The organism is Ideonella sp. WA131b, assembly GCA_023657425.1.
GTDB lineage: Bacteria > Pseudomonadota > Gammaproteobacteria > Burkholderiales > Burkholderiaceae_C > Rubrivivax.
Map to the genome: position 1 here is coordinate 962,047 of JAGTJW010000001.1, position 55,192 is coordinate 1,017,238.

Genomic DNA, 55,192 nt, shown 5'->3' on the forward strand with positions numbered 1-55,192 from the left:
CAGCGTTCAAGCGGCCACCTGATGCGCAATTCCGCACACCGAGTGACGCGATTGGTCAGATGGAACTGCCGTACCGCGTCGCGCGGGTGGCGCAAGTGACGCAAGGCGTCAGGGCGCGGGGTCGGCCAGGGTCAGCACGTCGCCGGTGGCCAGCGCACGCACGCGGTGCGGACTGGCTTGGGCACGGATCTCGGCCATCACGGTCTCGACCTCGCCGGGCTTGATGTGGGTGATGCAGACCTCGGTGGCGTGCCGCAGCTGCTTCAGCTCCTGCGCCAGCATCGCCGGACACAGGTGCTGGCTGATGTTGGCGAGCCCGCGCTCCTCGTCGGAGAAGGCGGTCTCGATGACGAGCTGGGCCACGTGCATGGTGGCCAGGCGTTGCCACAGGCCTGGGTTCGGGCCGGTGTCGCCGGTGAACACCCAGGCCCCTGCGGCGCCGTGCACGGCATAGCCAACGGCGGGCACGGTGTGACGCGCCGGGAGCACCTCCAGCCGGTGGCGGCCCAGGCGCAACTCGTCGCCCACGGCCAGCGTGTGGAAACGCAGCACGGGGTTGACCGCATCGGGCAGGCGGCTGAAGTCGGGCCAGATCATGCCGTTGAAGACATGCATCTTCAGGGCCGCAATCGTCTCGGGGAGCGCATGCACGCCTATGGACGGGCGACCGGCGGCACGCCGCCGCCGCGTGACGCTGTCGGCCAGAAGACCGATGGCCAGCACATGATCGAGGTGGGAGTGCGTGAGGACGATGTGGTCGATGGCGAACATCTCGTCCAGCGTCAGGTCCCCCACGCCGGTGCCGGCGTCGACGAGGACATCCTCATCGAGCAGGAAAGCCGTCGTGCGGCTGCCGGCGGCGATGGATCCCGAACATCCGAGCACGCGAATCTGCATGAGGCATTGAAGATGGATGCGCCGCACGCCCGTGTCGGACACGCGTGCCGGGCGGCGCCTACCGTGAGATGAACTGCATCTGGGTGCCGGCAAGCTCGATGATGTCACCGTTGCGCAAAGGCACGGATACGCCCACGATGGGGGCACCGTTGATGTTGGGCCCTGTGGCGCCTTCCACGTGTGCCAAGGCGTAACCGCCGGGTCGTCTGGTGATCGAAGCCACTTGCACACCCGGCTTGCCCACGGTGGTGACGACCTTGGTCAGCACCACCTCGCGGCCGGCGGCCGCGCCGTTGAGCACCTTGATCGAGGCCGCCAGCGCCGCCGTGGGCAGGCCGCCGAAGCCCGACGTGGCGGCAGGGCCGTACGCCGCAGCGGCCGGGGCGGGCGACCCCAGGATCAGGGTCTTTTCGAGGTCGCTGCTCTCATCAACCACGAACCTGATCTTGTACTTGCCGATCTCGACGGTGTCGTTGCGCGCCAGCAGCTGCTTCTTGATGGCCTTGCCGTTGATGTAGGTGCCGTTGGTGCTGTTGAGGTCGTCGATGAAGACGTCGGTCCCTACCCTCTGCAACACCGCGTGCTCGCCGCTGACGGCGAGGTTGTCGATGACGATGTCGTTGTAGGGCCGACGGCCGAGCGTGGTCTTCTCCTTCGTGAGCTGGACTTCCTTGATCACCACCCCGTCCAACGCAACGACCAGTTTGCCCATGCCTGCCCTCAATCCTCGTGCGCGCGGGGGTCGCCAGGTGGCCCGGGTTCGCTCAGTGCTTGAACGGCCACCATGAACGGCCGGCAGACGACGCGGGGCTGGCGGTTGCGCGGCCCAGGATCACGGAGATGTTGTCTTTTCCCCCCGCATGGTTGGCGGCGTCGATGAGCGCAAGCGTGCATTGCGCCAGCGTCTCATGCTGCAGCAACACCTCGGCAATGCCGTCGTCATCGAGCATGTCGGACAGGCCGTCGGAGCACAGCAGGAACAGATCACCCGTCTGCACGTCGTGCTGGTGGATCTCCAGCAGCACGGTGTCTTCGACGCCCACGGCGCGCGTGACGAGGTTCTTGTTGACCGAGAAGGCCGCCTGCTCCGGGGTGATGAGGCCGGCGTCGATCTGCTCCTGCAGCAGCGAGTGGTCGCGCGTGATCTGCTGCAGCCTGCCCTCGCGCAGACGGTAGCATCGGCTGTCGCCGACGTGGCCCAGCAGCAAACGGTTGTCGCGGAACACGGCCATCACCAGCGTGGTGCCCATGCCGGCGAACTGCGGGTTGCTGTGGCCGGCGTTGTAGATCGCGCGGTTGGCGTTGTCGACGCAGATGTCCATCGCCCGCCGCACCTCGGCGTCAGGGGCCTGGGCCGAGGCCTCGCGCAGCCAGCGCCCGAGCTCGTCGTGGATGAAGCACGTGGCCATGTGGCTGGCCACCTCGCCGGCGTTGTAGCCGCCCATGCCGTCGGCCAGCACCGCCAGCGCCACGACGTCATCGGTGGCGACCGAGTCTTCGTTGTTGCTGCGCGCCCGGCCCGGGTCCACGGCGGCATGGAGCTCGATCTTCATCGGCACGGGCTGCGTCTTCTGCGGGTGGTGCAACGCGGAGGATTGTGCCTCGGAACCGGCGCAACCCGGCGACCCGAGAGCCGGCTCAGCGTGACGGAGAGCCGCCCCGCCGCAAGGCCGCGAAGGCCGCGGCCACGGCCTGCGCATCGTCGGGGCGGGCGGTGCGCTCACGGGTCAGCAGCCGGGCCACCAGCGCCGACAACGCGGGCGTGATCCCCGGGCACCACTGCGCCAGGTCCGGCACCGGGTCCTGGGCGACGCGGCGCAGCAGCTCGCCCATGGTGGCTGCTTCGTGCGGAAGTCGGCCGGCGAGCAGCTCGAAAGCCATGGCGCCGAGGGCGTAGAGGTCGCCGCGGGCGTCGGGCTCGGCGCCCGCCAGCTGCTCGGGGGCCATGTAGGCCGGGGTGCCGGGCACGATCCCGGTGCCGGTAGGGCTGCTGCCCACGGTCCACGCCAGGCCGAAGTCGACGATGCGAACCGCGTCGTCGGCCCAGTTCACCAGCACGTTGGCGGGCTTGAGGTCACGGTGCACGACTCCGTGTGCGTGGGCATGCGCGAGGCCGCGGGCGACGCGCTCCAGCACCCGCACGACCACCGGCTCGGGCAGCAGGCGCGCCGGGCGGGTGTAGCGCTGCAGGTCGGTCCCGGGCACCGGCTCCATCGCCAGCCAGGCCGTGGAGCCGGCGACGCCGGCGTCCCACACGGCCACGACACCCGGGTGATCGAGACCCTGGGCGAGCCGAACGGCCGCCAGGAAGGCCTCGGCCGCGGCCTCCAGGCCCGGCCTGGCCGGCAGGGTTTGCACCTTCAACGCGGCGATCTGGTCACCGCGACGGGCGAGCCAGACCTGGCTCTGCGCGCCGGCCCCAAGCCGGCGGATCAGCGTCCAACCGGCAACGACGCCGTCGCTGCCGGCCGGTTCAGGCATGGCCAGCGGCGATCACATGGCGTGGCGCTGCGCCGCGCGCTGCTTGAGGGCCCGGCCGATGCCCAGCACCAGCAGGGCCCCGGCCAGCCCCGCGCCATAGCGCAGCCAGCCCACGACCTGAGGCAGGTCGCCGGCATTGGCCGACCGCACCGTGGGGACGTAGGGCAGCAGCAGCGGGTCGCCCACGGCCATCGAGCCGGCGATCCAACCCAGCAGCATGCCGCCGGCCGTGATCACCACCGGGAAGCGGTCCATGAGCTTGATGACCAGCTGGCTGCCCCAGACGATGATCGGGATCGACACCAGCAGGCCGAAGATGACCAGCGGCAGCTGCTGCCCCGGCGCGGCCGTCTCAGCGGCACCGGCGATGGCGATGACGTTGTCCAGGCTCATCACGAAGTCGGCCACGATGACCGTCTTGACGGCGCCCCAGAGCTTGTCGCTGCCGGCGACCTCGCCGTGCGACTCGGACCCGCTGTCGCTCAGCAGCTTCACGCCGATCCACACCAGCATGATCGCGCCGGCCACCTTCAGGAACGGCAACTTCAGCAGCGACAGCGCGAAGAAGATGAGGATCACCCGCAGCACGATGGCGCCGGCCGTGCCCCACAGGATGCCCATGCGACGCTGGGCCGGCGGCAGGTTGCGACACGCCAGCGCGATGACCACCGCGTTGTCGCCGCCAAGCAGGATGTCGATGGCGATGATCTCGAGCACCGCCAACCAGCTGATCTGGGCCAGGAAGTCCATCATGTCGTGCCCTGGTTGCCGGAGGAGTCGCCAGCACCGCGGCGGCGGCGCGCGAGCCACTGGCCGACGAGCACCACGCCCACGGCACCGGCCAGCTCGACGATCGTCGTCGTCGGACCGCCCAGCCGCGTGAAGAGGCCCTCGGCCGCCTGGTCGTGCACCAGCATCTCGCCGGCCACGAAGCCCAGCAGCGCGGCGCCCAGCGTGATGATCACGGGGAAGCGCTCCATGACCTTCATCAGCACCTGGCTGCCGAAGATGATCAGCGGGATCGAAAGGCCCAGGCCCGCGACGAGCAGCAGCACACGCGCTTCGGGCGGGCCGCTCTCGGCAGCGGCGGCCACGGCAATGACGTTGTCGAGGCTCATCACGAGATCGGCGATGAGGATCGTTCGGATGGCCCCGGCCAGGTTGCCGGCCGTCTTGATGCCACCCTCGTGGTCGTCTTCCGGCACCATCAGCTGCACGCCGATCCAGAACAGCAACGCCGCCCCGACGAGCTTGAGATACGGGTAGTGCAGCAGCTCGACCGCGAACAGCGTCAGCACCACCCGCATGACGATGGCCACCGCACTGCCCAGGAACACGGCCTTCTTTCGCTGCGATGCGGGCAGGCCGCGGGCGGCCAGCGCGATGACGACTGCGTTGTCGCCCGACAACAGGATGTTGACCCAGACGATCTTGCCCAACGCGACCCAGAAGCTTGCGTCCGCCAATTGCTCCATGAAGCCTCCTCGTGCCGGGGACCACGGCGGTACCCTTGCGGCGAGTAGGGCATTTTAGGCGCAGGGCGCCGGGCGGCGCCCTGTGGCAACTACATAGGCATCGTGTCTACAGCAGCGACTTCAGCAGCCGGCCCATCTCGGACGGGTTGCGCGTCACCTTGAAGCCGCACTCCTCCATGATGGCCAGCTTGGCGTCGGCGGTGTCGGCGCCGCCGCTGATGAGCGCGCCGGCATGGCCCATGCGCTTGCCCGGGGGCGCGGTGACACCCGCGATGAAGCCGACGATGGGCTTCTTCATGTGGGCCTTGCACCAGCGCGCGGCCTCGGCCTCGTCGGGGCCGCCGATCTCGCCGATCATGATCACGGCGTCGGTGTCGGGGTCGTCGTTGAAGGCCTTCATCACGTCGATGTGCTTCAGGCCGTTGATCGGGTCGCCGCCGATGCCGACCGCGCTGCTCTGGCCCAGGCCGATCTCGGTGAGCTGCGCCACGGCCTCGTAGGTGAGCGTGCCCGAGCGGCTGACGACGCCGATGCGCCCCTTGCGGTGGATGTGGCCGGGCATGATGCCGATCTTGATCTCCTCGGGCGTGATCAGACCCGGGCAGTTGGGGCCGAGCAGCAGCGTCTGCTTGCCGCCGGCGGCCTCCTTCTGCTTCATCTTGTTGCGCACCATCAGCATGTCCTTCACGGGGATGCCTTCGGTGATGCAGATCACGAGGTCAAGGTCGGCCTCGACGGCCTCCCAGATGGCGTCGGCGGCGCCCGCGGGCGGCACATAGATCACGCTGACGGTGGCGCCGGTGGCGGCCTTGGCCTCGGCCACGCTGGCGTGGATGGGAATGCCCTCGAAGCGCTCGCCGGCCTTCTTGGGGTTCACGCCGGCCACGAAACAGGCCTGGCCATGGGCGTAGGCCTGGCAGCCCCTGGTGTGGAACTGGCCGGTCTTGCCGGTGATGCCCTGCGTGATGACACGCGTGTCCTTGTTGATGTAGATCGACATGGTGCTACCTGTTCAGACTCCGTTCGCCCTGAGCTTGTCGAAGGGCATGGTGGGTGTCGCCAGGGCTTCGACAAGCTCAGCCCGAACGGAAGGTGGGTCTACCGGACGGCCGCGACGATCTTGGTCGCCGCCTCGGCCATCGTGTCGGCGCTGATGATGGGCAGGCCGCTGTCGGCCAGCATCTTCTTGCCCAGCTCCTCGTTGGTGCCCTTCATGCGCACCACCAGCGGCACACTGAGGTTGACCGCCTTGCAGGCGGCGATCACGCCCTCGGCGATGGTGTCGCACTTCATGATGCCGCCGAAGATGTTGACGAGGATGCCCTTCACGTTCTTGTTCTTGAGCATGATCTTGAAGGCCTCGGTCACCTTCTCGGCCGTGGCGCCGCCGCCGACGTCGAGGAAGTTCGCCGGCTCGCCGCCGAAGAGCTTGATGGTGTCCATCGTCGCCATCGCCAGGCCGGCGCCGTTGACCAGGCAGCCGATGTTGCCGTCGAGGCTGATGTAGCTGAGGTCGAACTTGCTGGCCTCCACCTCCGCCGGGTCTTCTTCGTCGAGGTCGCGGTAGGCCACCACGTCGGGGTGGCGGAACAGCGCGTTGCTGTCGAAGTTGAACTTGGCGTCGAGCGCGATCAGCTTGCCCTGGCTGTCGCGGTTGAGCGGGTTGATCTCCACCAGCGAGGCGTCGGTGGCCATGTAGCAGGCGTAGAGCTTGCGGAACAGGTCCACGGCCTGCGCGGTGCTGTTCTGGGGCAGGCCGATGGCAGCGGCGATCTTCAGAGCCTGCGCCTCGGTGAGGCCGGCCAGCGGGTCGATGACCTCGGTGATGATCTTCTCGGGGGTGCTGTGCGCGACCTCCTCGATGTCCATGCCGCCTTCGCTGCTGGCGATGAAGGCCACCTTCTGCGTGGCGCGGTCGGTCACCAGCGACACGTAGTACTCCTTCTGGATGTCGGCGCCTTCCTCGATGTAGAGACGGCGGACCTTCTGGCCTTCGGGGCCGGTCTGGTGCGTCTTGAGCTGCATGCCGAGGATCTGGCCGGCGAGCGTCTCGACCTCGGCGAGCGAGCGGGCGAGCTTGACGCCGCCGCCCTTGCCGCGGCCACCCGCGTGGATCTGGGCCTTCACCACCCAGACGCTGCCGCCCAGCTTCTGGGCCGCCTCCTGGGCCTCGCGCACGGTGAAGGCGGGGTAGCCGCGCGGCACGGGCACGCCGTGCTGGCGCAGCAGTTCCTTGGCCTGGTATTCGTGGATCTTCATGTCGCCTCCTCGCGAGGGTTCTGCAGTGGTCGTCGGGGTCAGGATTCGGACGCCGGGGCGGCTGCCGGGCGGAACCAGCGCGGGTAGAACTCGCGCACGGCCGGGCCGTCGGTGCGCAGCGCATGGCACCGATCGAGTTGGTAGGGCTGCGCCGCGCCGTCGGCGGTGCCGCGGGTGTCGATCACCTCACCGGCAAAGCCCTGCACCACGGCTGTGGGCAGCACCTGGGCCAATTCGGTGAGATGGGTGCATGCCTGCACGCCGCCCAGGCGCGCGCGCACCTCGCGGTGGAAGTTCTTCAGCAGATTCAGGCCGACCAGACGCCGGTAGGCGTCGCCATGCTCGCTGCAAATGCCGGGATAAGGCATGGCGCGCGTCTCGGAGCCGGCCTCGACGATGTCGAGCTCGCGCGTCACCACCAGCCGCAGCAGCATGTCGTGGATCGGGGCGCCCGGCGGGCGTGGGCCATCCGCCATCTGAGCAACTCGGGTCTTGGCGTCAAAGACGGTGGCGTCGACCTCCCAAAGGCCGTCGTCGCGCGCGAACACCTGCACGTCGATCTGACGGCGGTGCTTCAGCTGGCGGGTCGGCGCCGCGGTTGGGAGGCTCATCGGCAAGGGCGGACTGCAAAGCCGATGCGGCGGCGCAGCAACGGGCGGGCGCGAATGTAGCACGCACATTCCGGCGCGAAGCTGACGCCGCGGCTCCGGCCGGGCCCCATGAGGGCCGGGCGACCGGGGCGATGTAGAGGGGTCAGTCCAGGGCTTCGTCGGCCGCGAGGGCGTCGTCGCCAGCGCCGCCGCGCACGACGCGGCGGATGACGTCGCCGCAGAATCCGCGGCCGGCCAGAAAGCGCATCTGACGCGCCCGCTCGGCCGGCGTGGCGCCCGGGCCGCCGAAGCGGCGCTGCCACAGCGCCTGGGCGCGCTCGAACTCGCTGTCGCGGGCCTGCTGCACGGCGGCGTCCACCAGCGCAGGCTCCAGGCCGCGCTGCTGCATCACCTGGCGCAGCCGGCTCTCGCCAAAGCGCGGCGCCTTGGCCGCCAGCAGCGCCTCGGCCATGCGCGGCTCGTTCATCAGCCCGGCGGCGGCCAGACCGCCGATGACGGCGGCGACACGTTCGCGCAGCAGGCGGTCGGGGAAGGTCGCGTTGGGAATGGCGGCGTCGGGGGCGGGCGCGTCGGGTGGTCCGGTGGGCCCTGCGCCGGCCTGGGCCGCCTCGGCCAGCCGCGCCAGCGCCCGCGCGTGCGCGATCAACTTGCGCTCCAGTTCGGCGCGGCTGTGGTCGCGCTGCGCCAGCCAGCGCAGCGCGCGCGACTTCAGCGCCCCCAGCGTGGGCCCGTCGGCGGCGCGCAGCGGCGGACCGCCTTCGGCCCGGCTCGCGGGCTTACTGCGCAGCGGCGGCACCACCGAGCAGCGCGATGCCCAGGCTGTCGCGGATCTTGTTTTCGATCTCGCGCGCCAGCTCGGGGTTCTCGCGCAGGAACTCGCGCGCGTTGTCCTTGCCCTGGCCGATCTTCTCGCCGTTGTAGGCGTACCAGGCGCCGGACTTGTCGAGGATGCGCGCCTCCACGCCCATGTCGACGATCTCGCCCTCGCGGCTGATGCCCTCGCCGTAGAGGATGTCGAATTCCGCAGTCTTGAAGGGCGGGCTGACCTTGTTCTTGACGACCTTGACCTTGGTTTCCGACCCGATGACCTCTTCGCCCTTCTTGATGCTGCCGGTGCGGCGGATGTCCAGGCGCACCGAGGCGTAGAACTTGAGCGCGTTGCCGCCGGTCGTCGTCTCGGGGCTGCCGAACATGACGCCGATCTTCATGCGGATCTGGTTGATGAAGATGACCATGGTGTTGGTCTTCTTGATCGTGGCGGTGAGCTTGCGCAGGGCCTGGCTCATGAGGCGCGCCTGCAGGCCCGGCAGCGCGTCGCCCATCTCGCCCTCGAGCTCGGCCTTGGGGGTGAGCGCGGCCACCGAGTCGACGACGATGAGGTCGACCGAGCCGCTGCGCACCAGGGCGTCGACGATCTCGAGCGCCTGCTCGCCGGTGTCGGGCTGGCTGATGAGCAGCTCCTGCAGGTTGACGCCGAGCTTCTGCGCGTACTGGATGTCAAGCGCGTGCTCGGCGTCGATGAAGGCGCAGGTGCCGCCTTCCTTCTGCATCTCGGCGATGACCTGCAGCGTGAGCGTGGTCTTGCCCGAGGACTCCGGGCCGTAGATCTCGACCACGCGGCCGCGCGGCAGGCCGCCCACGCCCAGGGCGACGTCCAGGCCCAGGCTGCCGGTGGAGACGACCTGGATGTCCTCGATGACCTCGCCCTCGCCCAGACGCATGATCGAGCCCTTGCCGAACTGCTTTTCGATCTGCGCCAGCGCGGCCTGCAAGGCCTTGGCTTTTTCGGTGTTCAGCGCTTTGACGGGTGCGTCCATGGGGCTCTCCTGAGGGTGGCGGTTTCGGCGGATGATAGCCAGAAGACTGGATGGGCGTACAGCCCTTTTGGTGGCGCCCGGCCGCGGGGCCACCGGCGGCAGTCGGGCCACGGGTCTTGGGCCTTGACGCTGCGCAAGGGTGGCGTCACCCTGCTGCCTAGAATGAGCCTACCGCGCCGGTTCAGAGCGTGGGCTCTGCAAGAGCCGCAGCCGCAGGAGACACGCCGTGAGAATCCTCATCGCCGAAGACGACCAGGTGCTCGCCGACGGGCTGTTGCGTAGCCTCCGGTCCTCGGGCTACGCCGTCGACCAGGTCGGCAACGGCTCAGAGGCCGACGGTGCCCTGGCTGCGCATGAGTTTGACCTCGTGATCCTCGACCTGGGCCTGCCCAAGATGCACGGATTCGAGGTGCTGCGCAAGTTGCGCGCGCGCGGCAGCGCCGTGCCGGTTCTCATCCTCACGGCGGCCGACAGCGTGGAGCAGCGTGTCAAGGGTCTCGACCTCGGCGCCGACGACTACATGGCCAAGCCCTTCTCGCTGCAGGAGCTCGAGGCCCGTGTTCGCGCGCTCACGCGGCGTGGCCTGGGCACCGCCAGCAGCCTGCTCAAGCACGGCCCGCTCACTTTCGACGCCACCGGCCGCGTCGCCTACCTGAACGACCAGATGGTGGAGCTCTCCGCGCGCGAGCTCAGCCTGCTCGAGGTGCTGCTGCAGCGTGCCGGCCGCCTGGTGAGCAAAGACCAGCTTGTCGAGCGCCTCTGCGAATGGGGCGAAGAGGTCAGCAACAACGCCATCGAGGTCTACATCCACCGCCTGCGCAAGAAGATCGAACAGGGGCCGGTGCGCATCGCCACGGTGCGAGGCCTGGGATACTGCCTCGAAAAGATTGCGGCCTGACGGCGTCCCGCCGCGCCGGGGCCGGGGCAGGCGACCATGATCGACGCGAGGCGCCGCGTCGAGCAGCGATCACTGTTCGGCGAGATCCTCGACTGGATGCTCGCTCCGCTGCTGCTGCTGTGGCCGATGAGCCTGGGGCTGACCTGGCTGGTGGCCCAGGGAATCGCCAACCGCCCCTACGACCGCGAGCTCGCCGAGGCCGTGCTGGCGCTGGCGCGGCAGGCTTCGGTGCAGGTGATCGAGGCTGACGGGCCCGCCACGCCGGACTTGCGCTCCGCGCTGGAACGCACGGCGCTGACCCTGCTGCGCACCGAGGACGACGGCGACAACGCCTTCTTCCAGGTGCTGGGCGCGCGCGGTCAGCTGATGGCCGGTGATGCGCGCCTGGCGCTGCCCGGCGATGCCGCCCCAGGCCCGGCGGCAACGGCTGGTGCCGACACCAACGGTGTGCGCTTTCGCGACGACTTCATCGGCGATCAACCGGTGCGGGTTGCGTGGCTGGTGCTGGCCGGCGCAGGCGGCGAGGGCGACGCACTGGTGCAGGTGGCCGAGACGCTGGGCAAGCGCTCGCGCCTGGCCACCGAGATCATCAAGGGCGTGCTGCTGCCGCAGTTCGTGATCCTGCCCGTGGCGGTGCTGCTGGTGTGGCTGGCGCTGTCGCGCGGCATCCGGCCGCTGGCCGACGTGCAGCAGCGCATCCGTCGCCGCGACAGCACCGACCTGAGCCCGATCGAGATGGCCGGTGTGCCTGACGAAGTGGCACCGCTGGTGGGCTCGATCAACGACCTGCTGCAGCGGCTGGACCAGACCATTGCCGCCCAGCGGCACTTCCTGGCCGACGCCGCCCACCAGCTGAAGACGCCCCTGGCGGGGCTGCGCATGCAGGCCGAACTGGCCGCCCGTGACATCGCGGCCGGCCGCGGCGATGCCGCGACGCTGACGCACTCCCTGGAGCAGATCGCGGTGTCGACTCAGCGGGCGGCGCACATGGTGAACCAGCTGCTGGCAATGGCGCGGGCCGACTCGGCTTCGGGCCAGGTGCCGCAGCACCAGCCGGTGATGCTGCCGTCGCTGGTGCGCGCGGTGGTGCGTGACTTCGTCACCAAGGCCATGGACCGCCACATCGACCTGGGTTACGAAGGACCCGAGGACGAGGTGGCGCTGCCTGGCCTGACGCTGCTGGGCGAGCCGGTCCTGCTGGGCGAGCTGGTGCGCAACCTGCTGGACAACGCCTTGCAGTACACACCGGCCGGGGGCACCGTGACGGTCCGCGTGGTGCCCGACCCCTTCGGCCAGGTCGTCGTGCTGCAGGTCGAGGACACCGGCCCCGGCATCCCGCCTTCCGAGCGCGACGCCGTGTTCCGCCCCTTCTACCGCGCGCTGGGCACGCAGGTCGACGGCTCCGGGCTGGGCCTGGCCATCGTGCGCGAGATCGCGCAGCGCCACGGCGCCACCATCACGCTGTCCGACGCACGCCCGCGCCACACCGGCCCGGGCGGGCCGTCGCCCGGGGCTTTGTTCACGGTGCGTTTCCCGCTGCCCCCCCTGCCAGCGGCCACGATCAGCTCTGCATGAGCCGCTTGCTGCGGGCCACCGACATGAGGATGCCCAGACCCAAGCCCATGGTCACCATGGCCGTGCCGCCGTAACTGACGAAAGGCAGGGGCACACCCACCACCGGCAGGATGCCGCTGACCATGCCCATGTTGACAAACGCGTAGGTGAAGATGCTCATCGTCACGGCACCGGCCAGCAGGCGCGAGAACACCGTGGGCGCCTCGGCGGCGATGACCAGGCCGCGGAAGATGAGGAAGACAAACGCGGCCAGCAGCATCAGCACGCCCGCGAGGCCGAACTCCTCGCTCAGGGCCGCGAAGATGAAGTCGGTGGTGCGCTCGGGGATGAACTCCAGGTGCGTCTGCGTGCCCTGCATGAAGCCTTTGCCCGCCAGCCCGCCGGAGCCGATGGCGATCATGCCCTGCAGAATGTGGAAGCCCTTGCCCAGCGGGTCGCTGGTGGGATCGAGCAGCGTGCAGACCCGGGTCTTCTGGTACTCGCGCAGGCCGATCCACTCCACGCCGGGCTGGCACCAGCTGTCGCCCATGGCGACGATGGTGACGATGCCCGTCACGATGAGCACCAGCACCGGCACCACGAGGCGCCAGCTCAGGCCGGCGAAGAAGATCACGAACACGCCCGCAGCCAACACCAGCAGCGCCGTGCCGAGGTCGGGCTGCTTGGCGATCAGCAGCACCGGCACCGCCAGCAGCACCGCGGCCACCAGGAAGTCGGCCACGCGCAACTGGCCCTCGCGCTTCTGAAACCACCAGGCCAGCATCAGCGGCAGCCCGATCTTCAGGATCTCGCTGGGCTGGATCACCGTGGCACCGATGTCGAGCCAGCGTGTGGCGCCCTTGCGGGTGACGCCGAAAAACTCCACAGCCAGCAGCAACACCACGCCCAGCAGGTACAGCGGCACCGCCAGCTGCTCCAGCTTCTGCGGCGGCACCTGGGCCAGGAAGAAGATCACGACAAGCGCGATCAACATGTTGCGGCCGTGGTCGGCGAAGCGCGTGCCGCTGTCGTAACCGGCCGAGTACATCACCACCAGGCCGATGGCGGCGAGCAGGCCAATGGCCAGGAACAGCGGGCCGTCGAAGCCCGAGAACACGCGCGCCGCCCGGCGCGGCCACGAGGGCTGCTCGAAGACGGCGTTCATCGGGCGTCCACGGCCGCGCCGGGCGGCCCGGCGCCTTGCAGCGGCACGTCCTGTGCCCGCCGTGGCATGCCCACCGGCGCGGCGGCGCGGCCCTCGCGCACGAGTGCGATGTCTTCCTCGCTCGGCCACTGGCCCAGCAGCAGGTAGTCGAAGACGCGCCGCGCAATCGGCGCGGCGGCCTCGGCGCCGAAGCCGGCGTTCTCGACGACCACCGCCAGCGCCACCGTGGGCGCGTCCACCGGCGCCATCGCCACGTACAGCGAGTGGTCGCGCTGGTGTTCGGCCAGCCGGGCGGCGTTGTACTTCTCGCCCTGGCGGACGCCCACGGCCTGCGCCGTGCCGGTCTTGCCGCCGCTGGCGTAGGGCGCGCCGGCGAACACGCGCGTCGACGTGCCCTCCTGCGTGACGGCGTTCAGTGCACGGCGGATGACGGCCACGTCCTCGGGCTTGAGCGGCAGCGGCGCCAGCGTCTCGCGCGGCAGCAGCTTGCGCTGGCCGCCGATGACGTCCTCGATCTCGCGCACCAGCCGCGGCTGGAAGCGCTGTCCTCCCGACACCAGCGTGGCCGTGGCCGTGGCCAGCTGCAGGACCGTGAAGCTGTTGTAGCCCTGGCCAATGCCCAGCGAGATGGTCTCGCCCGCATACCAGCGCTGCTGCTCGGGGCGCTTGAAGAAGCGCCGCTTCCACTCGGTGCTCGGCAGGATGCCGGCGACCTCGTGCTCGAGGTCGATGCCGGTCTTCACCCCAAAACCGAAGGGCTCGAGGTGCTCGTGCATCAGGTCCACGCCCATCTCGTTGGCCAGGGTGTAGTAGTAGACGTTGCTGCTCTTGACGATGCTGCGGTGCATGTCCACCGGGCCCAGGCCCTTGTCGCCGTGGCTGCGGAAGATGTGGTTGCCGAACTGGAAGGTGCCGCCGTCCTGGATCACGGTGGCGGCGCCGCGCTTGCCGCTGGTCAGGGCGGCCATCGCCATGAAGGGCTTGAAGGTGCTGCCAGGGGGATAGGTTCCCCGCAGGGCCCTGTTCAGCAACGGCTTGTCGATGCTCTCGTTGAGCTCCTTCCAGCTTTCGCTGTCGATGCCGTCGACGAAGAGGTTGGGGTCGAAGGTGGGCTTGCTGACGAAGGCCAGCAGTTCGCCGTTGCGCGGGTCGATGGCCACCAGCGCGCCGCGACGGTCGCCGAAGAGCTGCTCCACCAGCGCCTGCAGCCGGATGTCCACCGACAGCACCAGCTTGTCGCCCGGGGTCGGTGGGTGGCTGCTCAGACGGCGCACGGCCCGGCCGCCCGCGGTGGTCTCGACTTCCTCGAAGCCGGTGGTGCCGTGCAGCCAGTGCTCGTAGGCCAGCTCCAGCCCGAGCTTGCCGATGTACTCGGTGCCCTTGTAGTTGCTCTGTCGCTCCTCGGGCCACTCGTCCATGGCCGCTTTCTCGGCGGCGTTGACGCGCCCGATGTAGCCCAGCAGGTGGCTGCCGGTCTCGCCCAACGGGTAGTGGCGGAACAGGCGGGCCTTGATCTGCACGTCGGGGAAGCGGAAGCTCTGCGCGGTGAAGCGGGCCACCTCCTCGTCCGTGAGCTTGCTGCGGATGGGCAGCGACTCGGCGCCCTTCATCTCGGCCAGCAGCTGGCGGAAGCGGCGGCGGTCGCGGGCCGTGATCTCCACCACCTGCGCCAGTTCGTCGACCAGGGCCTCGAGCGCGGCGCCCCGCGTCTGGCGGGTGGCGATCTCCAGCGTGTAGGCCGAGTAGTTGGTGGCCAGGACGATGCCGTTGCGGTCGACGATGAGGCCGCGGTTGGGCACGATGGGCACCACCGCGATGCGGTTGGCCTCGGCTTGGGTGGCGAGCTCGTCGTGGCGGATCACCTGCAGGTACACCAGCCGCGCCGACACCAGCCCGAACAGCACCAGCACGAACGCGGCGGCGGCCAGCACGCGGCCGCGGAAGCGGTCGATCTCCAGTTCGACGTCGCGCAGAACGGCGGCCATGAGAGGGTGCTCTACAGGGGTCGATTCTGGTCGGGATCGGGCGCGCGGCGCTGCGGCGCCAGCAGCAGCCAGGTGGCCAGCGGCCACAACGCAGCCTCCAGCAGCGGCGCCGCCAGCAGCCACCAGCCCGGCAACATGTCGCCGGCGACCAGCCGCACCACCAGCGAGACGGCGTGCGCGGCGGCGAACAGCAGCACCAGGTGCAGCGCCTGCTCCACCACGCCGAACCACAACAGCCGACGGTGAATGACCACCGCCACGTACGACAGCAGCGTGTAGGCCAGGGCGTGCTGGCCGAGGATGGCGCCTTGGTGCACGTCCAGCGCCAACCCGGCCACGAAGGCCAGGCCCACGCTCACGCGGCGCGGCTGGTGCACGTTCCAGAACACCAGGGCGACCGCCAGCAGGTCGGGCATCGCCGCGTGGCGACCCAGCGGCAGCAGGTGCACGCCGAAGGCCAGCAGCAGCGAACCGTAGATGAACACTGGCTTGGCCGGCAGCAGCAGCTGGTCCGAGCCCCGCGGCATGATCATGGTGACGGCATCCCCGGGCGTGGTTTGGGCGTCTTCTCGGGCTTGCCCTTGGCCAGGGGCTCCACCGGCTCCGGCCGCTGCGGCAGCTGCACCCCGATGGGCTCGAGCACCAGCACCTGCCGCATCCCGTCGGCACGCGCCACCGGCTCCAGTGCGATGCGCGCGAAGCCCGACTCGACGCGCCGCTCGACGGACGCCACCTTGGCCACCGGCAGGCCGGGCGGGTAGACACCATCCAGGCCGCTGGTGTGCAGCACGTCGCCCACCTGCACATCGGCGTTGCCGCTCATGAAGCGCAGCTCCAGGCCACCGGTGCGCCCTGCCCCGAAAGCGGCGCTGCGCTGCTGCGTGCGCGTGTTCAGCACGGGAATGGCGGCGTCCTTGTCGGTGAGCAGCGTCACCTCCGATGTGACCGGGTACACCTGCGTCACCTGCCCCAGCACACCGGCCTCGCCGATGACCGGGGCGCCGAGCTTGACGCCCTGGATGAGGCCGCGGTCGATGAAGACCTTGCGCGAGTACGGGTCCGCGGCCTCGTACAGCACCTCGGCCGGCAGCGAGCGCACCGTGAGGGCGGGGCGCAGCGCCAGCAGCGCGCGCAGCCGGGCGTTCTCGGCCGCCAGGTGCTCGGCGCGCGTGGCGCGCTCGGCCAGCCCGGCGGCAAGCTGCTCGGCCTGCAGCTGCGCCCGGCGTGCCGCCGCCAGCCCGTGCAGGTAGTCGCCACCGACCGACGCCATCTCCACCGGCACCGCCACCGCCCGCTGCAGCGGCAGCAGCGCCACAGCCAGCGCCTGGCGTACCGGCTGCGCGATCTGCATGCGTGTGTCGGCCACCATCAGGAAGATGGCCAGCGCCGAGAAGAACACCAGCTTGCTCAAGGCCGAAGGGCCCTGGCGGAAAAACGGCGGCGGCGTGCGGTCGATCGTGCCCAGCGGCATGAAGGCCCCGACGCGGTGGCGGGCTTACTCCGAGGTGAAGATGGAGCCCAAGCGCTCCATGCGCTCCAGCGCCATGCCGCAGCCGCGCACCACGCAGGTCAGCGGGTCTTCGGCCACCAGCACCGGCAGGCCGGTCTCCTCGGCGAGCAGGCGGTCGAGGTCGCGCAGCAGCGCGCCGCCGCCCGTGAGCATCATGCCGCGCTCGGCGATGTCGGCGCCGAGCTCGGGCGGTGTCTGCTCCAACGCGTTTTTCACCGCGCTGACCATCTGGTTCAGCGGGTCGGTCAGCGCCTCGAGGATCTCGTTGGAGCTGATGGTGAAGCTGCGCGGCACGCCCTCGCTGAGGTTGCGGCCCTTGACCTCCATCTCCTTGACCTCGCTGCCCGGGAAGGCGCTGCCGATGGTCTTCTTGATGGCTTCGGCCGTGGGCTCGCCGATCAGCATGCCGTAGTTGCGGCGGATGTAGTTGATGATGGCTTCGTCGAACTTGTCGCCGCCCACCCGGATGCTGCCCTTGTAGACCATGCCACCGAGGCTGATGACACCCACCTCGGTGGTGCCGCCGCCGATGTCGACGACCATCGAGCCCGACGCCTCGGACACCGGCAGCCCGGCGCCGATGGCGGCGGCCATGGGCTCCTCGATCAGGTAGACGTCCGAGGCACCGGCGCCGAGCGCCGACTCACGGATGGCGCGCCGCTCGACCTGCGTGCTGCCGCAGGGCACGCAGATGATGATGCGCGGGCTCGGGCGCAGCACCGAGCGCGGGTGGACCATCTTGATGAACTGCTTGAGCATCTGCTCCGTGACGGTGAAGTCGGCGATCACGCCGTCCTTCATCGGCCGGATGGCCTCGATGTTGCCGGGCACCTTGCCCAGCATGGCCTTGGCGTCCTTGCCGACGGCCTGGATCGTTTTCTTGCCGTTGGGGCCGCCCTCGTGGCGGATGGCCACGACGGAAGGCTCGTCCAGCACGATGCCCTTGCCGCGCACGTAGATCAGCGTGTTGGCGGTGCCGAGGTCGATGGCGAGGTCGGTCGAGAAATAGCGGCGCAGGGAGGCGGCGAACATGGGCGGCAGGGGCGTTCGGGAGCGTCCAGTCCCTGCCGGCTTGGGCATGCAGGTTGGCCGGAGATAATAACCGACCCCATGCACGCGAGCGTCTCTGAAGCGCTGCCATTTGCAGCTGCGCGCAGCGACCGCCGGTCCTCCTCCGAATGTCCCTGACACCCTCTGACGTGAGCCGCATCGCGCACCTGGCGCGGCTCGACCTCTCCACAGCCGAGTCCTCGCAGATGCTGGCGCAGCTGGGCAGCTTCTTCCGCATCGTCGAACAGATGGATGCGGTCGATACACACGGCGTCGAGCCCCTGTTCACGCCGCTGTCGGCGGTGCAGGAGGTGGCGCTGCGCCTGCGCGACGACGCAGTGACCGAGCCCGTCTCTGAGTCTCAACGAGGCCTCAACCAGGCCAGCGCGCCGGCGGTCGAGGCGGGGCTCTACCTCGTGCCGCGGGTGATCGAATGAACGGCTCGCCGCACACGCTGACGGTGGCCGGGCAGCTGCGCGGGCTGGCCGAGGGGCGCTTCTCCGCACTGGAGCTCACCGAGACCCTGCTGTCGCGCATCAGGGCCCACGCCGGGCTTGGCGCCTTCCTGGCGGTGGACGAGGCACGCGCCCGCGACCAGGCCCGCGCCGCCGATGCCGCGCGTGCCGCCGGCACGGCCGGGGCGCTGGCCGGCGTGCCCATCGCCCACAAGGACATCTTCGTCACCGACCACGCCCGCACCGGGCTGCCGTCGACCGCGGGCTCCAGGATGCTGGCCGGTTATCGCAGCCCCTTTGACGCCACCGTGGTGGCCCGGCTGGGGCCCGGCGAGCCGGGCCGCGGCCCGGGGGCCGGCACGGTGCTGCTGGGCAAACTCAACTGCGACGAGTTCGCGATGGGCTCGGCCAACGAGAACTCGGCCTTCGGCCCGGTGCTCAACCCCTGGGACCGCACGCGCGTGCCGGGCGGCTCGTCGGGCGGGAGCGCGGCCGCGGTGGCGGCGCGCCTGGTGGCGGCGGCCACCGGCACCGACACCGGCGGCTCCATCCGACAGCCGGCGGCCTTCTGCGGCATCACCGGCATCAAACCCACGTATGGCGTTTGCAGCCGCTACGGGATGATCGCCTTCGCGTCGAGCCTGGACCAGGCCGGCCCGATGGCGCGCACCGCCGAAGATTGCGCGCTGTTGCTGGCGGCCATGGCGGGCTTCGACGAGCGCGACGCCACCAGCGCCGCGCGGGCGCCCGACGACTACGTGGGCGCGCTCACCCGGCGGCGCGACGGCGCGACGGCAGGCCGTCCGCTGCGGGGACTGCGCATCGGGCTGCCGAAGGAGTTCTTCCCGGCGGCGCTGGCGTCCGACGTCGGCGCCGCGGTGAGCGCCGCGCTGGCCGAGCTCGAGAAGCTCGGCGCCACGCTGGTGGACGTGAGCCTGCCGCGCACCGAGCTGTCGATCCCGGTCTACTACATCATCGCGCCGGCCGAGGCGAGCTCCAACCTCGGCCGCTACGACGGCGTCAAGTTCGGCCACCGCGCCGGGCAGCACGGCGATCTGCTCGACCTGTACAAGAAGAGCCGCGCCGAGGGCTTCGGGGCCGAGGTCAAGCGCCGCATCATGATCGGCACCTACGTGCTGAGCCACGGCTACTACGACGCCTACTACCTGCAGGCGCAGAAGCTGCGGCGCATGATCGCCGACGACTTCACCGCCTGCTTCCGCGAGTGCGATGTCATCGCCGGCCCGGTGGCGCCCACGGTGGCCTGGAAGCTCGGTGAGCAGGCGGGTGACCCGCTGCGGGCCTACCTCGCCGACATCTTCACGCTGCCGGCCAGCCTGGCCGGGCTGCCGGGCATGAGTGTGCCGGCGGGCTTCGGCGCCGGGGGCTTGCCGGTGGGCCTGCAGCTCATCGGCCGCCACTTCGACGAAGGCACACTGCTGCACACCGCGCATGCCCTGCAGCAGACCACCGATTTCCACACCCAGGAGCCCGCGCTGTGAGCGCCCCCGCCCTGATCCGCGGCCACGAGGTCGTCATCGGCCTCGAAACGCACGCCCAGCTCGCCACCGTCAGCAAGATCTTCAGCGGCGCGGCCACCGCCTTCGGTGCCGCCCCCAACACGCAGGCCTGCGCGGTCGATCTCGCGCTGCCGGGCACGCTGCCGGTGCTCAACCGCGGCGCCGTCGAACGCGCCATCCGGTTCGGCCTGGCCGTGGGCGCGCACGTGGCGCCCTTGAGCATCTTCGCGCGCAAGAACTACTTCTACCCCGATCTCCCCAAGGGCTACCAGATCAGCCAGTACGAGATCCCGGTGGTGCAGGGTGGCCGGGTCGAGTTCGTGCTGGACGGCCAGCCCCGCGCCGTGCGCCTGACGCGCGCGCATCTGGAGGAAGACGCGGGCAAGAGCCTGCACGAGGAGTTCCACCTGTCTGACGGCCGGCCGGCCACCGGGGTGGATCTCAACCGCGCCGGCACGCCGCTGCTGGAGATCGTCTCCGAGCCCGACATGCGCAGCAGCGCCGAGGCCGTGGAGTACGCCCGCGCGCTGCATGCGCTGGTGGTGTGGCTGGGCATCTGCGACGGCAACATGCAGGAGGGCAGCTTCCGCTGCGACGCCAACGTGAGCGTGCGCAAGCCCGGCCAGCCCTACGGCACGCGGCGCGAGATCAAGAACCTCAACAGCTTCCGTTTCCTGCAGCAGGCCATCGACTTCGAGGTGCAGTGGCAGATCGACCGCGTCGAGGACGGCCTGCCCATCGAGCAGGCCACCGTGCTGTTCAACCCCGACACGGGCGAGACGCGGGCCATGCGCACCAAGGAAGACGCTCACGATTACCGTTACTTCCCCGACCCCGACCTGCCGCCGCTGGTGATCGCGCCCGAGTGGGTGGCGCGCGTGCAGGCGGCGATGCCCGAGCTGCCGCGCGCCATGGCGGCGCGTTTCGAGCATGACGACGGCCTGCCGGCCCACGACGCGGCGATGATGACGCAGAGCCTGGCCTTCGCGCGCTACTACGAGGCCGTGCGCGACGCCGGCCGGGCGCTGGAGGGCGACCGCGGCGCCACCGCGTGGGCCAAGCTGGCAGCGAACTGGCTGATGGGCGAGGTGAGCAAGCGCCTGAACGCCGAAGGCCGCACGATCGACGCCATCGCGCTGGCGCCGGCCACGCTGGCCGCGCTGATCGGCCGCGTCGTCGACGGCACGGTGTCAAACAGCGGCGCACGCCAGGTCTTCGAGGCACTCTGGGCCGGCGAGGCCAGCGACGTCGACGCCGTCATCGCGGCCAAGGGCCTGAAGCAGCTGAACGACAGCGTCGCGGTCGAGGCCATTGTCGACGAGGTGCTGGCCAAGAACGAAAAGTCGGTGGCCGAGTACCGCGCCGGCAAGGACAAGGCCTTCAACGCGCTGGTGGGCCAGGTGATGAAGGCCAGCAAGGGCCTGGCCAACCCGGCGCAGGCCGGCGAGCTGTTGAAGAAGAAGCTAGGGGCGTGAGGCCGACGCCGCCGGCAGCGCGCCCGGCGGCGCACCGGCCCAAAGCCGGCGCAAGCGCTCCAGCTCGGCGTCGTACAGCCGGTTGATGCGGACGAGCTCGGCCTCCTGGGTGGCGCTGGCGGCCCGCTGGGCCTCGACGGCTGCATCGTTGGCGTCCAGCGCGTTGCGCAGCTTGGGTGGCAGCGTCCTGCCGGCGTAGAACTCGGCCTCGTCGAGCAGCGGTTTGCGCGCGGCCTTGAGCTCGCGCAGCCGCAGTTCGGTGGCGCGCATGGCCAGGCGCACGGTGTCCAGGGCGGCCTCGCGCGCACGCTGGTGCGAGGCCTCGGTCGGATAGCGCGACATCAGGTTGCGGTCGCGGCGCACGGCGTCGGCCGCCGCGGCCCGCGCCTGTTCGGCGGCGCGCTCGCCCGCTTCTTTCGAGGCGCGCTCCTCCGCCGTCAGCGTGGGCGGCAGGACCGCGCGCACCGAACCGTCGCGGTTGCGGACCTGCTGCTCCTTGTGCCGGCACTCGGCGATCGGCCGGTCGGCCGTGAGGCGGCGCCCGCGGTCGTCGATGCAGGTGTAGATGCCCGTGCCCGGGGCAGGAAGGGGCTGCGACGCGGCCGGCGCGGGCCCCAGGCCCGCCAAACTGAGCAGCCAGGCGACGGGAACCCCCGCCCGCATGGTGTTCAGCCCGCCGGCTGCACGCCGTACCGCGCGCGATAGACCTCGACCGCCGCGGCGCGCTCGGCCAGCGAGGGGTCGGCGCTGGCGCGCAGCCACTGCAGCAGATCGGCCAGCGTGGCCACGGCCACCACCGGCAGACCGAGCTCGCGTTCGACGAACTGCACCGCGCTCCAGGGCGCATCCGCACCGTCGTGCGTGGCGCGCTCCTGGCGGTCGAGCGCGATGGCCACGCCCGCGGGCTCGGCGCCGGCGGCGCGGATCATCGCGATCGACTCGCGCACCGAGGTGCCGGCGGAGATCACGTCGTCGATGATCAGCACGCGGCCCCGCACCGGCGCGCCCACGAGCGTGCCGCCCTCACCGTGGTCCTTGGCTTCCTTGCGGTTGTAGGCGTAGGGCAGGTTGTGGCCGGCCCGCGCCATCTCCACCGCCACCGCCGAGGCCAGCGTGATGCCCTTGTAGGCGGGGCCGAAGAGCATGTCGAAACGCAGCGTGCCGGCCTCGCGGGCCTGCAGCAGGCGCCGTGCATAGAATGAAGCGAGCTCGCCGAGCTTGGCGCCATCGTCAAAGTCACCGGCATTGAAGAAATACGGCGACAGCCGTCCGGCCTTGGTGCGGAACTCCCCGAAGCGCAGCACGCCCGCGCGCAACGCGAAGGGCACGAAGGTCTGTGCGATCGGGTCCGGTGTGGCGGTGCTCATCGCGGGGGGGCCGGCGGGCGGTGGAGGGTTTCCTTGGCTTTCAGACTGGTCACGCTCAATCTCAACGGCCTGCGCTCGGCGGCGAAAAAGGGCTTCATGGCCTGGGCCGACGCGGCGGCGCCGGATTGTATGGGGGTGCAGGAGCTCAAGGCGCAGGCCGACGACGTGGCCGGCACCCTCGACCGCATCGGCCCGATGCAGGGCCACTTCCACTTCGCGCAGAAGAAGGGCTATTCCGGCGTCGGGCTGTACCTGAAGAAACCGCCGAGCGCCGTCATCACCGGTTTCGGCGCTCCGGAGTTCGACGACGAGGGCCGCTGGGTCGAGGCGCGCTACGACAGCGCCCGGCGCAAGTTCAGCGTCATCAGCTGCTACTTCCCCAGCGGCAGCAGCAGCGAGGAGCGCCAGGCCGCCAAGTTCCGCTTCCTGAAGAAGATGTACCCCCATCTTCGGGCTCTGAAGGCCGAGCGCGAGTTCATCCTCATGGGCGACGTGAACATCGCCCACCAGGCAATCGACCTCAAGAACTGGAAAGGCAACCAGAAGAACAGCGGCTTCCTGCCCGAAGAGCGCGCCTGGCTCGACCAGCTCTTTGGCGAGTGCGGCCTGGTGGACGTGTTCCGCACGCTCGACCCGCGACCCGAGCAGTACACGTGGTGGAGCAACCGCGGCCAGGCCTGGGCCAAGAACGTGGGCTGGCGGATCGATTACCACCTGGCCACGCCCGCCGTGGCCGCGACCGCGAAGCGGGCCTCGATCTACCTCGACGAGCGCTTCTCCGACCACGCGCCGCTGACCATCGACTACGCGTGGACACTCTGACGCTGCCCACCGCCGACGGCCTGCGCCTGCACCTGCGGCACTGGCCGACAGCGGCCGTGGCACCCCGCGGCACGGTGCTGGTGGTGCATGGCCTGGGAGAACACGTGGGCCGCTACGCCCACGTGGCCGAGGCGCTGAACGGCGCCGGCTGGCACGTCAGCGGCTTCGACCAGCGCGGCCATGGCCGCAGCGGTGGCCGCCAGGGCGTGCTGGCCGCGCCCGACAGCCTGCTGGCCGACCTGGGCGCCGTCGTGGACGCGGTGCGCCCGCGCGCGCCGGGCCCCCTGGTGCTGCTGGGCCACAGCATGGGTGGCGCGGTGGCCGCCCGCTTCGTGGCCGAGGCGCTGGCGCCGCAGCCGGCGGCGTGGTCGCGGCCGCTGGACGGCCTGGTGCTGTCCTCTCCGGCGCTGCGGGCGCACCTGTCGGCCTGGCAGCGTCTGCAGCTGGCCCTGGGCGAACGCCTGATGCCCGACCTGCCGCAGCGCAACGGCATCGATGCGCAGGGCCTGTCGCACGACGAGGCCATGGTCGCCGCCTACACCGCCGACCCGCTGGTGCACGACCGCATCAGCGCGCGGCTGGCGCGCTTCATCCTCGACGCGGGCGGGCAGGTGCGCGCCGCCGCGCCGCGCTGGGCGCTGCCGACGCTGCTGATGTGGGGCGGCGCCGACCGCATCGTCGACCCGGGCGGCAGCCACGCCTTCGCCAGGGCCGTGCCCGCCGCGGTGCTGACGGCCTTCGAGTTCGGGGGCCTGCGCCACGAGATCTTCAACGAGCTGGAACGCGAGGGCGTGCTGATGCGCCTGACGCAGTGGCTCGGGCGGTTCTAGACTGCCATCCCGACTTCTCCCCGGAGACCGACGCCATGAACGCCCCCACCCGCAGCGCCGAGGCCGGCGCGCTGGCCGCCTTTGCCGAAGAAGCCTGGGACACGCGCATCGTGCCCGCCGTCACCGACTACATCGCGGTGCCGGCCAAGAGCCCGATGTTCGACGCGAAGTGGGCCGAACACGGCCTGCTCGACCGTGTCGTCACCGACGCGGCACGCTGGGTGGAAGGCCGTCGCGTCGCCGGGCTCACGCTGGAGGTGATCCGGCTGCCGGGCCGCACGCCTGTGCTGTTCTTCGACATTCCGGCCACGCGGCCGGCGGCCGAGGGCCAGGGCGGCACCGTGCTGCTGTACGGCCACCTCGACAAGCAGCCCGAGTTCAGCGGCTGGCGCAGCGGCCTCGGCCCCTGGACGCCCCGCTACGACAACGGCCTGCTCTACGGCCGCGGCGGCGCCGACGACGGCTACGCGGTCTACGCTGCGATCACCGCCATCGAGGCACTCGACCGCCAGGGCATCCCGCGGCCGCGCTGCGTGGGGCTCATCGAGAGTGGCGAGGAAAGCGGCAGCCCGGACCTGCCGCTGTACATCGAGGCCTTGAAACCCCGCCTGGGCGACATCGGCCTCGTGGTGTGCCTGGACAGCGGCGCCGGCAACTACGACCAGCTCTGGCTCACCACCAGCCTGCGCGGCATGGTCAGCGGCGTGCTCAAGGTCGAGGTCCTCACCGAGGGCATCCACAGCGGCGACAGCTCGGGCCTGGTGCCCAGCAGCTTCCGCATCCTTCGCCACGTGCTCGACCGGCTGGAAGACAGCGCCACCGGCCGGCTGCTGCCCGAGAGCTTCCACTGCGAGATCCCGGCCTCGCGCCGGGCGCAGGCACAGGCCACGGCGGCCATCCTGGGCGATGAGGTCTGGAAGCGTTTCCCCTGGGCCTGCGGCGCCGACGGCGGGGTGGCCTTGCCCACCACCACCGACCCGGTCGAAGGCCTGCTCAACCGCACCTGGCGGCCCACGCTGAGCGTCACCGGGGCCGAGGGCTTCCCGGAGCTGGCCAGCGCCGGCAATGTGCTGCGGCCACACACCGCCTTCAAGCTGAGCCTGCGGCTGCCGCCGCTGGTCGACGGCCACGAGGCCAGCCTGCGCCTGAAGACGCTGCTGGAAGACAACGCACCCTACAACGCCCGCGTCACCTTCCACCCCGACGGCCGCGCCGGCCAGCTGGGCGCCACGGGCTGGAACGCGCCGGAGCTCTCACCCTGGCTGGAACAGGCTCTGAACGGGGCCTCGATGTCGCATTGGGGCGCACCCCTGGGCTACATCGGCCAGGGCGGCACGATCCCGCTGATGAGCATGCTGCAGGCCGGCTTCCCGAAGGCCCAGATGATGGTCTGCGGCGTGCTCGGCCCGAAAAGCAACGCGCACGGACCCAACGAGTTCCTGCACGTGCCCTACGGCAAGAAGCTCACCGCCAGCGTGGCCCAGGTGATCGCCGCGCTGCCCTGAGCTGAGCGCCCACGGGGCCCCGGGGGACCGGGCGGGCGGATGGGGCGGGCGGACGGGGCGCGTGCCGGACGGGATGGTCGGGCGGGCACCGCCCGCGACGGAACTTGAAACCAGAAAGTTTCCATAAATACTTTATGGTCTCTTTAGTGACCAAATAGTTCATTCAAGAAACCAATCGGTATACTCCTGCTGCACCATGCTTTTTCGCATGGCCACACGACCGGCCGGGCCCGCCAGGCACGCCGGCCCCAAACGCAGGAGCCATTCGATGTTGAACTGGTGCATCGGTGTCGTGCACGTCATCGACCGCGTCATCCTGCCGCGGCCCTGATCCACCCGCATCCCTGACCCCCAACGTCCCCGAAAGGACCCTCTCCATGAAAAAACTCTTCATCGCCGCCACCCTGGCCGCGGCTTCGCTGGCCGCCCAGGCCAAGGACATCGTCGACACCGCGGTGGCCGCCGGCTCGTTCAAGACGCTGGCCACGGCGCTGCAGGCGGCCGGCCTCGTCGACACGCTCAAGGGCCCGGGCCCGTTCACGGTGTTCGCACCCACCGACGCGGCCTTCGCCAAGATCCCGAAGGCCGATCTCGACGCCCTGCTCAAGGACAAGGCCCGACTCACCGCCGTGCTCACCTACCACGTGGTGCCGGGCCGGGTGATGGCCAAGGACGTGAAGGCCGGCAGTGTGAAGACGGTGCAAGGCGGCCTGCTGACGCTGGGCACCACGGGCGGGGTCACCGTCAACAACGCCAAGGTCGTGCAGGCCGACGTCGTGGCCAGCAATGGCGTCATCCACGTCATCGACACGGTGGTGCTGCCGAAGTAAGCCGGCCCGCGGCCGGCCGCATCGTCAAAAGGTGTAGCCGGCCGCCACGGTTCGCTCGCTCATCGGCTCCAACAGCTTCAGCAGCGGGGCCAGCGGGCGGTAGCGCAGCGCCACCCGGGTGGCGTAGCCGAAGAAGCGCGGCAGGTCGGCAGCGTAGCCGGCCTTGCCGTCGCGGTGCTTGAGACGGCAGAAGATGCCCAGCACCTTGAGGTGGCGCTGCAGGCCCATCCACTCCAGCGCCCGCCAGCACTCGCCGAAATCCTCGGCCACCGGCACGCCGGCCTTGCGCGCGGCCTGCCACCAGCGCACGGCCCAGTCGATCTCCTGCTCCTCGGGCCAGGACAGGAAGGCGTCGCGCAGCAGCGAGGCGATGTCGTAGCTCACCGGTCCGGCCACGGCGTCCTGAAAGTCGAGCACGCCCGGGTTGCCGGGCGAGCCGGGCCCGCCGCAGACCATCAGGTTGCGCGGCATCCAGTCGGCATGCACGGCCACCACCGGCTGCGCCAGCGCGCTGGCCACCAGCACGTCGCACAGGCCCTGCCAGGCCCGCCGCTCGCCGTCGCCCCAGGCGATGCCGTGCTCGCGCGCCACGCACCAGACGGGGAACAGTTCGAGCTCGCGGCGCAGCAGCGCCTCGTCGAACGGCGGCAGCCGGCGGGCGTCGGCATGGCGTTGCATCGTCACCAGCGCGGCGATGGCATCGCGCATCAGGCGGTCGGCCCGGGCGCCGTCGCCTGCGGCCTGGGCCGCCTGCAGGGCGGCCAGGTAGGGCTCGGTGCCGAGGTCGTCGAGCAACAGGAAGCCCTGCTCAACCTCGGCCTCCAGCACGCGCGGCACGTGCAGCCCGGCGCCGGCCAGCAGCGCGGCCACCTGCACGAAAGGGCGGGTGTCCTCCAGCGGCGGCGGGGCGTCCATCACGATGCGGCTGCCCGCCAGGGCGGCCACGCGCAGATAGCGGCGGAAGCTGGCATCGGCCGAGGCCGGCGCCAGGCTGGCCGCATCCAGGCCGTGGCGCGGCGCGATCGTGGACAGCCACTGCCCGAAGGCCGTTCGGCGGACAGGATCACCCCAGGCGACACGGCCGTCGGCGGGTAGGTCGGCGGGTGGAACAGCGGCCGGCGCCGGGACAGAGTCGCTCATGGATAATCCATTTTAAGAACCGCGCTTCCAACGCCCGCCTCCGAGCGCATGACCCACCCGACGCTGGCCCTGGCGGTCGCCGCAATCGCCACGGCCGCACCGGCACACGGCGCGCAAGAAGGCCCCGAGCAAGCCGTGTCGCCCGTGGCGGCTGCGTCCGCTGCTTCCGCCGCGGCCGCCCCGGCGCCGGCCTCGGCGCTCGAACCCTCCACGCGCCTGGCACCCCTGCCCCGCGCTGAAGGCGCCCGGCGGCTGCCCATCGTGCTGCAGTCCCGCACGCTCAGCAGCCAGCCCGGGCAGCAGACCGTGGCCGAGGGCGAGGTGGAGTTCCGCCGCGGTGGTCTCGTGATCCGCGCCGACCGTCTGGCCTACGACCACCTGCGCGACACCGCGCGCGCCATCGGCAGTGTGAGCATCGCGCGCGAAGGCGCCGTCTACAGCGGGCAGGAGCTGGAGATCGCGGTCCAGCGCTTCGAGGGCCACTTCCTCGCGCCGAGCTTCGACTTCGCCGAGCTCGGCACCGGTGGCCGCGCCGACCGCATCGACTTCCTCGGCCCCGGGCGCTCGCGCGCCACCCGCGCCAGCTACACCAGCTGCCCGCGCGTCGACCCGGCGGCCGAGGGCGCCGAGCCCGACTGGGTGCTCAAGACCGACCGCGTCACGCTCGACCTCGACGCCAACGAGGGCGTGGCCGACGGCGCGCAGCTGCGCTTCCTGGGCGTGCCGATCCTGGCGCTGCCCCGCCTGAGCTTCCCGATCAGCGACCAGCGCAAGAGCGGATGGCTGCCACCGTCGATCAACATCGACAACCGCAGCGGCCTGATCGTCTCGGTGCCGTGGTACTGGAACATCGCACCCAACCGCGACGCCACGCTGGCGCCGCGCGTCATCACCCGGCGGGGCTTCGGCCTGGACAGCGAGTTCCGCTACCTCGAGCCCCGCCACGAGGGCAGCGTGCGCCTGGACGCCGTGCCCAACGACCAGATCGCACGGCGTTCGCGCGGCTCACTTCAGTGGCTGCACCAGGGCGAACCGGCGCGCGGCTGGCGCATCGACGCCGAGATCGCGCGCGTCAGCGACGATGCCTGGTGGAAGGACTTCCCTGACGGCAGCCGCAGCTTCACGCCGCGGCTGCTGGCCGGGACCGCCGGCATCGAGCGCCACTTCGCACTGCCGGCTTCTTCGCTGCTGGGCGAAGGCCAGGCCCGCCTGTACGCCCGCGCGTTGAAGTGGCAGGTGCTTCAAGACCCGGACTCCTTCGTCACCGCGCCCTACGAGCGCAGCCCGCAGCTGGGTCTGTGGCTGCAAACGCGCGCCGCCGGTGGGCTGGAGCTGGCGCTGGAGAGCGAGTTCAACCGATTCACCTTGCCCGACGACCAGGCCCGTGCGCTCGGTCGGCCCACCGGCGACCGCTGGCACGCCATCGGCTCGGTGGCGCGGCCGCTGCGCGGAGCCGGCTGGTTCGTGGTGCCGCGGCTGGCGGTCAATGCCGCGGCCTACCGCAACACCGAGCGCCTGGCCAGCGGCATCGTCGACGCGCAGCGCGCCATCCCGACCTTCAGCATCGACCTCGGCCTGGAACTGGAACGCAGCGCCGTGTTTTTCGGCCGCGAGTTGCGCCAGACGCTGGAGCCGCGGCTGCTGTTCGTGCACACGCCCTACCGGCTGCAGAGCACGCTGCCCAACTACGACTCGGCCGGCAAGGACTTCAACATCGTCTCGCTGTTCACCGACAACGCGTTCTCGGGCGTGGACCGCGTCTCCGACGCTCGCCAGCTGACCACGGGCTTCACCACCCGGCTGGTGGATGCCGCCAGCGGCGCCGAGGCGCTGCGTCTGGGGCTCGTGCAGCGCCTGCTGCTGCGCCCACAGCGCGTGGCGCCGCAAGTCGACGGCTCGCCCGACGGCCCGCCGCTTGAGAACCGCTTCTCCGACGCGCTGCTGGTCGGCAGCACCAGTGTGCTGCCGGGCTGGACGCTGGATGCCGCCGTGCAGTACAGCCCCGACATCCAGCGCTCGGTGCGTTCGATCCTGGGGGCGCGCTACTCGCCCGGTCCTTTCCGCACGGTGGGCGCGACCTACCGCCTCGCTCGGGGCCTGTCGGAACAACTCGAGGTGGGCTGGCAGTGGCCGGTGTGGGGCGCCGTGCCCGGCAGCGGGCAGCCGGCCAGGGTGCCCGCGGGCGACCGCGGCTGCCGCGGCGCCTGGTACTCGGTGGGGCGCTTGAACTACAGCCTGAAGGACCGCCGGCTCACCGACTCCATCCTCGGCCTGGAGTACGACGCCGGCTGCTGGATCGCGCGGGTGGTGGCCGAGCAGCTGTCCACCGGTCGCAGCCAGGCCACCACGCGCATCCTGGTGCAGCTGGAGCTGGTGGGCCTGTCACGGCTGGGCTCCAACCCGCTGAAGGTCTTGAGGGACAATATTCCCGGCTACCGTCTGCTGCGCGATGAGCGCGCCGGCGGCCGGACTGCCGCCGGCGGCCCGACACCCTGAAGCCGTGTCACGCGCGCCCTCAGAGCCCCTTTCCGATGACCACGATGCCAACTCCTACGTCCAGCCCGCTGTTTCCCGTGCGCCCGCTGGCGCTGGCGCTGCTCATCGCGGTCGCCGCTGGCGCACAGGCCCAGGCGGGCGCGGCACGCAACGCCGACTGGATCGCCGCCGTCGTCAACCAGGAATCGGTGACGGCCGGCGAGGTGGAGCGCCGCATCCAGCGCGCGCGCGCCGAGGCGCAACGCGCCGGCCAGCCGGTGCCGCCCGAGGCGGAGCTGCGCCAACTGGCGCTTGATGCCCTGATCGACGAGCGCGCGATGATCACGCTGGCCCGCGACAGCGGCACGCGCGTCGACGACGCCGAAGTCGACCGCGCGGTGCAGAACATCGCGCTTCAGAACCAGCTCACGCCCGAGGTGCTGCGCCAGCGTCTGGCCGAAGAGGGCATGGACTTCGCGCGCTTCCGCGCCAATCTTCGCGACCAGCTCATGATGGAGCGGGTGCGCGAACGCGAGGTCTACCAGCGCATCCGCATCTCCGACGACGAGGTCGACCGCCAACTCGAGGAGCAGCGCCGCGCCCTCAACGCCGACGCCGAAACGAACCTGGCACAGATCCTGGTGACCGTCCCCGAGGGCGCAAGCCCCACCGTGCTGGCCGAGCGCAAGGCGCGCGCCGAGGGCGCGCTGGCGCGGGTTCGCGCCGGCGCCGACTTTGCCGCTGTGGCGCGCGAGATCAGCGAGGACAGCAACCGCGAGCGCGGCGGCGTGATCGGCCTGCGGCCCGCGTCGCGCTTGCCCGATCTCTTCGTCGAGCACACACGCGGCCTGAAGAACGGCGAGGTCGCGCCGACTTTGCTGCGCTCTGGTGCCGGCTTCCACGTGATGAAGCTGGTCGAGCGACGCGAACGCACGCTCGGCGAGGCCACACAGACGCGGGCGCGCCACATCCTGCTGCGCACTTCGCCCCAGCTGGATGCGCCCACCGCGGCGAGCCGCCTGGCCGAGTACAAGCGCCAGATCGAAGCCGGCACCGCCCGCTTCGAGGACCTGGCCCGGCGCGTCAGCGAAGACGGCAGCGCGGCCGCGGGCGGCGACCTGGGCTGGTCGAACCCCGGGCAGATGGTGCCGGAGTTCGAGACGGCGATGAACGCGCTGCCGCTCAACGGCCTGTCCGACCCTGTCGTGTCGCGTTTCGGCGTGCACCTCATCCAGGTGCTGGAGCGGCGCAACACCACGCTGGAGCTGCGCCAGCTGCGCGAGCAGGCGCGCAACGTGCTGCGCGAGCAGCGCTTTGATCAGGCCTACCTCGACTGGACCCGGGAACTGCGCTCGCGCGCCTACGTCGAGTTGCGCGAGCCGCCTTTGTGAGCGGGCCATGAGCGGCGGCCGCGGCGCGCCTTTCGCCAGGAAGCGCTTCGGCCAGCACTTCCTGGCCGACGAGGGCGTGATCGGCGACATCGTGCGCGCCATCCAGCCGCGGCCCGGCGATGCGCTGGTGGAAATCGGCCCCGGCCTGGGTGCCATGACGCAGCCGCTGCTCGAACGCACCGGGGCGCTGAGCGTCATCGAGCTCGACCGTGACCTTGCCGAGCGGCTGCGCGGCCAGGGCCGGCCCGGGCTGGCGGTGATCGAGGCCGACGTGCTGAGCGTCGACTTCGGGGTCCTGGCGGCGCAGGCCGGCCGGCCGCTGCGCGTGGTGGGCAACCTGCCCTACAACATCTCCAGCCCCATCCTCTTCCACCTGCTGCCGGTGGCGGGGCAGGTGCGCGACCAGCACTTCATGCTGCAGAAGGAGGTCGTGGAACGCATGGCCGCTGCGCCAGGGGGCAAGGACTATGGCCGCCTGTCGGTGATGCTGCAGTGGCGCTATGCCATCGAGGCCGTGCTCGACGTGCCACCGGCAGCCTTCGAGCCGCCGCCGCGCGTGGATTCGGCCGTCGTGCGCATGGTGCCGAAGCCGGCCGAGGCGGTGGCCACGATCGACGCCGCCCGGCTGGGCGCGCTCGTGGCGGCGGCGTTTTCGCAGCGGCGCAAGCTGCTGCGCCACACGCTGGGCCACTGGATCGACCAGCACGCACAGGGTGCCCCATTCGACCTGCACCGCCGCGCCGAGGAGGTGCCGGTGGCCGAGTACGTGTCGCTGGCGCTGCACCAGGCCTGAGCTGGCCCCGGCCCGTCACTCAGGCGGCCGACAGCCAGGCGGCCGTGTCGAAGGCGCTGCTCATCATCGGCATGTTCATGCCAAAGCTCGAATGGGTGCCGTTCTTGGACACCACTTTGGCGGCGGTTGGCTTGGACGCCGCGGTGCCGGCGGCAGCCGGCGTGGTCTGGGCCGTTTCAGCAGCCCGCTCCCATGACCCGTTTTCCTGGGAGCGGGCTACTGAAAAGAGTAGAAACATCGGAACGCGATGCGGCGATCGCCCCAGTATTCGGCGGCATCGCGGAACACTTCGAGCAGCTGCTCGCGGGCCTCGCGGTCGAAGCGCGGGTTGTCGGGGAGCTGCTCCAGCACGACGACGAAGCCCGGCTGCTGGCCGCTCTTGTGCACGAGGTCGGTCATGCAGTCATACAGCGCATCGAGGTTTTTGCCGAAGTGCGCCGGGAACGTGAACGCCGCGGCGATGCCGTCGAGCACGTCCTGTTTGGTCTGCGCGCCCGAAAGGTTGGCGTACAGGAAATGATGGCCGGCGGTCTGGGCCGCGGTCATCAGGTCGTCAACCCGGTAGGCGCGGATGGCCTGCACGAGATTGGGTCGGATGGTCTGCAACTCCATGGTCGCGATCCTCCTGGTGGGCATGGAAAGGTAAGCGTGATCGGTGGCGGCGTTCATGGCGCAGGCTTTGTGCGGGGATCAGGGTTGAATGCGCTTGAAGCTGGCGTAGTGGTCGGCGGTGTAGTAGCAGACCTCGGGTTGGTTCGGGGGCAGCCCGCCGCAGACGATGCGCCGGGCGCCGCGGTGCGACAAGCCGGGCGTGCGCACCGTGTACTCGCGATACTGGCCGCGTGGCCGCTGCGGCAGCAGCCGTTCGCGGTTGAAGAACACGGTGCCATCCTTCTGGTACGGGAACGGGCCGCCGGCCAGGATCAGCCCGTGAGTCTGCCGGGCCTCACGCGGCAGCGCAGCCAGCGCCACGGCGTCGGCGATCGCAACCGGGTGTTCGGGCGTCCGGGCTGCCGTCGGCCCGGCGCCGGCCATGCCCAGCAGACCCACCAGCAGCGCGGCAGCGGCCGCCCGGCACCCCCGCGCTGTCAGTGCGCACCACCGGCGCCCTGCTGGCGCAGGTGCCGCAGCCTGAGATCCGGTCCAGAACACGGGGTAACCCTGAAAAAACAAACGAGGATGCTAGCGTCTGCCCCTCGAAAACTCAAGCTGCAGCCCTCGATTGGGGCGCGCGAGCAGGGTTATCAGTGGGCGCTCACATGGCTGTGAGCACTCGGGTTCAGACGAAGTTCCATGGCCTCGCCGGGCTTTCCGAGCCGGATTGACGTCCGGCTTCCGCCTGAGCGCGTGAAATCGCACTCAGGCCCTCGGCTGGCGCTCGGCGCCTTCCGGCGCCTCACGTCCTGCCTCGCCTTGCAGGCCGCGCCCTCGCAGAGCTCGGGCTCGGAAGCAGGCGTCAATCAAGCCGCAGGGCTTGATTGACGTCCGGCTTCCGCATCTGCCACCACGAGGGCGGTCATGTTGACGATGCGCCGCACCGTGGCTGACGGGGTGAGGATGTGCACCGGCTTGTCCGCCCCCAGCAGCACCGGGCCGATGGCGATGCCGCCGCCGGCGGCCGTCTTGAGCAGGTTGTAGGCGATGTTGGCGGCGTCGATGTTGGGCATCACCAGCAGGTTGGCCTCGCCGCTGAGGGTGCCTTCGGGCATCAGCTTGTGGCGCGCCTCGGCGTCGAGCGCGATGTCGCCGTGCATCTCGCCGTCACACTCCAGCCAGGGCGCCTGCTCGCGCAGCAGCGCCAGCGTGCGCCGCATCTTCTGCGCGCTCGGCGTGTCGTGGGTGCCGAAGTTGCTGTGCGACAGCAACGCCGCCTTCGGCGTGATGCCAAAGCGCAGCATCTCTTCGGCCGCCATCGCGGTGATCTCGGCCAGCTGCTCCGGGCTCGGGTCGGCGTTGACATGCGTGTCCACCACGAACACCTGCCGCCCCGGCAGCAGCAGGCAGTTCATGCAGGCGTAGACGGCCACGTCCTGCGCGGTGCGCGGGCTGCCGCCCTGGCGCGTGCCGATGACCTGGTCGATGTACTGCAGGTGGTTGGCCGTGGTGCCCCAGGTGCCGCACAGCAGGCCGTCGACATGGCCCTTCTTCAGCAGCATGGCGCCGATGAGCGTCAGCCGGCGCCGCATCTCGATCTTCGCCACCTGCACCGAAACGCCCTTGCGCTCGGTGAGGCGGTGGTAACTCATCCAGAAGTCGCGGTAGCGCTCGTCGTGCTCGACGTTGACGACGTCGTAGTCCAGGCCCTCCTTCAGGCGCAGGCCGAACTTCTCGACGCGGCTGGCGATGACGGCCGGCCGGCCGATGAGCGTGGGCCGCGCCAGGCCCTCGTCGACCACCACCTGCACGGCGCGCAGCACGCGCTCCTCCTCGCCCTCGGCATAGGCCACGCGGCGCGAGCGCGCCTTCTTGGCCTGGTCGTAGATCGGCTTCATCACCGTGCCCGAGGCGTACACGAACTGGCGCAGCCGCTCACGGTAGGCCTCGAGATCGGCGATCGGGCGCGAGGCCACGCCGCTGGCGGCCGCCGCCTGGGCCACGGCCGGCGCGATGCGCTCCATCAGCCGGTGATCAAAGGGCTTGGGAATCAGGTACTCGGGCCCGAAGCTCAGCGTCGCGCCGGCGTAGGCCGCGGCCACAACTTCGCTCTGCTCGGCCTGCGCCAACTCGGCGATGGCGTGCACCGCAGCGATCTCCATGGCATCGTTCACCGTCGTTGCGCCGCAGTCGAGTGCGCCGCGGAAGATGTACGGGAAACACAGGACGTTGTTGACCTGGTTCGCGTAGTCGGTCCGGCCGGTCGCAATGATGGCGTCGGGTCGCGCCTGCTTGGCGAGCTCGGGCGCGATCTCGGGCGTGGGGTTGGCCAGCGCGAAGATCAGCGGACTGGGTGCCATCTGCGCCAGCATCTCGGGCTTGAGCACGCCGGCAGCGCTCAGGCCCAGGAAGATGTCGGCCCCGGGCAGCACGTCGGCCAGCTTGCGGTGCGCGGTGTCCTGCGCGAACTGCGCCTTGTCCTCGTCCATCAGCTCGGTGCGGCCCTGGTAGACGACCCCCGCGAGATCCGTGACCCAGATGTTCGAGCGCGGCACGCCCAGCTTCACCAGCAGGCCCAGGCAGGCCAGCGCGGCAGCGCCTGCGCCGCTGGTGACGAGCTTGATCTCGTCGATCTTCTTGCCCACCACCTTGAGCGCGTTCAGAACCGCGGCGCCCACGACGATGGCGGTGCCGTGCTGGTCGTCGTGGAACACCGGGATGCGCATGCGCTCGCGCAGCCTGCGCTCGACGTAGAAGCAGTCGGGGGCCCTGATGTCCTCGAGGTTGATGCCGCCAAAGGTGGGCTCCAGCGCGGCGATCACGTCGACGAGCTTGTCGAGGTTCTTCTCGGCGATCTCGATGTCGAAGACGTCGATGCCGGCGAACTTCTTGAAGAGCACCGCCTTGCCTTCCATCACCGGCTTGGCGGCCAGCGGGCCGATGTCGCCCAGGCCCAGCACGGCGGTGCCGTTGGTGACCACGGCCACCAGGTTGCCGCGCGCGGTGTAGCGGAACACGTTGGCGGGGTCGGCGACGATCTCCTCACAGGCTGCGGCCACGCCGGGGCTGTAGGCCAGCGCGAGATCGCGCTGGTTCAGCATCTGCTTGGTGGCCGAGATGGCCAGCTTGCCGGGCGTCGGATGCTCGTGGTAGTCGAGCGCGGCACGGCGCAGCTGCGCGGCGCGTTCGGCCGCGCTGGAATCGTTCGGGCTCGACATGGTGGCGGGTCTCCTGGCTGAATTTCATTGTAGGAGCCGCCCCTGGGCGCAGCGCCGCAAGCCGCAGTACGAGAAACTGCGTAGCTGCTTTGCGCAGCGGCTGCGGATACTCGGCACGCCGGAGCCCGCGCGCCGCGTGCGGGCGCCATGGCGCCGTCGCGCATGACCGCCCCGCCGCCCCCTTCTCCAATCCCGTCGCCAGCGATGCCCTTGCCCCGGCTGTCGCAGCGCGGCCTTGCGCGGCGCGTGCTGCTGTGGACCGCCCTGATGGCCCTGCTCGGCGTGGCGCAATCGCTGCTGGTGGTGCTGTCGCTCAGCTACGAGAGCAGCCGCGCTCAAGACGATGCCGAGCGCGTGGCCACGCTGGCCGCGGCCGCGATGAAGCGCGAGGTGCTGCGCCAGGCGCACGAGCTGCAGTCGCTGAGCTTTCCGCAGCCCGATGCGCAGCGTGACGCCGGCTTGGCGGCGCTGCTGCGCGCGCGCCAGGGCCTGGAGCGCGTGGAGTGGCGCAACGACGACTTCGGCCTCGTGCGCGCGCAGGACACGCCCTACGCGCCGGCCCTGTTCGCGCAGATGCCGCGCGCCGCCCTCAGCACCGAGGCCGAGCTGGCCTGCAGCGCCGCACGCATTGCCGGGGCGCCGAGCTTCTCGCGCTCCTACTTCGTGCCGCTGCCCGACGGCCAGGGCACCGAGGTCGTCGACCTGTGCCTGCCGCTCGCGCCCGCAGCCGGCGGCGGCGTGCTCGTGGGCAGCTTCTCGCTCGGCCGCGTGCTGGAGCAGGTCAGTGCCGAGCGCGCGTTTGCCGGCCACGAGATCACGTTGACCGAAACCGACGGCACACGGCTGGCGCGCGCAGGCGTGGCGCGCGGTGCCGGCGTCTTCGTCGCGCGCCAGGTGCTCGACCTGCCGGGTTTTGCGATGCAGGTGCGCGCCGACGACACACGCGGCCGGCCCAGCCTGGTGCCCAACCTGAGCACGGCGCTGGTGCTGGGCCTGTCGCTGGCCCTGTTTGCGGTGGTGGCGCTGCTGGCGCGCGACGGCCGCCGCCGTGCCGGGGCCGAGCGTGCGCTGGCCGAGGCGCTGGCGCTGCGCCGTGCCATGGAGGACTCGCTGCCCACCGGCTTGCGCGCGCGCGATCTGCAGGGCCGCGTCACCTATGCCAACCCGGCCTTCTGCGCGATGGTGGGCCTGAGCCAGCAGCAGCTGCTGGGGCCGGCCACCCGCGCGGCGGACGCCGCCGGAACGCCCGAGGTCCAGCCCTACTGGCCGCCGGAGTACGTGCCCGAGTACCGCCGCCGCCAGCGCCTGCGGCTGGAAGGCCACGGCCGCGCGCCCAACGATGCGCGCGAGGGCCTCGAGACAGTGTTCATGCGCAGCGACGGCGAGCGCTTCCCGGTCATGGTCTACGAGGCGCCGCTGGTCGACGGCGCCGGCCAGCAGACTGGCTGGATGAGCGCCGTCGTCGACCTGAGCGCGCAGCGCCGCGTCGAGGAGCTGTCGCGCCAGCAACAGGAGCGGCTGCAGGCCAGCGCGCGGCTGGCCACCGTGGGCGAGATGGCCTCGCTGCTGAGCCACGAGCTCAACCAGCCGCTGGCGGCCATCGCCAGCTATGCCAGCGGCTCGCTGAACCTGCTCGACGACGGTCCGGAGCAGGCCGATCCGTCGCTGCGCCCGATGCTGCGCCAGGCGCTGGCGCGCATCGCCGAACAGGCCGACCGTGCCGGCCGCGTGATCAAGAGCGTGCACGCCTTTGTGCGGCGGCGCGAGCAGCAGCACGAGAGCCTCGGCGCCGAAGACCTGTTCGAGGCCGTGCTGCCGCTGGTGCGACTGCAGGCGCGCAAGAGCGGCACGCGCATCGAGGCGCGGCTGCCGGCCGGCGTGGCACGGTTGCCCTCGGTGCGCTGCGACCGCACGATGGTCGAGCAGGTGCTGCTCAACCTCAGCCGCAACGGCATCCAGGCCATGGAAGCCGGCACCGAGCCCGCCAACCGGCTGCTGGTGCTGGCGGCTGCGCTGGCCGATGACGGCCGGCGCGTCGTCTTCACGGTGGCCGATCAGGGCCCGGGCATCCCGCCGGCGGTGGCGGCGCGCCTGTTCACGCCCTTCTTCACCACCCGCGCCGAGGGCATGGGCCTCGGCCTGAGCCTGTGCCGCACGGTTGCCGAGCAGCATGGCGGTGCGCTCGAGTTCGGCCCCGGCCCCGAGGGCCGCGGCACGGTGTTCCGCTTCTCGCTGCCGGCGGCCCGCGGCGGCGGGGCCGACCCGGGGGCCGCCCCGAGGCCGACCGCGGCGGAAAGCGGCGACACTGCGGACCCCGAACCCCTCACCCCCACGCGCCCGTGAGCTCGAGCCCCGCTGCCGGCATCCCGGTGGTGTACCTGGTCGACGACGAAGACGTCGTGCGCGACGCGTTGGCCTGGCTGTTGCGCTCGCGACGGCTGCTCAGCGAGGCTTACGCCAGCGCTGACGCCTTCGCCGAGTGGCTGACGGCGCAGCGCGCCAGCGGCCGCGCCGCCTGGCCCACGGCGCCGGCCTGCCTGGTGCTCGACATGCGCATGCCCGGCCTGAGCGGCCTGGCGCTGTTCGAGAAGCTGGCCGACGAGGGCCTGCTGCCCCTGCTGCCGGTGATCTTCCTCACCGGCCATGGCGATGTGCCGACGGCCGTGGCGGCGGTCAAGCGCGGCGCCTTCGACTTCGTCGAGAAGCCCTTCTCCAACAACGGGCTGGTCGACCGCATCGAGCAGGCCCTGGCGGCCAGCCGCACCGCGCTGGCCGCGCGCGACAGCCAGGGCGGGCTGCGATCGCGGCTGGCCGAGCTCACCGAGCGCGAGCGCGCGGTGATGCAGCAGGTGGTGGAGGGCCAGCCCAACAAGCTGATCGCCGACGCGCTGGACATCTCGGTGCGCACGGTGGAGGTGCACCGCGCGCGCGTGTTCGACAAGATGCAGGTCAAGAGCGCGGTCGAGCTGGCCAAGGTGCTGGCGACGCTGGGCAAGGGCTGAGAAGGTGTGAACGCACCCACCATGGCCGGCGAGTTCGAGCTCATCCAGCGCCACTTCACCCGCCCGGTGCGCCGCGCCCTGCTGGGCGTGGGCGACGACTGCGCGCTGCTTGCCGTGGCGCCCGGGCAGCAGCTGGCGGTGTCGGCCGACATGCTGGTCGAAGGCCGACATTTCCTCAGCACCGTGGCGCCCGAGCGGCTGGGCCACAAGGCGCTGGCCGTCAACCTGAGCGACCTCGCGGCCTGCGGCGCCGAACCGCTGGCCTTCATGCTGGCGCTGGCGCTGCCGCGCGGCGACGACGCCTTCGCCGCCGGGCTGGCACGCGGCCTGTTTGCGCTGGCCGAGGCCCACGGCATCGAGCTCGTGGGCGGCGACACCACCGCCGGCCCGCTGAACCTGTGCCTCACCGTGCTGGGCCAGGTGCCGGCCGGGCAGGCGCTGCTGCGCAGCGGCGCACGCGCAGGCGACCGGCTCTGGGTGAGCGGCACGCTGGGCGACGCACGGCTGGCGCTGGAGGTCTTCCGCGGCACGGTGGCGCTGACCGGCGAGGGCTTCGAGACGGTGCGCCGCGCGATGGAGCTGCCGCAGCCGCGCGTGGCGCTGGGTCTGGCGCTGCGCGGCGTGGCCACGAGCGCTATCGACCTGTCGGACGGCCTCGTCGGCGACCTCGGCCACGTGCTCGCACGCTCGGGCGTGGGCGCCGTGGTCGACGTCGACGCGCTGCCGCGCAGCGCCGTGCTGGCGGCGTTGCCGATGGCGCTGCAGCAGCGCTGCCTGCTCGCCGGAGGCGACGACTACGAGCTGCTGTTCAGCGCCCCGGCGGCGCACGACGAGGCCGTGCGCGCCGCGGGCCGGCAGGCCGGCGTGGCCGTCACGCCGGTCGGCCGCATCGACGCCGCCCAGGGGCTGCGGCTTGTCGATGGCGCCGGCCGCGCGGTGTCGTTCACCGAACGCGGCTTCGACCACTTTGCGTGAAAGCCAGTGTGGCCATGAACCGCACCCGCTTCATGCTGCGCGACCCGGCGCATTGGGTGGCCTACGGCTTCGGCAGCGGTCTCGCGCCCAAGGCGCCGGGCACGGTGGGCACGCTGTGGGGCTGGGTGAGCTTCCTCGCGCTCGACCCCTGGCTGGGCGATGCGGGCTGGGCCATGGTCATCGTCGCGGCGCTGATCGTCGGCCAATGGGCCTGCACGCGCACCGCGCGCCACCTGGGCGTGGCCGACCCCGGCGCCATCGTGTGGGACGAGATCGTCGCCTTCTGGATCGTGCTGTGGCTGGTGATGCCGGCGCCGTGGTGGGTGCAGCTCGTGGCCTTCGGCCTCTTCCGCTGCTTCGACGCCGCCAAGCCCGGGCCGGTGGCCTGGGCCGACCAGCGCTTCAAGCGCCGCGTGGTGGACGGTCAGCCCGAACCCATCGGCCACGCCCAGGGTTTCGGCATCCTGTTCGACGACCTGGTGGCCGCGGGGTGCACACTGCTGCTGCTGGCCTTGGGCCTCACGCTGGGGAGAGCGCTTTGGAGCTTCTGAGCTTTGCCCCGGCCATCGAGCGGCTGGCCGGCTTGCTGGCCGCGCGCGGCGAGCGGCTCGCGACCGCCGAGAGCTGCACCGGCGGGCTCATTGCCGCGGCCTGCACGGCGCGCGCCGGGTCGAGCGACTGGTTTGAGCGCGGCTTCGTCACCTACAGCAACGAGGCCAAGACCGAACTGCTGGGCGTGGACGCGGCGCTGCTCGCCGCGCACGGCGCCGTCAGCGAGGAAGTCGCCCGTGCCATGGTGGCCGGCGCGCTGGCGCGCTCGCGCGCCACGCTGGCGGTGGCCGTCACGGGCATCGCCGGCCCCGGCGGCGCGGTGCCCGGCAAGCCGGTGGGCACGGTGTGGCTGGCCTGGGGCCGCGCTGGCTCGCTGCGGGCCGAGCGGCGGCTGTTCGGCGGCGACCGCGACGCCGTGCGCGGCACCACGGTGGCGATGGCGCTGCAACGGCTGGCCGAGGCCGCGGAGCAGCCATGACCGCGCCCCTGCGTGTGCTGTTGAGCGGCCGCTTCGAGGCCGGCGAGCGCGAGGCCTGGGCCGCTGAACTCGCGCGCCAGCTGCCCGAGGTGCAATGGCAGGATGACGCCGAGGCCGACACCGCGCCAGCCGGCATCGCCGCCGCGGTGGTGGCCAACCCCGCGGCGGGCCGCCTGGCGCGGCTGCCCGACCTGCGCCTGATCCAGAGCCTGTGGGCTGGCGTCGACAAGCTGCTCGCCGACCGCACGCTGCCCGTCGACGTGCCCGTCGCGCGCATGGTCGACCCGGCCATGAACGCCGCGATGGCCGAGACCGCGCTGTGGGCCGTGTTGGCGCTGCACCGCGGCTTCTTCAGCTACCAGGCGCAGCAGCGGCAGGGCCTCTGGCAGCCACTGCCGCAGCGGCGCGCCGACGAGGTGCCGGTGCTGGTGCTGGGCCGCGGCCAGATGGGCGGCACGGTCGCGGCGCGCATCGCCGCGATGGGCTACCCGGTGCAGACCTGGGGCCGCGGCGACGGTGCACTGGCGCAGCGACTGGCCGGCAGGGAGCTGGTCGTCAACCTGCTGCCCCTGACGCCCGACACCCGCGGCCTGCTCGATGCGCGCGCCTTTGCGGCGCTGCCGCGGGGCGCCGCGCTGGTGAACCTGGCACGCGGCGCCCACGTGGTCGATGCCGAGCTGCTGGCCGCGCTCGACAGCGGCCACCTGGCACACGCCGCGCTCGACGTGTTCCACACCGAGCCGCTGCCGGCCGCGCACCCGTTCTGGGCGCACCCGCGCGTGACGGTGCTGCCACACGCCGCCGCCGCCACCGACGCGCGCAGCGCCGCCGCCGTGGTGGCGGCCAACCTTCGCGCGCTGGCTGCCGGCAGGCCCATCGCCCACCTCGTCGACCGCTCGCGCGGTTACTGACCGGACACCCATCCCCATGGACCTCACCCGCTTCCCCCGCCGCCGCTACACCGAGGGCGCCACACCGATCGAACCCCTGCCGCGCTTCAGCGCCGCGCTCGCCGCCACCTGCCCTGGCGGCTGTGGCCCCGAGGTCTGGATCAAGCGCGACGACCTGCTGGGCCTGGCGCCCGGCGGCAACAAGACGCGCAAGCTCGAGTTCCTCGTGGCCGACGCGCTGGCCCAGGGCTGCGACACGCTCGTGACCTGCGGCGCGCCGCAGAGCAACCACTGCCGCATCACGCTGGCCGCGGCCGTGAAGGAGGGGCTGCAGTGCCGCTTCGTCATCGAGGAGCGCGTGCCCGGCAGCTTCGACGCCGAAGGCGGCGGCAACCACTTCCTGTTCCGGCTGCTGGGCGTGGAGGCGATCACCGTCGTGCCCGCCGGCACCGACATGGCCGCGGCCATGCAGCGCGTGGCCGACGAGGTGGCCGCGCTTGGCCGCAAGGCCTACGTCATCGCCGGTGGTGGCAGCAACGCGCTGGGCGGCCTGGGCTACGTGGCCTGCGCGCAGGAGCTGCAGCAGCAGCTGTTCGAGCGCCAACTCGCCATCGACCACCTGGTGGTGGGCAGCGGCAGCTCGGGCACGCACGGCGGGCTGGTGGCCGGCTTCATGGGCCAGCATCTGGGCATCCCGATCACCGGCATTGGCGTGAGCCGTGACCCAGGCCAGCAGCAGCCGCTGGTGCTGAAGGAGGCGCAGGCGGTGTGCGATCTGCTCGGCCTGCCGCTCAACGTGCGGCCCGAGGACGTGCGCTGCGTCGGCGGCTACTGGCAGCCCAAGTACTCGCTGCCCAATGCGCGCATGGTCGAGGCGGTGCAGCTGCTGGCGCGCACCGAGGCCATCCTGCTCGACCCCGTCTACACCGGCAAGGTGATGGCCGGGCTCATTGGCCTGGCGCGCGAGGGCGTCTTCAAGCCCGGCGAGCGTGTGCTGTTCCTGCACACGGGCGGCATGAGCTCGCTGTTCCCGTACCAGCGCGTGGTGCTGGGGCAGGACGCGGTCGCGCCCTGAACGCTGCGCGGCCCGTTCGAGCCAGAGTGCAGTCCGTTCGGGCTGAGCTTGTCGAAGCCCTTCGACAGGCTCAGGGCGAACGGGCGGCGCAGGCCCAGGGCGAACGGGCGGCGCAGGCCCAGGGCGAACGGATCGGGCTGCCTCAGGCGCTGAGCGCCAGCCACACGCGGCGGCCCTTGCTGCCGGCGGCCGGCGCGGTCGCAGGGGCCGCGGCCTCCAGCATCGACAGCATCCAGCGCCGCAGCGCGCCCCAGCCATCCACGGGCCAGGCGGCATGTGGCAGACCCTTGCAGATGCCGTCGACAATGGCCGCGGCGTCCAGCAGCGCGGCCACCCGGTGCTCGGCCAACAGCGGCGCGACGCGCTCCAGCGCGCGCTGCCGCGCGCCCCAGACGCGCGCCTCCTGGATGGCCATGCCGATGGGCCGGCCCTCGCGCAGCGCGGCCGTCACCCGCGCCAGCGCACGCACGTCTTCGGCCAGCAGCCAGTGCACGCGCACCGCGGCCTCGCCTTCGGCGCGCAGGCCGTCGAGCATGCGCAGCGCGCGCGCCACCTGGCCGCCCCACACGGCCTCGGAGAGCTGGGCCACGTCGTAACGCGCCACGTTCAGCACCGCCGCTTCCACCTGCTCGTAGCGCAGCTCGCCGGGGCCGTGCAGCAGCGCCAGCTTCTGCAGCTCCTGGTGCGCGGCCAGCAGGTTGCCCTCCACGCTGTCGGCAAAAAAGGCCAGTGTGCGCTGGCCTTCGTCGCCGGGCACGACCTTCTGCTGCTGGCGCGCCAGGCGCTGGGCCAGCCAGGCCGGCAGCGCGTGGCGCGGCACCGGCTCCACCTTGATGGCGGCCCCGGCGCCGTCGAGCGCGGCGAACCACGCACTCTTCAGGCCCTGGCCGTCCAGTCCGGGCAGCGTCACCAGGGTCAGCACGTCGTCCGACAGGTGCTCGACATAACGCTGCAAAGCCTCGGAGCCGTCCTTGCCCGGCTTGCCCGAGGGGATGCGGATCTCGATCAGCTGGCGGTCGGCAAACAGGCTCATCGCCTGCGCGGCGCCGACCACGGCGCTCCAGTCGAAGTGCGAGCCGGCCACCGTGAAGACCTGGCGCTCGGTGTAGCCGGCCGCGCGCGCGGCGCCGCGGATGGTGTCGGCCGCCTCCTGGGCCAGCAGCGGCTCGTCGCCGTGCACCACGTACAACCCCTTCAGGCCGCGGGCCAGCGCGGCGTCGAGGGCGTCGGCGCGGATCTGCATGGCCCGCGATGGTAGGCGCTACACGACGATGCTGGCCAGCCGCCGCAGCACCTGCTGCACGAGGTCGGCCTGCATCTCGCGGTAGAGCTCGGCTTCTTCGTGGGCCTTGGCCAGCGAAGCGCTCTCGGTAGTGGACAGGTCGCGCGCCGCCGTCAGATCGGCACGCGGGATCAGCAGCCGACCGCCCGGCGTGCGGGCGCTGAACTGCAGGCGCAGGCGCAGTTGCACCTCGCGCACCTGTGCGGCGGCGGTGCTGGCCACGACGCCCTTGTCGCGCAGGTCTTCGTGCGCCTCGAGCACGACCTCGGCGCGGTCGGGTGAGGGCAGCACCTGGACCTGTTCGCGCAGGGCCCGCACCAGCTCGGCCGCCAGCGGGCTGCGCGGCGCAAAGCCCACCAACGCGATCGAGCGGAACGCCAGCTTGGGCGGCTGCCGGCGCGCAAAGCCGCAGCCGGCCAGCAGCGCCGCCGCCGCCGGCAAGGCCAGCAATCGCCGTCTAGACGACAACATTCACCAACCGGCCCGGCACAACGACGACCTTCTTCGGCGCCTGGCCCTCGCTGAATTTCGCGAACTCGGCACTGGCCAGCGCTGCGGCTTCGATGGCGGCCCGGTCGGCGCGGGCCGGCACGCGCAGTGCGCCGCGCAGCCTGCCGTTGATCTGCAGCACGAGCTCGATCTCGTCCTGCACCAGCGCCGCCTCGTCGACGGCGGGCCAGGGCGTGTCGTGCAGCAGGCCCAGCGCGGCATCAAAGCCCAGCGCCGCCCACAGGCCGTGGGTGGCGTGCGGCGCGGCCGGGTACAGCGCGCGCAGCAGGATGCCGTAGCCCTCGCGCACGTCTGCCGCCTTGGTGGCCGGCTCGGCCGCTGCTGCGGCGTCTTCCAGCGCGTTGAGCATCTTCATCGCGCCGCTGATCACGGTGTTGTACTGCAGCCGCTCGTAGTCGCCCGTCACCTGGCGCAGCAGCAGGTGCATCTCGCGGCGCAGCGGCGCATTGCCGCCGGCCGTGGCCGGCGCGGCCTTGATCGCTGCCGCGTGCTTGGCGCCAAAGGCCCACAGCCGGCGCAGGAAGCGCCAGCAGCCCTCGGCGCCGCTGTCGCTCCAGGCCGCGCTCTGGTCGGGCGGGCCGGCGAACATGGTGAACACGCGCGCCGTGTCGGCGCCGAACTTCGCGATGATGTCGCGCGGCTCCACCACGTTGTTCTTGCTCTTGGACATCTTCTCGATGCCACCCAGCTGCACCGGCAGGCCGTCGGCCTTGGCGGTGGCCGAGACCGGCGCGCCGCGCTCGTCGAAGCGCACGTCGACCTCGCTCGGGTAGAACCAGCGCTTCTTGCCCGAGCCGTCTTCTCGGCAGTAGCTTTCGTTGAGCAGCATGCCCTGGGTGAACAGGCGCTTGAAGGGCTCGCCGTACGACACCAGACCGAGGTCGCGCATGGCCTTGGTCCAGAAGCGCGCGTACAGCAGGTGCAGCACGGCGTGCTCGATGCCGCCGATGTACTGGTCCATGGGCATCCAGTACTCGTTGCGCGCATCCACCATCGCCTCGTCGCTGCCGGGGCAGCAGTAGCGCATGGTGTACCAGGCGCTGTCGACGAAGGTGTCCATGGTGTCCGTCTCGCGGCGGGCCTCCGCGCCGCAGCTCGGGCACTTCACGCGCAGGAAGGCCTCGCACTTGTTCAGCGGGTTGCCGCTGCCGTCGGGCACGAGGTCCTCGGGCAGCAGCACCGGCAGGTCGGTCTCGGGCACCGGCACGGCACCACACTGCGGGCAGTGGATGATGGGGATGGGCGTGCCCCAGTAGCGCTGGCGGCTGATGCCCCAGTCGCGCAGGCGCCAGGTGATCTTCTTGTCGCCGAGGCCGCGCTCGGCCAGGGCGGCGGCGATGGCGTCGACCGCAGCCTTGTGCGACAGGCCGCTGTAGACACCGGAGTTGACGGTCACGCCGCGCTGCTTGTCGGCATACCAATCCTGCCAGCGCTGGTGGTCGTAGACCTCGCCGTCGACATGCACCACCTGTTGGATCCTCAGGCCGTACTTCTGCGCGAAGGCCAAGTCGCGCTCGTCGTGCGCAGGAACGCCCATCACGGCGCCGTCGCCGTAGCCCATCAACACGTAGTTGCCCACCCACAGCGGCACGTCCTGCTGGGTGAGCGGGTGGCGCACGACGAGGCCGGTGTCCATGCCTTCCTTCTCGCGCAGTGCCAGCTCGGCCTCGGTGGTGCCGCTCTGCTTGCACTTGTCGATGAAGGCCGCCAGCGCCGGGTTGCCGGCGGCGGCGTGCGCGGCCAGCGGGTGCTCGGGCGCCACGGCGCAGAAGGTGACACCCATGATGGTGTCGGCGCGCGTCGTGAAGACGTGCATCCGGCCGCCCTGGATGGGCTCGCCATCGGCGCCCCGGATGTCGTGCATGAAGGCGAAGCGCACGCCCTCGCTCTTGCCGATCCAGTGCTCCTGCATCAGCCGCACGCGCTCGGGCCAACCTTCCAGGTAGTCGCGGTGCGTGGGGTCGGTCACGCCGGCCAGCAGCTCGTCGGCGTATCTCGTGATGGCCAGGTAGTAGCCGGGGATCTCGCGCTTTTCCACCGGTGCGCCGCTGCGCCAGCCGCGGCCGTCGACCACCTGCTCGTTGGCCAGCACGGTCTGGTCGACCGGGTCCCAGTTGACGACCTGCGTCTTCTTGTAGGCGATGCCCTTCTCGAGCATCTTCAGGAAGAACCACTGGTTCCACTTGTAGTAGCCGGCGTCGCAGGTGGCGAGCTCGCGGCTCCAATCGAAAGCCAGGCCCAGCGGCTGCATCTGGCTCTTCATGTCGGCGATGTTGGCGCGCGTCCAGGCCGCAGGGGCCACGCCGTTGTCGATGGCGGCGTTCTCGGCCGGCAGGCCGAAGGCGTCCCAGCCCATCGGCATCAGCACGTTGTAGCCCTTCATGCGCAGCCAGCGCGCCATCATGTCGTTGATGGTGTAGTTGCGCACGTGGCCCATGTGCAGCTTGCCGCTGGGGTAGGGCAGCATGCTGCAGGCGTAGAACTTGGGGCGGCCCGCGTCTTCGGTGACGTGGTGCGCGCCGGTCGCGGCCCAGTGCGCCTGCGCGGCGGCTTCGACTTCGGCGGGGACGTACTTGTCGTTCATCGCCGGGATTGTAGGGAGCGCTACCTCGGCGACGCCTCTGTCGGACGATCGGTGACCAGCCCGATGCGCACCAGCCCCGCGCCCTGCACCCAGCCGATCAGCTCGGCCACGCGGCCATAGGGCACGGCGCGGTCGGCGCGCAGCTGCAGCTCGGTGGCGGGGTCGCGCGCCACCGCCGCGCGGGCGGCGGCCTCCAGGCGGCTGCGCAGCGCGGCCTCGGGCAGCGCCTCGTCGCCCAGGAACACGCGGCCTTGCGCGTCGATGCTCACCGCCAGCACGGGGCTGCTGCCCCCGCCGGCCGCGGCATCGGAGGCGGGCAGCTCCAGCTGCAGCCGGCTGGCCAGCAGCGGTGCGGTGACGATGAAGATCACCAGCAGCACCAGCATCACGTCGATCAGCGGCGTCATGTTGATGTCGCTCATCGGCCCCTTGCTGGCGGTGGAGGGCTCGCGCCGTGTCAGGCGTCCGAAGGCCATGGCGCTACAGGTCCAGGAGGTCGTGCGCGTAGCCTTCGAGCTGGGCCTGGCACTCGGCGATCCAGCTGCCGAACAGGTTGTAGGCCAGCACCGCGGGCACGGCCACGGCGATGCCGGCGGCCGTCATGACGAGCGCCTCGCCGACCGGGCCGCTCACCTGGTCGAGCGACACCTGCCCGACGCCCACCAGGCCCACCAGCGCGTGGTAGATGCCCCAGACGGTGCCGAAGAGGCCGACGAAGGGCGCCGTGGCACCGATGCTGGCCAGCACCACCTGCCCCGACTGCAGCTGCACATGCGCGGCCTGCAGGGCGTCCCGCAGCCGCCGTGTGCGCTGGCTCTCGGGCCGCGCGGCGGCCTGCAGCGTGGCCGCGGCGGGCTCGGCCTCGGCGGCGTCGAGCAGCGGCAGCAGCAGGCGTTCGCGGTCGAGCGCCTGCAGCCGCGCGCGCCCGTCGGCGCGCGAGGGGGCATCCCAGAACGCCGGCAGCGCACGCGCCAGGTCAGCGGCGGCGCGCCGCAGCACCCAGGTCTTCCAGACGATCAGCACCCAGGCTGCGATCGACATCGCCAGCAGCAGCAGCGCGGTGCCGCGGCCCACGCCGTCGGCGGCGTTCCAGAGCTGGGCCAGCCCGTCCATCGCGGCAGGCTACAGGCCCAGCACGTCGGTCATGCCGTACAGGCCGGGGCCGTGGGCGGCCAGGAAGTGGGCCGCGCGCAGGCTGCCCTCGGCGTAGTTGGCGCGGCTGCCGTTGCGGTGCGCGATCTCGATGCGCTCGCCGGTGCCGGCGAACATCACGACGTGCTCGCCGACGATGTCGCCGCCGCGCAGCGTGCCGAAGCCGATGCTGCCGCGCATGCGTTCACCCGTTTGGCCCTCGCGGCTGAGCACGGCGTGCGTGGCGAAGTCGACGCCGCGGCCGCGCGCCACGGCCTCGCCCAGCGCGAGCGCGGTGCCGCTGGGGGCATCGACCTTGTGGCGGTGGTGCACCTCGTAGACCTCGGCGTCATAGCGGTCGTCGAGCGCACGCGCGGCGGCCTCCACCAGCTTGGCCATCACGTTCACGCCCACGCTCATGTTGGGTGCGAAGACGATGCCCACGTGTTGCGCCGCCGCGCCGATGGCGGCCTTTTGCGCGGGCGTGAAGCCGGTGGTGCCGATGACCAGGGCCACGCCGTGACGCTGCGCCAGCGCCAGGTGCGCCATCGTGCCCTCGGGGCGCGTGAAGTCGATCAGCACATCGACGCCCGAGGCCAGCGCCGCGTGAGCATCGGCGACGACAGCCACGCCGGTGGCGCGGCCCAGTGGCGCGCCGGCATCCTGGCCCAGCACCGGGCTGCCGGCCACGTCGAGTGCCGCGGCCAGCCGGGCCTGCGGGTCGGCCAGCACGGCCTCGATCAGCATGCGGCCCATGCGGCCGCCGGCACCGGCGATCGCGACGCGCACGGCCATCGCCTCAGCCCGGTTCAAGCGGCGGGTAGCTGCGCGCCGGGCCCTGCGGCGGCGGCAGCGTGGTGGGCGCGGCCACCGGCGCGGGCGGCGGCAGCGCCTTGCGCTCAGCCTCGCTCAGCTCGAGCAGAACCGGCCGGCCGCTGATCGGGCGGGCGATGGAGGCGACGAACTCGCGCTCGCTGGGCAGATCGGAGGGGGCCTGCACCGACTTCACCCTTTCGCCGTCAAAGAACACCACGATGGCCCGTCGCTGCGGCTCGGTGCGGGGGCGGCGCAGCGTGAAGAGATAGTCCCAGCGGTCGGCGTGGAAGGGGTCGGTGAGCAGCGGCGTGCCGAGCACGTCGCGCACCTGCAGCCGCGTCATGCCGGGGCGGACGAGCGCCATCTGCTCCTGGGTGACCACGTTGCCCTGCACGATGTCGATGCGGTAGGGCGTGATCAGCCCGACCAGGCTGTCGGTGCGGTCGAGCGACCCGCAGCCCGCCAGCAGGCTGCTGGCGGCGGCGAGGGCGGCGGCGGCCGCGGGGGCGAGGAATCGACGCATGGCTGGCGCGAGTCAGGGCTCGTTCGGTGCCCCGCTGCACGTGCTGGATATGATGCGCCGATTCTAGCGACGCAGTCCCGCGGCACCGCCGTGCCAGGAGAGGCGAGTGAATCACGTCGACGAACTCAAGAGCAGCGGGCTCAAGGCCACGCTGCCGCGCATCAAGATCCTGGAGGTCTTCCAGCGCTCGGAGCGCCGCCACCTCACGGCCGAGGACGTGTTCAAGGTGCTGCTGCACGATGGCGCCGACATCGGTCTGGCCACCGTCTACCGCGTGCTCATGCAGTTCGAGCAGGCCGGGTTGCTGATCCGCAGCAACTTCGAGAGCGGCAAGGCGGTGTTCGAGCTTGATGAAGGCCAGCACCACGACCATCTGGTGTGCCTGGACTGCGGCCGCGTCGAGGAGTTCTTCGATGCGCAGATCGAGCAGCGCCAGCGCGCCGTGGCCACTGAGCGCGGCTACACGCTGCAGGAGCACTCGCTGGCGCTGTACGCCCGCTGCGCCAAGGACGCCTGCCCGCATCGGCCGGGCAAGTGAGCGCTCGGGCCTCGGCGGGGCTTCATTCCGGCGCGCCCTTGTCCATCGCCGCCTGGTGCCGGCGGATGAACTCCTGGTAGGTGTCGATGCCGCGCAGCTGCAGCACGGTGTTGCGCACCGCGGCCTCCACCAGCACCGCCAGGTTGCGGCCGGCGTCCACCGCGATCACCACCTTGCGCACCGGCAGGCCCAGCACCTCTTCGTGCAGCGGCTCGTAGGGCATGCGCTCGAACTCGCGCTCCAGCGTTTCCTTGCGCACGAGGTGCACGATCAGCTTCAGGCGCATCTTCCGGCGCACCGCCGTCTCGCCGAAGATGGCCTTGATGTCGAGCAGGCCGATGCCGCGCACCTCGAGCAGGTTCTGCAGCAGCTCGGGGCAGCGGCCTTCCAGCGCCGTCTGGCTGATGCGGTAGATGTCGACCGCGTCGTCGGCCACCAGGCCGTGGCCGCGCGACACGAGCTCCAGGCCCAGTTCGCTCTTGCCCAGGCCCGACTCGCCGGTGAGCAGCACGCCGAGGCCCAGGATGTCCATGAACACCCCGTGGCGCGTGGTGCGCTCGGCGAAGTGCTGGCCGAGATAGCTGCGCACCAGGTCGATCACGTGGCCGGCGCTCTCGGCGGTGGCGAACAGCGGGATCTCGGCGCGGTCGCACATGGCCGCCAGCCGCGGCGGCACCTTCACGCCGTCGGCAACGATGATCACCGGCGGCTCCAGCGTGACGATGCGCGCGATGCGGCGCTCGGCGTCCTCGGGGCTGGTGCTTTCGAGGTAGCCCACCTCGCGCCGGCCAACGATCTGCACGCGGTAGGGGTGGATGTAATTGAGGTAGCCGACGAGGTCGGCCGCGCTGCGCGCGTCGCGCACGGCGGCGTCGTCGAAGCGGCGTTCCGGATGGCCCTGGCCGGCCACCCAGGCCCAGTGCAGCGCCTCGCGGTGAGCTTCGAACAGCGCTTCGGCGCTGATGCTTGTGGGCTTCATCCCGCCACGGCGGCCCAGGCCAGGCGCGGAACCGGCTCCGCCGGGCCGCCGCCTGAGCCCCCTCGGGGGGTGGCGGGCGCGAGCGTGCCGGGGGGCACCATCAGGCCACCGACTTGAGCGGTTCCCAGTCGGAGATCAGCTTGTGCACCGCAGCGGCGGCGTCCTCGGTCTTCAGGCGCTCGCGCAGCTCGCGGTCGGACAGCATCTCGGCGATCTCCGAGAGGATCTCCAGATGGCGCTGCGTCGCCGCCTCGGGCACGAGCAGGAAGATCAGCAGTGCCACCGGCTCGTCGTCGGGCGCGTCGAAGGGGATCGGCTGCTGCACACGCAGCACCGCCGCCAGCGGGTTCTTCAGGCCCTTGATGCGGCCGTGCGGGATGGCCACCGCGTGGCCGAGGCCGGTGGAGCCCAGCCGCTCGCGCGCGAACAGGTTGTCGGTGACGATCCCGCGGGCGATGGCGTGCTGGTTCTCGAACAGCAAGCCGGCCTGCTCGAAGACACGTTTTTTGCTGGTCGCGTCCACGTTCACCAGCACGTTGCTGGCGGGCAGGATGGCGGCGAGACGGTTCATCTGGGCATTCCCCTGAGGCTCGTGGCCTCCTGCGACAGCACCACCGGCGCTCCTTGGGGCACCGGCAGGCGTGCGATTGCAGCCGATCTGCAAAAAATCATGATAGCGCCCGGCCAGCGGCCAGATCCCCTTGTCAGGGCCCGAAACAGCGCTTGTTGCAAGCGTTCGCTGCGTTGCAGCAACAAAGCGGCGCCCATCGCGCGCCGCCCCGCAACGCCGACGGCCCCGCAGGGCCGTCGGCGACGGGCCGGGCGCAGCCCGGCTCCGGGGGCGCTCAGGAGGCGCTGGCCGTCTGGCGCTTGAGGCTTTCGTGGTGGTGATCCTGCATGCGGTCCTTGTGGCGCACGACCTGCCGGTCGAGCTTGTCCATCAGCGTGTCGATCGCGGCGTAGAGATCCTCCGCGGCATGCTCGACAAAGATGTCGCGGCCCTTGACGTGCAGGGTGACCTCGGCCCGTTGTCGTCGCTCCTTCTCCTTGTTCTTCTCCACCGTCAGCAGCACGGAAACATCCACCACCTGGTCGAAATGTCGCGTCACGCGATCCAGCTTGGTGAGCACGTACTCTCTCAAAGCCGGCGTGACTTCGAGGTGATGGCCGCTGATCGTCAAGTTCATCAGAACCTCCTTTTCGGGAAAGGGCCGAAGGGACGGGAACGCCGGCGGGTGCCCGGGGTAGGGCGGCCGGCCACGGGACAACGGGGGGGATGGGGTTCGGGGGCGGCGCTGGGGCGGCAGCGGAGGGCAGCAGCGGGAGGGTCGGGATGGGTCGCGCGGGGGCTGTGCGTGAAGACTCGGGGCCAGTGTGCACCTGTTCAGGGGGAGTGGCAAGGCAGTGTGCGTGGCCCTGGCGACGGCGCGGTCGGCAGCCGTGAATGAACCCGGCACGGCCGGGCGGGCGTGGCGGGTCCGTTCACGGCTTCACTGGCCGCCGCACCGCGCCGCCATGCCCTGCTGGCTAAAATGGATCGAACCCAGGGATGACACGAGGCGGCCCCCGCCCTGACACCACAACACGATGAAATTGCTCGGATCACTGACCAGCCCCTACGTGCGCAAGGTGCGCATCGTCATGGCGGAGAAGAAGCTCGACGCCCAGTTCGTGGCCGAAGACGTCTGGGGCAAGGACGACATCCTCAAGAGCAACCCGCTGGGCAAGGTGCCCTGCCTGGTGCTCGATGGCGGCGAGGCGGTGTTCGACTCGCGCGTGATCGTCGAGTACCTCGACACCCTCAGCCCCGTGGGCAAGCTGATCCCGCCCAGCGGCCGCGAGCGCATCGAGGTCAAGACCTGGGAGGCGCTGGCCGACGGCCTGCTTGACGCGTCCATCCTCGCGCGCCTGGAGGCCACCTGGCACGGTCGCAGCGGCGAGCAACGGTCGCAGGCCTGGATCGACCGCCAGATGAGCCGCGTGCACGCCGCGATGCACAGCATGTCGCTGGGGCTGGGCGACAAGGCCTGGTGCAACGGCACGCACTTCACGTTGGCCGACGTGGCCGCGGGCTGCGCCCTCGGCTACCTGGACTTCCGCTTCCCGCAGATCGACTGGCGCGGCACGCACCCCAACCTGGCCAAGTGGCACGAGAAGCTCGCTGCGCGGCAGAGCTACATCGACACGGCCCCACCGGGCTGAGCCATCGCCGGGGCTCGAAACAGCCCTTCGACAAGCTCAGGGCGAACGGGGGGTAGCTTCCCGTCGGGCTGAGCCTGTCGAAGCCCTGCCCCCGGATCACCCCGCAGCCGAGAAGCTGTCGCTGCGCGCCACCGGCCAGTACAGCCGGTAGACGTTGTGCGGCCATTCGCCGCGGCCCTCGAGGGCCGCGAGCAGCGCGCCCGGCTTCAGGAAGGGCAGCTGGTTGGCCAGCAGCCGGACGTCGCCCTGCGCCGCGCGGCGCACGATGTGGCTGGCCGTGACCTCGCCCGGGTGCTGCAGGCCCGCGGCCTGCACCAGCTCTTTCAGCGCCATCAGCGTGTGCTGGTGGAAGCGCCAGACCCGCTCCGTCTTCGTGGGCACCACCAGCGCCTGCTGGCGCAGCGGGTCCTGCGTCGTCACGCCTGTGGGGCAGGTGCCGGTGTGGCAGGTCTGGGCCTGGATGCAGCCCAGGGCGAACATGAAGCCGCGCGCCGAGTTGCACCAGTCGGCGCCCAGCGCCATGCAGCGAGCGATGTCGAAGGCGCTGACCACCTTGCCCGCCGCGCCGAGGCGGATGCGCTGGCGCAGGTTCATCCCCACCAGCGTGTTGTGCACGAGCAGCAGGCCCTCCTGCAGCGGTGCACCGACATGGTCGGTGAACTCCAGCGGCGCCGCCCCCGTGCCGCCCTCGGCGCCGTCGACGACGATGAAGTCAGGCAGGAGGCCGGTCTCGAGCATGGCCTTGCAGATGGCGAACCACTCCCAGGGGTGGCCGACGCAGAACTTGAAGCCCACCGGCTTGCCGCCCGACAGGCGCCGCAGCCGCTCGATGAAGCGCAGCATCTCCACCGGTGTGGCAAAGGCCGAGTGGCGGGCCGGGCTCACGCAGTCCACGCCCGCGGGCACACCGCGCGCGGCGGCGATCTCGGGCGTGACCTTGGGGCCCGGCAGCACGCCGCCGTGCCCGGGCTTGGCGCCCTGGCTCAGCTTGAGCTCGATCATCTTCACCTGCGGATCGAGCGCGTTCTGGGCGAAGCCTTCCTCGCTGAAGTGCCCGGCTTCGTCGCGGCAGCCGAAGTAGCCGCTGCCGATCTCCCAGATCAGGTCGCCGCCGTGCACGCGGTGGTGCTGGCTGATGCTGCCTTCGCCGGTGTCGTGCGCGAAGCCGCCCTTCTTGGCGCCGCCGTTCAGCGCCAGGATGGCGTTGGCGCTGAGGGCGCCGAAGCTCATGGCCGAGATGTTGAAGACGCTGGCGCTGTAGGGCTGGGTGCAGCCCGTGCCGCCCTCGCCCACGGTGATGCGGAAGTCGTGGCTGGCGATGACCGAGGGCACCACCGAGTGGTTGATCCACTCGTAGCCCTGGGCATGCACATCGAGCTGGGTGCCGAAGGGTCGCTTGTCGGCATCGCCCTTGGCGCGCTGGTAGACCAGGCTGCGCTGCTGGCGCGAAAACGGCGCGGCCTCGTTGTCGGACTCGATGAAGTACTGGCGCATCTCGGGCCGGATGAACTCCAGCAGGAAACGCAGGTGCCCGATGA

The 55,192-nt window shown here is 71.2% G+C and carries 55 protein-coding genes (1 of these 55 cut by a window edge); 21 read left to right on the top strand and 34 right to left on the bottom strand.

The window, feature by feature from the left end:
- Positions 1-108: 108 nt before the first annotated feature.
- From KA711_04470 to recA, 11 genes are all read right to left on the bottom strand, one after another.
- Positions 109-897, bottom strand: a complete 789-nt coding sequence (locus KA711_04470; protein ID MCM0608234.1) for a 3',5'-cyclic-nucleotide phosphodiesterase — start codon at positions 895-897, stop codon at positions 109-111.
- Between the two features lie 58 nt (positions 898-955).
- Entirely contained in the window at positions 956-1,609 is a 654-nt protein-coding gene (locus tag KA711_04475; protein ID MCM0608235.1) for an FHA domain-containing protein, read from the bottom strand.
- 52 nt (positions 1,610-1,661) lie between these two features.
- On the bottom strand, positions 1,662-2,450 hold the full coding sequence (locus KA711_04480) for a Stp1/IreP family PP2C-type Ser/Thr phosphatase (GenBank protein ID MCM0608236.1): 789 nt from the start codon (positions 2,448-2,450) through the stop codon (positions 1,662-1,664).
- A gap of 85 nt (positions 2,451-2,535) precedes the next feature.
- Positions 2,536-3,378 (bottom strand): serine/threonine protein kinase, encoded by an 843-nt coding sequence (locus KA711_04485; GenBank protein ID MCM0608237.1) that lies wholly within the window; start codon positions 3,376-3,378, stop codon positions 2,536-2,538.
- Between the two features lie 12 nt (positions 3,379-3,390).
- A complete protein-coding gene (locus KA711_04490; GenBank protein ID MCM0608238.1) occupies positions 3,391-4,128 on the bottom strand; it encodes a TerC family protein in 738 nt (245 codons plus the stop codon).
- A complete protein-coding gene (locus KA711_04495) occupies positions 4,128-4,853 on the bottom strand; it encodes a TerC family protein (protein ID MCM0608239.1) in 726 nt (241 codons plus the stop codon). Before KA711_04495 ends, KA711_04490 begins: the two co-directional genes overlap by 1 nt.
- Positions 4,854-4,959: 106 nt before the next feature.
- Positions 4,960-5,853, bottom strand: coding sequence for a succinate--CoA ligase subunit alpha (gene sucD, locus KA711_04500; GenBank protein ID MCM0608240.1), 894 nt, complete (start codon positions 5,851-5,853; stop codon positions 4,960-4,962).
- 98 nt (positions 5,854-5,951) lie between these two features.
- Positions 5,952-7,112, bottom strand: coding sequence for an ADP-forming succinate--CoA ligase subunit beta (gene sucC, locus KA711_04505; GenBank protein ID MCM0608241.1), 1,161 nt, complete (start codon positions 7,110-7,112; stop codon positions 5,952-5,954).
- Between the two features lie 38 nt (positions 7,113-7,150).
- Positions 7,151-7,723, bottom strand: coding sequence for a DUF2889 domain-containing protein (locus tag KA711_04510; protein ID MCM0608242.1), 573 nt, complete (start codon positions 7,721-7,723; stop codon positions 7,151-7,153).
- Between the two features lie 142 nt (positions 7,724-7,865).
- Complete coding sequence (locus tag KA711_04515) at positions 7,866-8,444, bottom strand: regulatory protein RecX (protein ID MCM0608243.1); 579 nt, start codon at positions 8,442-8,444, stop codon at positions 7,866-7,868.
- Between the two features lie 55 nt (positions 8,445-8,499).
- Complete coding sequence (recA, locus tag KA711_04520; GenBank protein ID MCM0608244.1) at positions 8,500-9,540, bottom strand: recombinase RecA; 1,041 nt, start codon at positions 9,538-9,540, stop codon at positions 8,500-8,502.
- 226 nt (positions 9,541-9,766) lie between these two features.
- On the opposite strand from recA, the gene KA711_04525 reads away from it, so the two are divergent.
- Both KA711_04525 and KA711_04530 read left to right on the top strand, forming a co-directional pair.
- Positions 9,767-10,438: a response regulator transcription factor gene (locus KA711_04525; protein ID MCM0608245.1), complete on the top strand. Its 672-nt coding sequence runs from the start codon at positions 9,767-9,769 to the stop codon at positions 10,436-10,438.
- A gap of 36 nt (positions 10,439-10,474) precedes the next feature.
- Entirely contained in the window at positions 10,475-12,013 is a 1,539-nt protein-coding gene (locus KA711_04530; protein MCM0608246.1) for a sensor histidine kinase N-terminal domain-containing protein, read from the top strand.
- Here KA711_04530 and rodA read toward each other — a convergent pair.
- The 5 genes from rodA to KA711_04555 are packed head-to-tail and all read right to left on the bottom strand — an operon-like array spanning position 12,000 to position 17,684.
- On the bottom strand, positions 12,000-13,157 hold the full coding sequence (gene rodA, locus KA711_04535) for a rod shape-determining protein RodA (GenBank protein MCM0608247.1): 1,158 nt from the start codon (positions 13,155-13,157) through the stop codon (positions 12,000-12,002). The genes KA711_04530 and rodA overlap by 14 nt on opposite strands.
- On the bottom strand, positions 13,154-15,142 hold the full coding sequence (mrdA, locus tag KA711_04540) for a penicillin-binding protein 2 (protein MCM0608248.1): 1,989 nt from the start codon (positions 15,140-15,142) through the stop codon (positions 13,154-13,156). The genes rodA and mrdA overlap by 4 nt, the downstream gene beginning before the upstream one ends.
- Before the next feature lie 11 nt (positions 15,143-15,153).
- Positions 15,154-15,675: a rod shape-determining protein MreD gene (mreD, locus tag KA711_04545; GenBank protein MCM0608249.1), complete on the bottom strand. Its 522-nt coding sequence runs from the start codon at positions 15,673-15,675 to the stop codon at positions 15,154-15,156.
- On the bottom strand, positions 15,672-16,613 hold the full coding sequence (gene mreC / locus KA711_04550; GenBank protein MCM0608250.1) for a rod shape-determining protein MreC: 942 nt from the start codon (positions 16,611-16,613) through the stop codon (positions 15,672-15,674). The genes mreD and mreC overlap by 4 nt, the downstream gene beginning before the upstream one ends.
- Positions 16,614-16,637: 24 nt before the next feature.
- Positions 16,638-17,684, bottom strand: a complete 1,047-nt coding sequence (locus KA711_04555; protein ID MCM0608251.1) for a rod shape-determining protein — start codon at positions 17,682-17,684, stop codon at positions 16,638-16,640.
- Positions 17,685-17,830: 146 nt separating this feature from the next.
- Here KA711_04555 and gatC point away from each other — a divergent pair, with 146 nt between their 5' ends.
- The 3 genes from gatC to gatB are packed head-to-tail and all read left to right on the top strand — an operon-like array spanning position 17,831 to position 21,152.
- A complete protein-coding gene (gatC, locus tag KA711_04560) occupies positions 17,831-18,139 on the top strand; it encodes an Asp-tRNA(Asn)/Glu-tRNA(Gln) amidotransferase subunit GatC (protein ID MCM0608252.1) in 309 nt (102 codons plus the stop codon).
- Positions 18,136-19,659 carry an Asp-tRNA(Asn)/Glu-tRNA(Gln) amidotransferase subunit GatA gene (gene gatA / locus KA711_04565; GenBank protein MCM0608253.1) on the top strand — a complete coding sequence of 508 codons (1,524 nt, stop codon included), beginning with the start codon at positions 18,136-18,138 and terminating at the stop codon, positions 19,657-19,659. The genes gatC and gatA overlap by 4 nt, the downstream gene beginning before the upstream one ends.
- Positions 19,656-21,152 (top strand): Asp-tRNA(Asn)/Glu-tRNA(Gln) amidotransferase subunit GatB, encoded by a 1,497-nt coding sequence (gatB, locus tag KA711_04570; GenBank protein ID MCM0608254.1) that lies wholly within the window; start codon positions 19,656-19,658, stop codon positions 21,150-21,152. Before gatA ends, gatB begins: the two co-directional genes overlap by 4 nt.
- Here the strand turns inward: gatB and KA711_04575 are convergent.
- The gene (locus KA711_04575; GenBank protein MCM0608255.1) at positions 21,141-21,815 is read right to left on the bottom strand and encodes a hypothetical protein; all 675 of its coding nucleotides are present in this window, start codon (positions 21,813-21,815) and stop codon (positions 21,141-21,143) included. The genes gatB and KA711_04575 overlap by 12 nt on opposite strands.
- A gap of 5 nt (positions 21,816-21,820) precedes the next feature.
- Positions 21,821-22,519: an orotate phosphoribosyltransferase gene (pyrE, locus tag KA711_04580; GenBank protein MCM0608256.1), complete on the bottom strand. Its 699-nt coding sequence runs from the start codon at positions 22,517-22,519 to the stop codon at positions 21,821-21,823.
- Between the two features lie 33 nt (positions 22,520-22,552).
- On the opposite strand from pyrE, the gene xth reads away from it, so the two are divergent.
- From xth to KA711_04600, 4 genes are all read left to right on the top strand, one after another.
- Positions 22,553-23,341: an exodeoxyribonuclease III gene (xth, locus tag KA711_04585; protein ID MCM0608257.1), complete on the top strand. Its 789-nt coding sequence runs from the start codon at positions 22,553-22,555 to the stop codon at positions 23,339-23,341.
- A complete protein-coding gene (locus KA711_04590; GenBank protein ID MCM0608258.1) occupies positions 23,329-24,171 on the top strand; it encodes a lysophospholipase in 843 nt (280 codons plus the stop codon). Before xth ends, KA711_04590 begins: the two co-directional genes overlap by 13 nt.
- A gap of 35 nt (positions 24,172-24,206) precedes the next feature.
- On the top strand, positions 24,207-25,676 hold the full coding sequence (locus KA711_04595) for a M20 family metallopeptidase (GenBank protein ID MCM0608259.1): 1,470 nt from the start codon (positions 24,207-24,209) through the stop codon (positions 25,674-25,676).
- A gap of 377 nt (positions 25,677-26,053) precedes the next feature.
- Positions 26,054-26,506, top strand: a complete 453-nt coding sequence (locus KA711_04600; protein ID MCM0608260.1) for a fasciclin domain-containing protein — start codon at positions 26,054-26,056, stop codon at positions 26,504-26,506.
- A gap of 24 nt (positions 26,507-26,530) precedes the next feature.
- On the opposite strand, the gene KA711_04605 is transcribed toward KA711_04600, so the two are convergent.
- Complete coding sequence (locus KA711_04605) at positions 26,531-27,646, bottom strand: phosphotransferase (GenBank protein MCM0608261.1); 1,116 nt, start codon at positions 27,644-27,646, stop codon at positions 26,531-26,533.
- A 48-nt stretch (positions 27,647-27,694) separates the two neighbouring features.
- On the opposite strand from KA711_04605, the gene KA711_04610 reads away from it, so the two are divergent.
- The 3 genes from KA711_04610 to rsmA are packed head-to-tail and all read left to right on the top strand — an operon-like array spanning position 27,695 to position 32,305.
- Positions 27,695-30,142 carry an LPS-assembly protein LptD gene (locus tag KA711_04610; GenBank protein ID MCM0608262.1) on the top strand — a complete coding sequence of 816 codons (2,448 nt, stop codon included), beginning with the start codon at positions 27,695-27,697 and terminating at the stop codon, positions 30,140-30,142.
- A 44-nt stretch (positions 30,143-30,186) separates the two neighbouring features.
- Complete coding sequence (locus tag KA711_04615) at positions 30,187-31,512, top strand: peptidylprolyl isomerase (GenBank protein ID MCM0608263.1); 1,326 nt, start codon at positions 30,187-30,189, stop codon at positions 31,510-31,512.
- Positions 31,513-31,519: 7 nt separating this feature from the next.
- Positions 31,520-32,305, top strand: a complete 786-nt coding sequence (gene rsmA, locus KA711_04620; protein ID MCM0608264.1) for a 16S rRNA (adenine(1518)-N(6)/adenine(1519)-N(6))-dimethyltransferase RsmA — start codon at positions 31,520-31,522, stop codon at positions 32,303-32,305.
- A gap of 19 nt (positions 32,306-32,324) precedes the next feature.
- Here the strand turns inward: rsmA and KA711_04625 are convergent, their stop codons facing one another.
- From KA711_04625 to KA711_04640, 4 genes are all read right to left on the bottom strand, one after another.
- On the bottom strand, positions 32,325-32,543 hold the full coding sequence (locus KA711_04625; GenBank protein MCM0608265.1) for a hypothetical protein: 219 nt from the start codon (positions 32,541-32,543) through the stop codon (positions 32,325-32,327).
- Positions 32,522-32,917: a barstar family protein gene (locus tag KA711_04630; protein ID MCM0608266.1), complete on the bottom strand. Its 396-nt coding sequence runs from the start codon at positions 32,915-32,917 to the stop codon at positions 32,522-32,524. The genes KA711_04625 and KA711_04630 overlap by 22 nt, the downstream gene beginning before the upstream one ends.
- Before the next feature lie 78 nt (positions 32,918-32,995).
- The gene (locus tag KA711_04635; GenBank protein ID MCM0608267.1) at positions 32,996-33,340 is read right to left on the bottom strand and encodes a ribonuclease; all 345 of its coding nucleotides are present in this window, start codon (positions 33,338-33,340) and stop codon (positions 32,996-32,998) included.
- Positions 33,341-33,765: 425 nt separating this feature from the next.
- The gene (locus tag KA711_04640) at positions 33,766-36,117 is read right to left on the bottom strand and encodes an NADP-dependent malic enzyme (protein MCM0608268.1); all 2,352 of its coding nucleotides are present in this window, start codon (positions 36,115-36,117) and stop codon (positions 33,766-33,768) included.
- Positions 36,118-36,279: 162 nt separating this feature from the next.
- Between KA711_04640 and KA711_04645 the strand changes: the two genes are divergently transcribed.
- From KA711_04645 to KA711_04675, 7 genes are read left to right on the top strand one after another with little or no spacing between them, the layout of a single operon-like run.
- Positions 36,280-38,460: a PAS domain S-box protein gene (locus tag KA711_04645; GenBank protein ID MCM0608269.1), complete on the top strand. Its 2,181-nt coding sequence runs from the start codon at positions 36,280-36,282 to the stop codon at positions 38,458-38,460.
- Positions 38,457-39,119 (top strand): response regulator transcription factor, encoded by a 663-nt coding sequence (locus KA711_04650; protein MCM0608270.1) that lies wholly within the window; start codon positions 38,457-38,459, stop codon positions 39,117-39,119. The genes KA711_04645 and KA711_04650 overlap by 4 nt, the downstream gene beginning before the upstream one ends.
- Positions 39,120-39,140: 21 nt before the next feature.
- Complete coding sequence (thiL, locus tag KA711_04655; GenBank protein ID MCM0608271.1) at positions 39,141-40,094, top strand: thiamine-phosphate kinase; 954 nt, start codon at positions 39,141-39,143, stop codon at positions 40,092-40,094.
- 14 nt (positions 40,095-40,108) lie between these two features.
- The gene (locus KA711_04660) at positions 40,109-40,645 is read left to right on the top strand and encodes a phosphatidylglycerophosphatase A (GenBank protein ID MCM0608272.1); all 537 of its coding nucleotides are present in this window, start codon (positions 40,109-40,111) and stop codon (positions 40,643-40,645) included.
- On the top strand, positions 40,633-41,124 hold the full coding sequence (locus KA711_04665; GenBank protein ID MCM0608273.1) for a CinA family protein: 492 nt from the start codon (positions 40,633-40,635) through the stop codon (positions 41,122-41,124). The genes KA711_04660 and KA711_04665 overlap by 13 nt, the downstream gene beginning before the upstream one ends.
- Positions 41,121-42,035, top strand: a complete 915-nt coding sequence (locus tag KA711_04670; protein MCM0608274.1) for a glyoxylate/hydroxypyruvate reductase A — start codon at positions 41,121-41,123, stop codon at positions 42,033-42,035. The genes KA711_04665 and KA711_04670 overlap by 4 nt, the downstream gene beginning before the upstream one ends.
- A gap of 16 nt (positions 42,036-42,051) precedes the next feature.
- A complete protein-coding gene (locus tag KA711_04675) occupies positions 42,052-43,089 on the top strand; it encodes a D-cysteine desulfhydrase (protein ID MCM0608275.1) in 1,038 nt (345 codons plus the stop codon).
- Positions 43,090-43,231: 142 nt separating this feature from the next.
- On the opposite strand, the gene KA711_04680 is transcribed toward KA711_04675, so the two are convergent.
- The 7 genes from KA711_04680 to KA711_04710 are packed head-to-tail and all read right to left on the bottom strand — an operon-like array spanning position 43,232 to position 49,935.
- Positions 43,232-44,332, bottom strand: a complete 1,101-nt coding sequence (locus tag KA711_04680) for a DNA polymerase III subunit delta (protein ID MCM0608276.1) — start codon at positions 44,330-44,332, stop codon at positions 43,232-43,234.
- An 18-nt stretch (positions 44,333-44,350) separates the two neighbouring features.
- Positions 44,351-44,839, bottom strand: coding sequence for a hypothetical protein (locus KA711_04685; GenBank protein MCM0608277.1), 489 nt, complete (start codon positions 44,837-44,839; stop codon positions 44,351-44,353).
- Positions 44,829-47,465, bottom strand: coding sequence for a leucine--tRNA ligase (leuS, locus tag KA711_04690; protein MCM0608278.1), 2,637 nt, complete (start codon positions 47,463-47,465; stop codon positions 44,829-44,831). The genes KA711_04685 and leuS overlap by 11 nt, the downstream gene beginning before the upstream one ends.
- Before the next feature lie 20 nt (positions 47,466-47,485).
- Positions 47,486-47,941: a biopolymer transporter ExbD gene (locus KA711_04695; GenBank protein MCM0608279.1), complete on the bottom strand. Its 456-nt coding sequence runs from the start codon at positions 47,939-47,941 to the stop codon at positions 47,486-47,488.
- 4 nt (positions 47,942-47,945) lie between these two features.
- The gene (locus KA711_04700) at positions 47,946-48,578 is read right to left on the bottom strand and encodes a MotA/TolQ/ExbB proton channel family protein (GenBank protein MCM0608280.1); all 633 of its coding nucleotides are present in this window, start codon (positions 48,576-48,578) and stop codon (positions 47,946-47,948) included.
- 9 nt (positions 48,579-48,587) lie between these two features.
- Positions 48,588-49,391, bottom strand: a complete 804-nt coding sequence (gene dapB, locus KA711_04705) for a 4-hydroxy-tetrahydrodipicolinate reductase (GenBank protein MCM0608281.1) — start codon at positions 49,389-49,391, stop codon at positions 48,588-48,590.
- A 4-nt stretch (positions 49,392-49,395) separates the two neighbouring features.
- On the bottom strand, positions 49,396-49,935 hold the full coding sequence (locus KA711_04710; protein MCM0608282.1) for an outer membrane protein assembly factor BamE: 540 nt from the start codon (positions 49,933-49,935) through the stop codon (positions 49,396-49,398).
- 106 nt (positions 49,936-50,041) lie between these two features.
- On the opposite strand from KA711_04710, the gene fur reads away from it, so the two are divergent.
- On the top strand, positions 50,042-50,473 hold the full coding sequence (gene fur / locus KA711_04715; protein MCM0608283.1) for a ferric iron uptake transcriptional regulator: 432 nt from the start codon (positions 50,042-50,044) through the stop codon (positions 50,471-50,473).
- Between the two features lie 22 nt (positions 50,474-50,495).
- On the opposite strand, the gene KA711_04720 is transcribed toward fur, so the two are convergent.
- The 3 genes from KA711_04720 to raiA form a co-directional block, all read right to left on the bottom strand.
- Positions 50,496-51,452, bottom strand: coding sequence for an HPr kinase/phosphorylase (locus KA711_04720; GenBank protein ID MCM0608284.1), 957 nt, complete (start codon positions 51,450-51,452; stop codon positions 50,496-50,498).
- 100 nt (positions 51,453-51,552) lie between these two features.
- Complete coding sequence (locus KA711_04725; protein MCM0608285.1) at positions 51,553-52,023, bottom strand: PTS sugar transporter subunit IIA; 471 nt, start codon at positions 52,021-52,023, stop codon at positions 51,553-51,555.
- A 274-nt stretch (positions 52,024-52,297) separates the two neighbouring features.
- Complete coding sequence (gene raiA / locus KA711_04730) at positions 52,298-52,639, bottom strand: ribosome-associated translation inhibitor RaiA (protein ID MCM0608286.1); 342 nt, start codon at positions 52,637-52,639, stop codon at positions 52,298-52,300.
- 400 nt (positions 52,640-53,039) lie between these two features.
- On the opposite strand from raiA, the gene KA711_04735 reads away from it, so the two are divergent.
- Positions 53,040-53,654, top strand: a complete 615-nt coding sequence (locus KA711_04735; GenBank protein ID MCM0608287.1) for a glutathione S-transferase N-terminal domain-containing protein — start codon at positions 53,040-53,042, stop codon at positions 53,652-53,654.
- A 96-nt stretch (positions 53,655-53,750) separates the two neighbouring features.
- On the opposite strand, the gene KA711_04740 is transcribed toward KA711_04735, so the two are convergent.
- On the bottom strand, positions 53,751-55,192 hold the 3' portion of the coding sequence (locus KA711_04740) for an FMN-binding glutamate synthase family protein (protein MCM0608288.1). The gene runs 214 nt beyond the window's last position; 1,442 of the gene's 1,656 nt are visible here — the last part of the coding sequence; its start codon lies beyond the right edge, outside the window; its stop codon occupies positions 53,751-53,753.

What these genes read in the sequence shown, in the direction of transcription:
- KA711_04615 (MCM0608263.1), top strand. Translation starts at nt 30,187, where the DNA reads ATGCCAACTCCTACGTCCAGCCCGCTGTTTCCCGTGCGCCCGCTGGCG.
- recA (MCM0608244.1), bottom strand. Translation starts at nt 9,540, where the DNA reads ATGGACGCACCCGTCAAAGCGCTGAACACCGAAAAAGCCAAGGCCTTG.
- KA711_04610 (MCM0608262.1), top strand. Translation starts at nt 27,695, where the DNA reads ATGACCCACCCGACGCTGGCCCTGGCGGTCGCCGCAATCGCCACGGCC.
- KA711_04555 (MCM0608251.1), bottom strand. Translation starts at nt 17,684, where the DNA reads ATGTTCGCCGCCTCCCTGCGCCGCTATTTCTCGACCGACCTCGCCATC.
- KA711_04605 (MCM0608261.1), bottom strand. Translation starts at nt 27,646, where the DNA reads ATGAGCGACTCTGTCCCGGCGCCGGCCGCTGTTCCACCCGCCGACCTA.
- mrdA (MCM0608248.1), bottom strand. Translation starts at nt 15,142, where the DNA reads ATGGCCGCCGTTCTGCGCGACGTCGAACTGGAGATCGACCGCTTCCGC.
- pyrE (MCM0608256.1), bottom strand. Translation starts at nt 22,519, where the DNA reads ATGAGCACCGCCACACCGGACCCGATCGCACAGACCTTCGTGCCCTTC.
- KA711_04625 (MCM0608265.1), bottom strand. Translation starts at nt 32,543, where the DNA reads ATGTTTCTACTCTTTTCAGTAGCCCGCTCCCAGGAAAACGGGTCATGG.
- leuS (MCM0608278.1), bottom strand. Translation starts at nt 47,465, where the DNA reads ATGAACGACAAGTACGTCCCCGCCGAAGTCGAAGCCGCCGCGCAGGCG.
- KA711_04635 (MCM0608267.1), bottom strand. Translation starts at nt 33,340, where the DNA reads ATGGCCGGCGCCGGGCCGACGGCAGCCCGGACGCCCGAACACCCGGTT.
- KA711_04640 (MCM0608268.1), bottom strand. Translation starts at nt 36,117, where the DNA reads ATGTCGAGCCCGAACGATTCCAGCGCGGCCGAACGCGCCGCGCAGCTG.
- KA711_04600 (MCM0608260.1), top strand. Translation starts at nt 26,054, where the DNA reads ATGAAAAAACTCTTCATCGCCGCCACCCTGGCCGCGGCTTCGCTGGCC.
- gatC (MCM0608252.1), top strand. Translation starts at nt 17,831, where the DNA reads ATGTCCCTGACACCCTCTGACGTGAGCCGCATCGCGCACCTGGCGCGG.
- KA711_04470 (MCM0608234.1), bottom strand. Translation starts at nt 897, where the DNA reads ATGCAGATTCGCGTGCTCGGATGTTCGGGATCCATCGCCGCCGGCAGC.
- rsmA (MCM0608264.1), top strand. Translation starts at nt 31,520, where the DNA reads ATGAGCGGCGGCCGCGGCGCGCCTTTCGCCAGGAAGCGCTTCGGCCAG.
- sucC (MCM0608241.1), bottom strand. Translation starts at nt 7,112, where the DNA reads ATGAAGATCCACGAATACCAGGCCAAGGAACTGCTGCGCCAGCACGGC.
- KA711_04495 (MCM0608239.1), bottom strand. Translation starts at nt 4,853, where the DNA reads ATGGAGCAATTGGCGGACGCAAGCTTCTGGGTCGCGTTGGGCAAGATC.
- mreD (MCM0608249.1), bottom strand. Translation starts at nt 15,675, where the DNA reads ATGATCATGCCGCGGGGCTCGGACCAGCTGCTGCTGCCGGCCAAGCCA.
- KA711_04480 (MCM0608236.1), bottom strand. Translation starts at nt 2,450, where the DNA reads ATGAAGATCGAGCTCCATGCCGCCGTGGACCCGGGCCGGGCGCGCAGC.
- KA711_04725 (MCM0608285.1), bottom strand. Translation starts at nt 52,023, where the DNA reads ATGAACCGTCTCGCCGCCATCCTGCCCGCCAGCAACGTGCTGGTGAAC.
- mreC (MCM0608250.1), bottom strand. Translation starts at nt 16,613, where the DNA reads ATGCCGCTGGGCACGATCGACCGCACGCCGCCGCCGTTTTTCCGCCAG.
- KA711_04475 (MCM0608235.1), bottom strand. Translation starts at nt 1,609, where the DNA reads ATGGGCAAACTGGTCGTTGCGTTGGACGGGGTGGTGATCAAGGAAGTC.
- raiA (MCM0608286.1), bottom strand. Translation starts at nt 52,639, where the DNA reads ATGAACTTGACGATCAGCGGCCATCACCTCGAAGTCACGCCGGCTTTG.
- KA711_04485 (MCM0608237.1), bottom strand. Translation starts at nt 3,378, where the DNA reads ATGCCTGAACCGGCCGGCAGCGACGGCGTCGTTGCCGGTTGGACGCTG.
- KA711_04735 (MCM0608287.1), top strand. Translation starts at nt 53,040, where the DNA reads ATGAAATTGCTCGGATCACTGACCAGCCCCTACGTGCGCAAGGTGCGC.
- KA711_04630 (MCM0608266.1), bottom strand. Translation starts at nt 32,917, where the DNA reads ATGGAGTTGCAGACCATCCGACCCAATCTCGTGCAGGCCATCCGCGCC.
- KA711_04675 (MCM0608275.1), top strand. Translation starts at nt 42,052, where the DNA reads ATGGACCTCACCCGCTTCCCCCGCCGCCGCTACACCGAGGGCGCCACA.
- dapB (MCM0608281.1), bottom strand. Translation starts at nt 49,391, where the DNA reads ATGGCCGTGCGCGTCGCGATCGCCGGTGCCGGCGGCCGCATGGGCCGC.
- sucD (MCM0608240.1), bottom strand. Translation starts at nt 5,853, where the DNA reads ATGTCGATCTACATCAACAAGGACACGCGTGTCATCACGCAGGGCATC.
- KA711_04575 (MCM0608255.1), bottom strand. Translation starts at nt 21,815, where the DNA reads ATGCGGGCGGGGGTTCCCGTCGCCTGGCTGCTCAGTTTGGCGGGCCTG.
- KA711_04720 (MCM0608284.1), bottom strand. Translation starts at nt 51,452, where the DNA reads ATGAAGCCCACAAGCATCAGCGCCGAAGCGCTGTTCGAAGCTCACCGC.
- KA711_04490 (MCM0608238.1), bottom strand. Translation starts at nt 4,128, where the DNA reads ATGGACTTCCTGGCCCAGATCAGCTGGTTGGCGGTGCTCGAGATCATC.
- KA711_04645 (MCM0608269.1), top strand. Translation starts at nt 36,280, where the DNA reads ATGACCGCCCCGCCGCCCCCTTCTCCAATCCCGTCGCCAGCGATGCCC.
- thiL (MCM0608271.1), top strand. Translation starts at nt 39,141, where the DNA reads ATGGCCGGCGAGTTCGAGCTCATCCAGCGCCACTTCACCCGCCCGGTG.
- rodA (MCM0608247.1), bottom strand. Translation starts at nt 13,157, where the DNA reads ATGAACGCCGTCTTCGAGCAGCCCTCGTGGCCGCGCCGGGCGGCGCGC.
- gatA (MCM0608253.1), top strand. Translation starts at nt 18,136, where the DNA reads ATGAACGGCTCGCCGCACACGCTGACGGTGGCCGGGCAGCTGCGCGGG.
- KA711_04595 (MCM0608259.1), top strand. Translation starts at nt 24,207, where the DNA reads ATGAACGCCCCCACCCGCAGCGCCGAGGCCGGCGCGCTGGCCGCCTTT.
- KA711_04710 (MCM0608282.1), bottom strand. Translation starts at nt 49,935, where the DNA reads ATGCGTCGATTCCTCGCCCCCGCGGCCGCCGCCGCCCTCGCCGCCGCC.
- KA711_04510 (MCM0608242.1), bottom strand. Translation starts at nt 7,723, where the DNA reads ATGAGCCTCCCAACCGCGGCGCCGACCCGCCAGCTGAAGCACCGCCGT.
- KA711_04530 (MCM0608246.1), top strand. Translation starts at nt 10,475, where the DNA reads ATGATCGACGCGAGGCGCCGCGTCGAGCAGCGATCACTGTTCGGCGAG.
- KA711_04670 (MCM0608274.1), top strand. Translation starts at nt 41,121, where the DNA reads ATGACCGCGCCCCTGCGTGTGCTGTTGAGCGGCCGCTTCGAGGCCGGC.
- KA711_04700 (MCM0608280.1), bottom strand. Translation starts at nt 48,578, where the DNA reads ATGGACGGGCTGGCCCAGCTCTGGAACGCCGCCGACGGCGTGGGCCGC.
- KA711_04695 (MCM0608279.1), bottom strand. Translation starts at nt 47,941, where the DNA reads ATGGCCTTCGGACGCCTGACACGGCGCGAGCCCTCCACCGCCAGCAAG.
- KA711_04660 (MCM0608272.1), top strand. Translation starts at nt 40,109, where the DNA reads ATGAACCGCACCCGCTTCATGCTGCGCGACCCGGCGCATTGGGTGGCC.
- KA711_04680 (MCM0608276.1), bottom strand. Translation starts at nt 44,332, where the DNA reads ATGCAGATCCGCGCCGACGCCCTCGACGCCGCGCTGGCCCGCGGCCTG.